Annotated in this window: 64 protein-coding genes and 2 tRNA genes (2 of these 66 only partly in view); 44 read left to right on the top strand and 22 right to left on the bottom strand. The window is 42.1% G+C overall.

Annotated features, from left to right (window positions below; all coding sequences use genetic code 11):
• Positions 1-28 carry the 5' end (the start) of a hypothetical protein gene (locus FGU46_RS01765; protein ID WP_286475913.1) on the bottom strand. The gene continues 635 nt to the left of window position 1, outside the view, so the window shows 28 of its 663 coding nt (coding positions 1-28); it begins with the start codon at positions 26-28; its stop codon lies beyond the left edge, outside the window.
• A 249-nt stretch (positions 29-277) separates the two neighbouring features.
• Positions 278-679, bottom strand: a complete 402-nt coding sequence (locus tag FGU46_RS01760) for a hypothetical protein (protein WP_286475912.1) — start codon at positions 677-679, stop codon at positions 278-280.
• A 425-nt stretch (positions 680-1,104) separates the two neighbouring features.
• Here FGU46_RS01760 and cbiM point away from each other — a divergent pair, with 425 nt between their 5' ends.
• From cbiM to FGU46_RS01735, 5 genes are all read left to right on the top strand, one after another.
• Positions 1,105-1,803 carry a cobalt ECF transporter S component CbiM gene (gene cbiM / locus FGU46_RS01755; RefSeq protein WP_286475910.1) on the top strand — a complete coding sequence of 233 codons (699 nt, stop codon included), beginning with the start codon at positions 1,105-1,107 and terminating at the stop codon, positions 1,801-1,803.
• Positions 1,804-2,106 (top strand): energy-coupling factor ABC transporter substrate-binding protein, encoded by a 303-nt coding sequence (locus tag FGU46_RS01750; RefSeq protein WP_286475908.1) that lies wholly within the window; start codon positions 1,804-1,806, stop codon positions 2,104-2,106.
• Positions 2,107-2,195: 89 nt separating this feature from the next.
• Positions 2,196-2,987 (top strand): cobalt ECF transporter T component CbiQ, encoded by a 792-nt coding sequence (cbiQ, locus tag FGU46_RS01745; RefSeq protein ID WP_286475906.1) that lies wholly within the window; start codon positions 2,196-2,198, stop codon positions 2,985-2,987.
• A 136-nt stretch (positions 2,988-3,123) separates the two neighbouring features.
• Complete coding sequence (locus FGU46_RS01740) at positions 3,124-3,963, top strand: ATP-binding cassette domain-containing protein (protein WP_286475905.1); 840 nt, start codon at positions 3,124-3,126, stop codon at positions 3,961-3,963.
• A gap of 62 nt (positions 3,964-4,025) precedes the next feature.
• Entirely contained in the window at positions 4,026-5,165 is a 1,140-nt protein-coding gene (locus tag FGU46_RS01735) for a DUF362 domain-containing protein (protein ID WP_286475902.1), read from the top strand.
• A 123-nt stretch (positions 5,166-5,288) separates the two neighbouring features.
• On the opposite strand, the gene FGU46_RS01730 is transcribed toward FGU46_RS01735, so the two are convergent.
• Positions 5,289-5,675 carry a 4Fe-4S dicluster domain-containing protein gene (locus FGU46_RS01730; protein ID WP_286475900.1) on the bottom strand — a complete coding sequence of 129 codons (387 nt, stop codon included), beginning with the start codon at positions 5,673-5,675 and terminating at the stop codon, positions 5,289-5,291.
• The gene (locus tag FGU46_RS01725) at positions 5,672-7,222 is read right to left on the bottom strand and encodes a homocysteine biosynthesis protein (RefSeq protein WP_286475898.1); all 1,551 of its coding nucleotides are present in this window, start codon (positions 7,220-7,222) and stop codon (positions 5,672-5,674) included. Before FGU46_RS01725 ends, FGU46_RS01730 begins: the two co-directional genes overlap by 4 nt.
• A 271-nt stretch (positions 7,223-7,493) precedes the next feature.
• Between FGU46_RS01725 and FGU46_RS01720 the strand changes: the two genes are divergently transcribed.
• The 4 genes from FGU46_RS01720 to FGU46_RS01705 all read left to right on the top strand — a co-directional run bounded on the left by FGU46_RS01720 (position 7,494) and on the right by FGU46_RS01705 (position 11,067).
• Positions 7,494-8,867: a TldD/PmbA family protein gene (locus FGU46_RS01720; RefSeq protein ID WP_286475896.1), complete on the top strand. Its 1,374-nt coding sequence runs from the start codon at positions 7,494-7,496 to the stop codon at positions 8,865-8,867.
• The gene (locus FGU46_RS01715; RefSeq protein WP_286475894.1) at positions 8,867-9,427 is read left to right on the top strand and encodes a TIGR00296 family protein; all 561 of its coding nucleotides are present in this window, start codon (positions 8,867-8,869) and stop codon (positions 9,425-9,427) included. Before FGU46_RS01720 ends, FGU46_RS01715 begins: the two co-directional genes overlap by 1 nt.
• A 208-nt stretch (positions 9,428-9,635) precedes the next feature.
• The gene (locus tag FGU46_RS01710; protein ID WP_286475892.1) at positions 9,636-10,658 is read left to right on the top strand and encodes an NOG1 family protein; all 1,023 of its coding nucleotides are present in this window, start codon (positions 9,636-9,638) and stop codon (positions 10,656-10,658) included.
• Entirely contained in the window at positions 10,621-11,067 is a 447-nt protein-coding gene (locus FGU46_RS01705) for an Hsp20/alpha crystallin family protein (protein ID WP_286475890.1), read from the top strand. Before FGU46_RS01710 ends, FGU46_RS01705 begins: the two co-directional genes overlap by 38 nt.
• Positions 11,068-11,126: 59 nt before the next feature.
• On the opposite strand, the gene FGU46_RS01700 is transcribed toward FGU46_RS01705, so the two are convergent.
• Both FGU46_RS01700 and FGU46_RS01695 read right to left on the bottom strand, forming a co-directional pair.
• On the bottom strand, positions 11,127-12,131 hold the full coding sequence (locus FGU46_RS01700; RefSeq protein WP_286475888.1) for an SIS domain-containing protein: 1,005 nt from the start codon (positions 12,129-12,131) through the stop codon (positions 11,127-11,129).
• A gap of 227 nt (positions 12,132-12,358) precedes the next feature.
• Complete coding sequence (locus FGU46_RS01695) at positions 12,359-12,919, bottom strand: thiamine-phosphate synthase family protein (RefSeq protein WP_286475887.1); 561 nt, start codon at positions 12,917-12,919, stop codon at positions 12,359-12,361.
• An 807-nt stretch (positions 12,920-13,726) separates the two neighbouring features.
• Between FGU46_RS01695 and FGU46_RS01690 the strand changes: the two genes are divergently transcribed.
• Entirely contained in the window at positions 13,727-16,033 is a 2,307-nt protein-coding gene (locus tag FGU46_RS01690; RefSeq protein WP_286475885.1) for a pseudomurein-binding repeat-containing protein, read from the top strand.
• Between the two features lie 136 nt (positions 16,034-16,169).
• On the opposite strand, the gene FGU46_RS01685 is transcribed toward FGU46_RS01690, so the two are convergent.
• Positions 16,170-16,619: an FAD synthase family protein gene (locus FGU46_RS01685; protein ID WP_286478481.1), complete on the bottom strand. Its 450-nt coding sequence runs from the start codon at positions 16,617-16,619 to the stop codon at positions 16,170-16,172.
• A 251-nt stretch (positions 16,620-16,870) separates the two neighbouring features.
• On the opposite strand from FGU46_RS01685, the gene FGU46_RS01680 reads away from it, so the two are divergent.
• Positions 16,871-18,448 (top strand): flippase, encoded by a 1,578-nt coding sequence (locus FGU46_RS01680; RefSeq protein WP_286475883.1) that lies wholly within the window; start codon positions 16,871-16,873, stop codon positions 18,446-18,448.
• Positions 18,449-18,608: 160 nt separating this feature from the next.
• Entirely contained in the window at positions 18,609-19,844 is a 1,236-nt protein-coding gene (locus FGU46_RS01675; protein WP_286475881.1) for a putative PEP-binding protein, read from the top strand.
• Between the two features lie 43 nt (positions 19,845-19,887).
• On the opposite strand, the gene hisA is transcribed toward FGU46_RS01675, so the two are convergent.
• Together hisA and FGU46_RS01665 are read right to left on the bottom strand one after the other, a co-directional pair.
• Positions 19,888-20,598: a 1-(5-phosphoribosyl)-5-[(5-phosphoribosylamino)methylideneamino]imidazole-4-carboxamide isomerase gene (gene hisA, locus FGU46_RS01670; protein WP_286475879.1), complete on the bottom strand. Its 711-nt coding sequence runs from the start codon at positions 20,596-20,598 to the stop codon at positions 19,888-19,890.
• 173 nt (positions 20,599-20,771) lie between these two features.
• Positions 20,772-21,683, bottom strand: coding sequence for a DMT family transporter (locus FGU46_RS01665; RefSeq protein WP_286475876.1), 912 nt, complete (start codon positions 21,681-21,683; stop codon positions 20,772-20,774).
• A gap of 173 nt (positions 21,684-21,856) precedes the next feature.
• On the opposite strand from FGU46_RS01665, the gene truA reads away from it, so the two are divergent.
• The 7 genes from truA to FGU46_RS01630 all read left to right on the top strand — a co-directional run bounded on the left by truA (position 21,857) and on the right by FGU46_RS01630 (position 29,858).
• Positions 21,857-22,717: a tRNA pseudouridine(38-40) synthase TruA gene (gene truA / locus FGU46_RS01660; protein ID WP_286475874.1), complete on the top strand. Its 861-nt coding sequence runs from the start codon at positions 21,857-21,859 to the stop codon at positions 22,715-22,717.
• Between the two features lie 98 nt (positions 22,718-22,815).
• Entirely contained in the window at positions 22,816-24,246 is a 1,431-nt protein-coding gene (locus tag FGU46_RS01655) for a DUF460 domain-containing protein (RefSeq protein ID WP_353619905.1), read from the top strand.
• Between the two features lie 52 nt (positions 24,247-24,298).
• Positions 24,299-25,609, top strand: a complete 1,311-nt coding sequence (gene wecB / locus FGU46_RS01650; protein ID WP_286475872.1) for a non-hydrolyzing UDP-N-acetylglucosamine 2-epimerase — start codon at positions 24,299-24,301, stop codon at positions 25,607-25,609.
• A 180-nt stretch (positions 25,610-25,789) separates the two neighbouring features.
• Positions 25,790-27,100 carry a nucleotide sugar dehydrogenase gene (locus FGU46_RS01645; RefSeq protein ID WP_286475870.1) on the top strand — a complete coding sequence of 437 codons (1,311 nt, stop codon included), beginning with the start codon at positions 25,790-25,792 and terminating at the stop codon, positions 27,098-27,100.
• Positions 27,097-28,119 carry an ATP-grasp domain-containing protein gene (locus FGU46_RS01640; protein ID WP_286475868.1) on the top strand — a complete coding sequence of 341 codons (1,023 nt, stop codon included), beginning with the start codon at positions 27,097-27,099 and terminating at the stop codon, positions 28,117-28,119. The genes FGU46_RS01645 and FGU46_RS01640 overlap by 4 nt, the downstream gene beginning before the upstream one ends.
• Positions 28,116-29,159 (top strand): hydantoinase/oxoprolinase family protein, encoded by a 1,044-nt coding sequence (locus FGU46_RS01635; protein WP_286475866.1) that lies wholly within the window; start codon positions 28,116-28,118, stop codon positions 29,157-29,159. Before FGU46_RS01640 ends, FGU46_RS01635 begins: the two co-directional genes overlap by 4 nt.
• Positions 29,160-29,171: 12 nt before the next feature.
• Positions 29,172-29,858, top strand: coding sequence for a hypothetical protein (locus FGU46_RS01630; RefSeq protein ID WP_286475864.1), 687 nt, complete (start codon positions 29,172-29,174; stop codon positions 29,856-29,858).
• Between the two features lie 48 nt (positions 29,859-29,906).
• Here the strand turns inward: FGU46_RS01630 and FGU46_RS01625 are convergent, their stop codons facing one another.
• Positions 29,907-30,425, bottom strand: coding sequence for a CDP-2,3-bis-(O-geranylgeranyl)-sn-glycerol synthase (locus FGU46_RS01625; RefSeq protein WP_286475862.1), 519 nt, complete (start codon positions 30,423-30,425; stop codon positions 29,907-29,909).
• A 70-nt stretch (positions 30,426-30,495) separates the two neighbouring features.
• Between FGU46_RS01625 and tes the strand changes: the two genes are divergently transcribed.
• The 6 genes from tes (at position 30,496) to FGU46_RS01595 (ending at position 36,210) form a co-directional block, all read left to right on the top strand.
• Positions 30,496-31,971, top strand: a complete 1,476-nt coding sequence (tes, locus tag FGU46_RS01620) for a tetraether lipid synthase Tes (RefSeq protein WP_286475860.1) — start codon at positions 30,496-30,498, stop codon at positions 31,969-31,971.
• Positions 31,972-31,985: 14 nt separating this feature from the next.
• Positions 31,986-32,975, top strand: coding sequence for a beta-ribofuranosylaminobenzene 5'-phosphate synthase (locus FGU46_RS01615; RefSeq protein ID WP_286475858.1), 990 nt, complete (start codon positions 31,986-31,988; stop codon positions 32,973-32,975).
• A gap of 53 nt (positions 32,976-33,028) precedes the next feature.
• Positions 33,029-33,520, top strand: coding sequence for a homoaconitase small subunit (gene hacB, locus FGU46_RS01610; protein ID WP_286475856.1), 492 nt, complete (start codon positions 33,029-33,031; stop codon positions 33,518-33,520).
• A gap of 109 nt (positions 33,521-33,629) precedes the next feature.
• Positions 33,630-34,232: an HVO_0476 family zinc finger protein gene (locus tag FGU46_RS01605; RefSeq protein ID WP_286475854.1), complete on the top strand. Its 603-nt coding sequence runs from the start codon at positions 33,630-33,632 to the stop codon at positions 34,230-34,232.
• Positions 34,229-34,885 carry a protein-L-isoaspartate O-methyltransferase gene (locus tag FGU46_RS01600; protein WP_286475852.1) on the top strand — a complete coding sequence of 219 codons (657 nt, stop codon included), beginning with the start codon at positions 34,229-34,231 and terminating at the stop codon, positions 34,883-34,885. Before FGU46_RS01605 ends, FGU46_RS01600 begins: the two co-directional genes overlap by 4 nt.
• A 50-nt stretch (positions 34,886-34,935) precedes the next feature.
• Positions 34,936-36,210 carry a tRNA (N(6)-L-threonylcarbamoyladenosine(37)-C(2))-methylthiotransferase gene (locus FGU46_RS01595; protein ID WP_286475850.1) on the top strand — a complete coding sequence of 425 codons (1,275 nt, stop codon included), beginning with the start codon at positions 34,936-34,938 and terminating at the stop codon, positions 36,208-36,210.
• Positions 36,211-36,328: 118 nt separating this feature from the next.
• Here FGU46_RS01595 and FGU46_RS01590 read toward each other — a convergent pair.
• Positions 36,329-36,401, bottom strand: a tRNA-Phe gene (locus tag FGU46_RS01590).
• A gap of 3 nt (positions 36,402-36,404) precedes the next feature.
• A tRNA-Val gene (locus tag FGU46_RS01585) sits at positions 36,405-36,476 on the bottom strand.
• A 170-nt stretch (positions 36,477-36,646) separates the two neighbouring features.
• Between FGU46_RS01585 and FGU46_RS01580 the strand changes: the two genes are divergently transcribed.
• The 6 genes from FGU46_RS01580 to FGU46_RS01555 all read left to right on the top strand — a co-directional run bounded on the left by FGU46_RS01580 (position 36,647) and on the right by FGU46_RS01555 (position 40,754).
• A complete protein-coding gene (locus tag FGU46_RS01580; RefSeq protein ID WP_286475848.1) occupies positions 36,647-37,060 on the top strand; it encodes a GerW family sporulation protein in 414 nt (137 codons plus the stop codon).
• Positions 37,061-37,072: 12 nt separating this feature from the next.
• Entirely contained in the window at positions 37,073-37,669 is a 597-nt protein-coding gene (locus FGU46_RS01575) for a DUF2953 domain-containing protein (protein WP_286475846.1), read from the top strand.
• A gap of 2 nt (positions 37,670-37,671) precedes the next feature.
• Positions 37,672-37,920 carry a hypothetical protein gene (locus FGU46_RS01570; protein WP_286475844.1) on the top strand — a complete coding sequence of 83 codons (249 nt, stop codon included), beginning with the start codon at positions 37,672-37,674 and terminating at the stop codon, positions 37,918-37,920.
• Positions 37,921-38,064: 144 nt separating this feature from the next.
• Positions 38,065-39,690: a tRNA uridine(34) 5-carboxymethylaminomethyl modification radical SAM/GNAT enzyme Elp3 gene (locus tag FGU46_RS01565; protein WP_286478477.1), complete on the top strand. Its 1,626-nt coding sequence runs from the start codon at positions 38,065-38,067 to the stop codon at positions 39,688-39,690.
• Positions 39,691-39,711: 21 nt separating this feature from the next.
• Complete coding sequence (deoC, locus tag FGU46_RS01560) at positions 39,712-40,371, top strand: deoxyribose-phosphate aldolase (protein WP_286475842.1); 660 nt, start codon at positions 39,712-39,714, stop codon at positions 40,369-40,371.
• A gap of 32 nt (positions 40,372-40,403) precedes the next feature.
• Complete coding sequence (locus tag FGU46_RS01555; protein WP_286475840.1) at positions 40,404-40,754, top strand: cyclophilin-like fold protein; 351 nt, start codon at positions 40,404-40,406, stop codon at positions 40,752-40,754.
• A gap of 178 nt (positions 40,755-40,932) precedes the next feature.
• On the opposite strand, the gene cofH is transcribed toward FGU46_RS01555, so the two are convergent.
• Entirely contained in the window at positions 40,933-42,048 is a 1,116-nt protein-coding gene (cofH, locus tag FGU46_RS01550) for a 5-amino-6-(D-ribitylamino)uracil--L-tyrosine 4-hydroxyphenyl transferase CofH (RefSeq protein ID WP_286475838.1), read from the bottom strand.
• 153 nt (positions 42,049-42,201) lie between these two features.
• On the opposite strand from cofH, the gene FGU46_RS01545 reads away from it, so the two are divergent.
• The 6 genes from FGU46_RS01545 to FGU46_RS01520 all read left to right on the top strand — a co-directional run bounded on the left by FGU46_RS01545 (position 42,202) and on the right by FGU46_RS01520 (position 45,319).
• A complete protein-coding gene (locus FGU46_RS01545) occupies positions 42,202-42,408 on the top strand; it encodes a histone family protein (RefSeq protein WP_286475836.1) in 207 nt (68 codons plus the stop codon).
• A 183-nt stretch (positions 42,409-42,591) separates the two neighbouring features.
• Entirely contained in the window at positions 42,592-43,083 is a 492-nt protein-coding gene (locus tag FGU46_RS01540) for a rubrerythrin family protein (RefSeq protein ID WP_286475834.1), read from the top strand.
• Positions 43,084-43,278: 195 nt separating this feature from the next.
• Positions 43,279-43,554: a PRC-barrel domain-containing protein gene (locus tag FGU46_RS01535; protein ID WP_286475832.1), complete on the top strand. Its 276-nt coding sequence runs from the start codon at positions 43,279-43,281 to the stop codon at positions 43,552-43,554.
• Positions 43,555-43,591: 37 nt separating this feature from the next.
• Positions 43,592-43,930 (top strand): DUF2098 domain-containing protein, encoded by a 339-nt coding sequence (locus FGU46_RS01530; protein WP_286475830.1) that lies wholly within the window; start codon positions 43,592-43,594, stop codon positions 43,928-43,930.
• A gap of 477 nt (positions 43,931-44,407) precedes the next feature.
• Entirely contained in the window at positions 44,408-44,551 is a 144-nt protein-coding gene (locus tag FGU46_RS01525; RefSeq protein WP_286475828.1) for a 4Fe-4S binding protein, read from the top strand.
• A 252-nt stretch (positions 44,552-44,803) separates the two neighbouring features.
• Complete coding sequence (locus FGU46_RS01520) at positions 44,804-45,319, top strand: hypothetical protein (protein ID WP_286475825.1); 516 nt, start codon at positions 44,804-44,806, stop codon at positions 45,317-45,319.
• Positions 45,320-45,383: 64 nt separating this feature from the next.
• Here FGU46_RS01520 and FGU46_RS01515 read toward each other — a convergent pair whose 3' ends face one another.
• Positions 45,384-45,752, bottom strand: a complete 369-nt coding sequence (locus FGU46_RS01515; protein ID WP_286475823.1) for a hypothetical protein — start codon at positions 45,750-45,752, stop codon at positions 45,384-45,386.
• Between the two features lie 356 nt (positions 45,753-46,108).
• Between FGU46_RS01515 and FGU46_RS01510 the strand changes: the two genes are divergently transcribed.
• From FGU46_RS01510 to FGU46_RS01500, 3 genes are all read left to right on the top strand, one after another.
• On the top strand, positions 46,109-46,408 hold the full coding sequence (locus FGU46_RS01510; protein ID WP_286475821.1) for a hypothetical protein: 300 nt from the start codon (positions 46,109-46,111) through the stop codon (positions 46,406-46,408).
• A gap of 209 nt (positions 46,409-46,617) precedes the next feature.
• Entirely contained in the window at positions 46,618-47,517 is a 900-nt protein-coding gene (locus FGU46_RS01505; RefSeq protein ID WP_286475819.1) for an ABC transporter ATP-binding protein, read from the top strand.
• Positions 47,514-48,314: an ABC transporter permease subunit gene (locus tag FGU46_RS01500; protein WP_286475817.1), complete on the top strand. Its 801-nt coding sequence runs from the start codon at positions 47,514-47,516 to the stop codon at positions 48,312-48,314. The genes FGU46_RS01505 and FGU46_RS01500 overlap by 4 nt, the downstream gene beginning before the upstream one ends.
• Before the next feature lie 30 nt (positions 48,315-48,344).
• Here the strand turns inward: FGU46_RS01500 and FGU46_RS01495 are convergent, their stop codons facing one another.
• The 8 genes from FGU46_RS01495 to sppA are packed head-to-tail and all read right to left on the bottom strand — an operon-like array spanning position 48,345 to position 55,551.
• Entirely contained in the window at positions 48,345-48,878 is a 534-nt protein-coding gene (locus tag FGU46_RS01495; protein ID WP_286475815.1) for a DUF2115 domain-containing protein, read from the bottom strand.
• 39 nt (positions 48,879-48,917) lie between these two features.
• Positions 48,918-49,454, bottom strand: coding sequence for a DUF2115 domain-containing protein (locus FGU46_RS01490; protein ID WP_286475813.1), 537 nt, complete (start codon positions 49,452-49,454; stop codon positions 48,918-48,920).
• Between the two features lie 42 nt (positions 49,455-49,496).
• Positions 49,497-51,593 carry a DEAD/DEAH box helicase gene (locus FGU46_RS01485; protein WP_286475811.1) on the bottom strand — a complete coding sequence of 699 codons (2,097 nt, stop codon included), beginning with the start codon at positions 51,591-51,593 and terminating at the stop codon, positions 49,497-49,499.
• Between the two features lie 60 nt (positions 51,594-51,653).
• Positions 51,654-52,127 carry a cyclic pyranopterin monophosphate synthase MoaC gene (gene moaC / locus FGU46_RS01480; protein ID WP_286475809.1) on the bottom strand — a complete coding sequence of 158 codons (474 nt, stop codon included), beginning with the start codon at positions 52,125-52,127 and terminating at the stop codon, positions 51,654-51,656.
• Between the two features lie 33 nt (positions 52,128-52,160).
• Positions 52,161-53,243, bottom strand: coding sequence for a glycosyltransferase (locus tag FGU46_RS01475; protein WP_286475807.1), 1,083 nt, complete (start codon positions 53,241-53,243; stop codon positions 52,161-52,163).
• 24 nt (positions 53,244-53,267) lie between these two features.
• Positions 53,268-54,344 carry a cobalt-precorrin-5B (C(1))-methyltransferase CbiD gene (gene cbiD, locus FGU46_RS01470; RefSeq protein ID WP_286475805.1) on the bottom strand — a complete coding sequence of 359 codons (1,077 nt, stop codon included), beginning with the start codon at positions 54,342-54,344 and terminating at the stop codon, positions 53,268-53,270.
• Positions 54,345-54,349: 5 nt separating this feature from the next.
• Positions 54,350-54,607, bottom strand: coding sequence for an MJ0307 family thioredoxin (locus tag FGU46_RS01465; protein ID WP_286475803.1), 258 nt, complete (start codon positions 54,605-54,607; stop codon positions 54,350-54,352).
• Positions 54,608-54,633: 26 nt separating this feature from the next.
• Positions 54,634-55,551, bottom strand: coding sequence for a signal peptide peptidase SppA (gene sppA, locus FGU46_RS01460; protein WP_286475801.1), 918 nt, complete (start codon positions 55,549-55,551; stop codon positions 54,634-54,636).
• Positions 55,552-55,675: 124 nt separating this feature from the next.
• Between sppA and FGU46_RS01455 the strand changes: the two genes are divergently transcribed.
• The 4 genes in view from FGU46_RS01455 to FGU46_RS01440 are tightly spaced (at most 13 nt apart) and all read left to right on the top strand, a layout consistent with a single transcriptional unit that may run on beyond the window.
• Positions 55,676-56,548 (top strand): shikimate kinase, encoded by an 873-nt coding sequence (locus tag FGU46_RS01455; RefSeq protein ID WP_286475799.1) that lies wholly within the window; start codon positions 55,676-55,678, stop codon positions 56,546-56,548.
• The gene (locus FGU46_RS01450) at positions 56,541-56,834 is read left to right on the top strand and encodes a chorismate mutase (protein ID WP_286475797.1); all 294 of its coding nucleotides are present in this window, start codon (positions 56,541-56,543) and stop codon (positions 56,832-56,834) included. Before FGU46_RS01455 ends, FGU46_RS01450 begins: the two co-directional genes overlap by 8 nt.
• Positions 56,835-56,837: 3 nt before the next feature.
• Positions 56,838-57,053, top strand: a complete 216-nt coding sequence (locus tag FGU46_RS01445; protein WP_286475795.1) for a 30S ribosomal protein S17e — start codon at positions 56,838-56,840, stop codon at positions 57,051-57,053.
• Positions 57,054-57,066: 13 nt separating this feature from the next.
• A protein-coding gene (locus FGU46_RS01440) for an aspartate kinase (RefSeq protein ID WP_286475793.1) crosses the window boundary here: on the top strand, positions 57,067-57,204 show its 5' end (the start). 1,083 nt of this gene lie beyond the right edge of the window; 138 of the gene's 1,221 nt are visible here — the first part of the coding sequence; the start codon lies at positions 57,067-57,069; its stop codon lies off the right edge, out of view.

The raw sequence follows: 57,204 nt of genomic DNA, 5'->3' as shown, positions 1-57,204 counted from the left end.
GTTCATCTAGAGTATCAGGTAATCCCATAGTATCACATCTAAATTTGCACGATTTGGAGTTATTCTGCCCATCAGGTAATATGCTAGTGTATTATAATATTAATTTATATGAATTAAAGATTGCACTTTTAATGATTCAAAAATCTTGTAAACAATTTATAATTTTTATGGAAAAAATTATTGTAAAAAAATAATCCACGAATAGGATCAGATAAATTTCTAATAAAAAATAGGATTGTTGGTTTTTTAACCAACCCCCCCAATTATATTTTTTTTATTATACTGGAGCAGAAGCTACAGAGTTATCACAGCACATATCAGTTGGTGCTGGTTCGCAGCATGGTTCTTCGCAGCATGGTTCGGTGCATTTTGGTTCTTCGCAGCATGGTTCGGTTGGTGTGGTGGCTGTTGGTATTTCTGGGTGTCCGCATGGTACGGTTACTGCTGGGTGTCCGGCTGGTAGTTCAACTGGTACTGCTGGGTGTCCTTCTGGTAGGTTGATGATGGTTACTGCTGGGTGTCCGGCTGGTAGGGTTATTGCTGGGTGTCCTGCAGGGAGATAAATTGCATTAGGATCAATTATCGGGTGTTGGGTTTCACTATTTAGATCTCCTGCAAAAGTCGCGGTAATTCCTACAGTCATTAAAATAGCAAGGAGTAATACTAACTGTTTCTTCATCTTTATCACCTCCTTTATGCTTATTTTTCTTTAAGGTCTAATAATTACTTGTATTTTGAGTTATTTATATTTTTGTAGGCTGAAAATCTAAAAATTGTCCATTAAAATCAATATTTGGAGAGAATCAAAAAATGAAATAATAGTATACATATTGATAATGGTAAATATTACTATTTTGTTTAATTTTATTAGATTTAAATAATTAAAAATTACTATATTTAAAAAATTTGTAGCTATTTTATTCAGAATACCTATACAAGATTTTTTCAATCTAAGCTGATAATTTTTCAATTTAAATGGAAAATTTTATAAGACACTCTGATCTAACCATCCTTTGTTGAGTAGCTCAAAAAAGGCGATTGATGTGATATTATTCATATTCTTCTAAACTACTCAGAAAAATTATTTCAATAGGAGGTCTTTGTTTGCACATAATGGAAGGATTTTTACCTTGGCAATGGTGTTTATTTTGGTATTTAGTTGCAATACCTGTTGTAGTATACGGGATAATTCAGATTAAAAGAATTACAGACGAAAAGCCAGAATCTAAACCAATACTTGCAGTTTCAGGCGCTTTTATGTTTATTTTATCATCACTAAAACTTCCTTCAGTTACAGGAAGTTGTTCTCACCCTACAGGCAATGGTCTAGGGGCGGTATTGTTTGGACCTGCAGCAACCAGTGTTTTAGCGGCAATTGTTCTTGTTTTCCAGGCATTACTACTGGCCCATGGTGGGATTACTACACTTGGTGCTAACATTTTCTCAATGGGTATTGTAGGTCCATTAGTGGCATGGCTTGTGTACAAAGGTATTAAAAAGATAGGTTGGGGCCCTTCCATTGGAATATTTTTTGCTGCACTTCTTGGTGATTGGTTGACTTATGTAACCACCGCTACACAGTTAGCATTGGCTTTTCCCATACCCACATTTGTAGAAGCTTTTGTTAAGTTTATGGTAATATTTGCTTACACTCAGGTGCCTCTGGCAATTGCTGAAGGTCTTCTTACCGTGGTAATATTTGATTACATAATGAAATTAAGACCAGATATTTTGAGAAATTTGAAAGTCATAGGCCCGGAAAAAGCAGAGGAAGTTTCAGAAAAAGCACCGGAGGTGGCTTAAATGGATAAAAAACCCATTATTCTACTAGCTTTGGTTGCAATACTCGTAATCATCCCCTTTGCCCTTTATAGTGGGCTGGGTGAAGATGAGGGTTATTTCGGTGGCGCTGATGGAGCAGCTGGAGAAGCTATTGAAGAAACAGGTTATGAGCCATGGTTCAGTTCATTCTGGGAACCACCCAGCGGTGAAATTGAAAGTCTTTTATTCGCATTGCAAGCAGCCATCGGAGCAGTTATAATAGGCTACGTTTTTGGATACTATAAAGGTCAAGACAGCGAAAAAAATAAAAAAAGAGGAAAATAGGATTGAATATTAGAATTTAATCTTTGAATTGCTGCTGAAGGGATTTAGAACTGGCGATCACACTGAAGGGATAAAGAACTGGCGATCACATGTTTGAAGACAATCTGGATAACTATGCTCACTCCAACAACCTTAGAGATGTGAATGTCTACTTTAAGGTTTTATTTGCAATTTTAACCATGCTGGTAAGTTTAGTATCCACATCACCAGTGGTGCCCTTCATTATAGCTCTTTTTATGTCCGGTCTAATCATATTCAAAGCTAAAATTTCATGGAAATTTTATTTAAAATTTCTGATGGTTCCATTTTCTTTTGCAGTATTAACCTTTGTATTTATGGCCATATTCTTTGGAATTGGCAGCCACGTTCTGGAACTTGGAATATTTAATCTGGCAGTGACTGATGATGGTTTTAACCTGGGACTTCTTGTTTTTGCAAGAATTTTAGGGGGGTTCACATGTCTGGCATTTCTAGCCCTTACCACGCCAATGACTGAACTTTTTTCAGTACTGGAATTTTTTAAAATACCAAAAATAGTTTTGGAACTTGCCATGCTCATGTATCGATACATTTTCCTATTTTTGGATGAAGCAATTAATATGTACCACGCCCAGGAAACGCGTCTTGGTTATTCATCCCTTAAAAAATCGGTTAAATCCATGGGGATGCTGGGCAGTAACCTTTTCATAAGAACATGGCTGAAAGGAGAACAGGCATATATTGCAATGGAATCAAGGTGCTATGATGGTTCAATAAAAACATTGAAACAACCTGATATTAGAAGTATTGGCACCCGTAACTTTGTGTTTCTAATGTTTTTCGAAGTAATTCTTATCATTGGAGTATATTTCACGGGAAACTATGATCTTCTAATTCGGTAGATTTATTGATTAAATCCCATAATAATTTCAATGATATAATGGCTTTTGCGCTGGTTCTGGATATAAAATCCAATTAACGTTTTAAATAAATAATTAAATATAAAAGACAGCCCGGACTACTATAAAGAAGATAGAAATGAACGTCACTGAAACTATAGAAATCACTTATCGTTACCCTGATGGGACCCAGGCCCTGGAAAAGGTGAACTTCAAAGCTTCTAAGGGGGAGATGGTGGCATTATTAGGTCCCAATGGGGCCGGAAAGTCAACCCTATTTTTACATTTTAATGGCATCCTGAGACCTACTGTAGGTAAGGTGCTGGTGGAAGAAAGTCCCCTGGGCTATAAAAAAAATGATCTGATGAAAGTCAGGCAGAAGGTGGGAATAGTCTTTCAGAACCCTGATGACCAGCTATTTGCTCCTACCGTAAGTGAAGACGTGGCATTTGGTCCCATGAACATGGGTCTGGATACTGAAGAGGTAGAAAAACGGGTTAAGGATGCTTTGGAGAAGGTGGGTATGAGCGGTTTTGAGAAGAAACCACCTCACCATCTTAGTGGAGGTCAGAAAAAACGGGTGGCTATTGCGGGTATATTGGCCATGAAACCTGAAATAATGGTTTTGGATGAACCCACCAGTGGATTGGATCCTAAAGGAGCTTCCCAAATATTGCGTATTTTATACCAATTGAACCAGGAGGGTATGAGTATTGTCATATCCACCCACGATGTGGATTTGGTGCCTTTGTATGCTTCACAAGTATACATCATAAGTGAAGGTCGAATAATAAAGGAAGGAACCCCACAGGAAGTATTTTCTGATGTTAAAACTATTAGAGGGGCTAATTTAAGGCTGCCCCGAATAGCTCATCTCATGGAGATACTGGGAAAGGAAGACTCCCTCCCATTTGATAAACCTTATCCGCTGACCATTGGAGAGGCCAGAAGGAAAATACGGGATAGTTTTGAAGATTGATTACTTAAAAACACATATTAAAGTTATAAATTTATATTTAGATATTTATTTTTGGACTTAACATGAACAACACCATCTCCGTATCCCAATGTCTAACTTATGATTTAGAAACAGTAAGAAAGGCTGTTAATAATTCTATCGACGCTTTAGGTGGTCTAGACTCATTTCTAGATAAGGGAGACATGGTTCTACTCAAACCCAACCTTCTACAGGCACGTCCTCCTGAGGACATGGTCACTACCCATCCGCAAGTCTTGGAAGCCATCATCATGGCCGTGAAAGAATCGGGGGCCTTACCGGTGGTAGGTGATAGTCCAGGAGGTCCTGCTGGCAATCTTCAAAGGTACTGGAAAGTGAGTGGTATGGGAGCAATATGCAGACGTCATGATGTTAAAATTTTAAACTTCGAAAAGGAAGGTTCCTACCAGAAGCACAGGAACAACAGGGATTATTACATCGCTAAACCAGCTCTTGACTGTGATTTACTTATAAATATCCCTAAAATTAAGACTCATGGCCTTACTACATTTACCGGCGCGATAAAAAACATGTATGGAGTTGTTCCCGGTTCTACCAAGGTGGAATATCATAAAAAAGCTCCTAAACCCTCTGATTTTGCCAGGTTGGTTGTTGATATCTATGCCCTGGCTTGGCCAGGCCTTCATATTGTGGATGGTGTGGTGGGAATGGAGGGAAGTGGCCCTTCAGCTGGAGATCCCCGCGATCTGGGAATGATATTGGCTGGAGTGGATGGGGTGGCCATGGATAGTTTAATCTGCCATATCTTAGGTCGAGAACCACTAAAAATACCCACCACTCGTATTGCAAAAGAACAAGGACTGGGGGAAACAGATATAACAAAAATCACCGTTTTGGGTCATATTCCGGAAATTAAAAATTTTAAATGGCCTCCCAATCTTTCACAGGTACTGGATTTGATCCCTGGAAATATGGCCACAGGGTTGATGAAGTATTTATGGATCAGGCCGGTCATAGACCCGGATCGGTGTAATAAATGTGGTAAATGTGTGGAGAGTTGTCCTACTGAGGCCATGAGATGTGGTGTTTACATCCCTGAGTTTGATTATGAAGAGTGCATTAACTGCCTGTGCTGCATGGAGATGTGCCCTCGAAAGGCAGTTACTCTGGAGAAAAGTTTAATCTACCGTTTAGGTTCCAAATTTTCTAAATCATTGGATTGATTGAGCTAATTTAGTGGGTGTTGGATTTGAAGGATAAACTAATTCTTGAAACTTTTTGTATTAAATAATAACTTGATAATTTCTCTTGAATAAATAATCTAAAGAAATAATTCAGGCAGATATTCAGTCTGCCAGTTTAATAGCCCTGGTGGGGCATGAAGAGCTGCAAAATCCGCAACCAATACATTTTTGGTCATCTAGTTCCACTTTCCAGTCTTCATCAATGCTAATGGCATCCACGGGACAAAGTGAGACGCAGGCTCCGCAGTCCATGCATTTTTCTTCATCTTTTTTAACCACTCGCTTGGCAGGGGTCAGATTGATTCCCTGTTCTTTCAAGTATTTAATTCCTTCCTGTGCCTGGTTTCCACTGATTTCAATAAGCATCTCTCCTCCCTTAGGAGTGATATTGGCTTTTAGTATGTTGAAAGTGATATCGAAATTTTTTATGAGGTCTGATATAACGGCCTGGTTAACGATTTCTGGTGAAAAATTGAGCCATGCTTTCATAAGGATCCACCTCTCTTGTTCTGGTGGGAACATACCAGTCGGGATATATCCTCGGCGGTGATCATCCCCTTAACCAGGTTATCCCGGTCTACAATGGGCACCCCCGAAATATCATACTTGTCGATTCTGCGAGCTATTAACTCCACCGGCTCATCCTCCATGGCCACGATTACCTTTTTGGTCATTACTTGGGTCAATTCCAGGACTTCTTTGGCCACGGCATGGGCTATGTCCCATGATGTAACTATTCCCATTAATTTACCCTCTTTGTCCACCACTGGCACATGGTTGATGTTGTTATCCACCATCAGTCGTGCCACATCGCTTATGTTATCCTGGGGAGTAGTGGTGATGGGCTCTCTGCTCTGTAAATCCTTAACCAGGATGGAAGGACGTTTAATTTGTAATGGCTTCACAGTATGGCCTTTAGATGGAACTCTTTCCACAGGTTGGGTTAAGAAGAATGTTCCACCTTCAATCCAGTCCTTAAGCTTCTCGGCTACTTGTAAAGCTTTCCGGTAGGAAGACATGGGTGAGGTTTGTATTTCTTGACCATTTATTTCTACTGAACCCCTTTTAAGATCGTGGTAATTCGTTTCCAGAATTGCTGGACGACTACGTCGAGGTATTCCGTAGTCATACACCTGGCATTTAATTTCCTCATCACTTATCCCAGTTTGTTGGGCTATTTCAGAATTAAGCACCGGTATAGGTATGCCCACTCCCACGTACAGGGTGGGACCGTACTCAGGCATGCTGGCCCCTCTTAGAAACTCTGCATCCATTTTTTTAAGATCTCCCTTTAGCATCAGAGTACCAGCACTTCCCACCGGCACACCATTCACCCTTTCCACCTCGGTGTTATGCTGGGTTCCCTCTCCCAGTATATAACCTTCAGCTCCGCAAAGGAAAATACGGCTTCCTAAACCGATGGTTTTAAAAAATGGGTCGTTAAGGAGGGGACTTAGTTCGCCGGCACTGGAATAGGTCACATTACCCATTCTAGGGAGTAGGGTACCTAGGTAAGTGTGCAGGGTTTCTTCAGTGGAGTTGGTGGCTGCAGCGTAGTTCTGGTAAGAGTTTCGAGGATTGACCATTATGGCCTGGTTTAAATCTTCCAGTTTGAAGTGGGTGTGAATATCTTTCAGGGGATAACAGTCGGTTCCATAGGCTTCTGCCAGAAGTTCCACTTCATTACCACGCACCAAGTCCTCTATCAAGTGTGATCCTCCATATTCCAATCCCACCTTAGGATCCCGATGGGGCTGGGTGGCACCAATATAAGCATCCACCGCTGCTATACCCGAATAGGCTTCCACTCCATTTAAGAAGGTACGCGACATTTTGATGGGAGGGTCAGAGTGACCGAAGTTCAGGAATGCACCGGAGGAACACATCGCACCAAAGGTTCCAGTTGTAACAACGTCCACCTCTTTGGCAGCCTTTTCTGCGCCGATATCCCGTACAATACGGGTCATCTCAGCGGCAGTGACCACCAGTGCGTCTCCATCTTTAATTTTTTGGTTTATTTCCTCTATGGTTTTCATACCGTCACATCCGGTGCTTTTATTGAAAAAAACAATAAAATAATAATCAATTAATTGATTAAATTTGAATATTTTAATTTAAATCCTAAATTTTAGTTAAATCCTTGGGGATTGCAGCCATTGTTCTGGCATAAATTGACTGGCCCTGTATTTGCTCTAGTATAGTCTTGACTATTTAGGTTTACTTCTTATATAATAACTTTGGCCAGATTAGAGAGTAACCTAAATCCTTTATGGTTGTAAGATCATAGAATTAGTGGTGATAAACCAAATGATAGGAGAGTTGGATTTAGATCTTTTGGAGCGAACCATCCATAATCTTGAAAAAAAGGCAGATTATGCAGACATTCGAGTCGCTGAGGCGCATAATACTGTCATAGTTATGAAAGATGGAAAAGTTCAGGAAATACGATCCGGAGATGATTTTGGGGCTTCTATTCGTGTTTTAAATAATGGGGCGTGGGGTTTTTCTTACACTACTCAGTTATCCCAACTGGAATCTATGGCGGAGGTTGCATTTAAACTTTCAGGAGCATTAGAAAGTGATGTGGAATTGGCTGATGTGAAAATTGCCGTAGATACTGTTAATAGCCGTGCCAAGATTAAACCTCAGGATGTTTCAATTGATGAAAAGAAGGAAGTGATGGTGGAAGCAGAAAAGGCTGCGAGGCTGCCGAAGGTGGTAAGCAGCACAGTTAATTACGTGGAAGGTGAAGGAACTTCTTACTTTTTAACTTCAGAGGGAACTTCTTTGGTTCAGGAGGAAAACCGGGTGGCCATGTTTATTAATGCAGTGGCCGCTGATGCGGGGGTCATACAGTTTGGACATAAAAGTATGGGTGGAGCGCGAGGATTCGAGGTTATCCAGAAAGCGGATATAGAAAAATTTGGTAGAACAGCTGCTTCTAAGGCTGTAAGACTCCTTGATGCCAGTTCTCCGCCATCTGGAAGATTTCCCGTACTTCTTGATCCAGAATTAACTGGGGTATTCATCCACGAGGCCCTGGGCCATGCTTCCGAGGCCGACCTGATCCTGCAAAAGGATTCCATCTTGGAAGGAAAAATGGGAACTAGTATAGGTTCGGAACTGGTTAATATTGTCGATGATGCCAGTATGGATGCGTTTGGTTATTATGCTTATGATGCTGAGGGAGTTAAGACCAGAGAAAACGTTCTGGTCAAAGATGGTGTTCTGGTGTCACTTTTAAGTTCCAGGGAGACTGCCGCTAAGCTGGGTCTTAAGCCCAGTGGAAATTCTCGCTCTGCAGTTGGAGATCAACCCATAGTCCGTATGAGTAACACCTACTTGAAACCGGGGGATATGACTTTTGAAGAACTTATTGAGGATATGCCCCATGCCATATACCTTAAAGGCTCCCGGGGAGGCCAGGTGGATACGGGTAAGGGAATCTTTCAGTTCAACGCCGCTGAATCATTCCGCATAAAAAACGGAGAAGTAACCGATGCTTTAAGGGATGTGTCATTGTCCGGCAGAATACTGGAAATGCTTACCAAGGTTGATGGTGTAGGTTCTGATTTCCATATGGGGGTTGGATTCTGTGGTAAATCAGGACAGACCGCTCCAGTGGGGGATGGTGGACCTCACACCAGGGTTAGTGAAGCTATGGTAGGGGGTGCCGACTAATGCTCACCCAAACAGAGGGAGATTTCCTGCTTAAACTGGCCAGAACAGCCATAGAAACTTATATATTGGAGGGTCAGGTATTGAATGTTCCTGAATCTCCTTCAGCAACTCTTGAAGAGAATATGGGTGTTTTCGTTACTCTACACGAGAATGGTGAACTTAGGGGATGCATTGGTTACCCTGAACCAGTTAAACCGCTCTTAAACGCATTAATTGAGGTGGCTATTGGGGCTGCCACGGGTGATCCGCGATTTGCTCCTCTTAATTCCCATGAACTGAAAAAAATTCACGTGGAAGTTAGTGTACTTACGCCGCCAGAACTGATAGTTACTGATAAACCTTTAGAATACCTTGAAAAAATAAATCTAGGTCTTGATGGACTTATTATAGAAAGAGGTATATTTCGGGGACTTTTACTCCCCCAGGTGCCCGTAGAGTGGGGATGGGATAAAGAGGAATTTCTGGCTAACACTTGCCTGAAGGCGGGTATGTCTCCTGATTGCTGGCTGCAGGAAGGAGTTAAAATCTACAGCTTCCAGTCTCAGATATTCAACGAGTAAGAATCTTAAAGGAAATGGATAATTGACCTCAAAACTATATTTAAAATAATTATCATTGTCTATTTTCATTTACTCATTCCACTTAATGCATACTATAATAAAATAAGACAATCAGATAGAAATGTGGATTAACCCATTGCTTATTATTATAATCCTATTTATTTGTTAATATTTAATGAAAATCGATTAATACCTAAGATGTGATTTCATGTTTTTACCGACCATACCCACGCCAGATGAAGTGGTAGACAAGGCCTTTCGACGGGCTAAAAAGGCGGCTATGAAGGTCCGGGGCTCAAAAATACGTGGACAGGAAAAGTCCAAACGTATTGAGGAGGTTCGGGTTCAGACAGCCTGTCAAGTTATTAGAGAAACCTACGAGGACATACTAAAGAAAACTCCCCGAATTGAGGAACTATCTGAGTTCTACCAGGATTATATTGATGTTGTAGTAGGGGTGGATCAACTTAAAAAGTCTTTAGGGGCGTTAAGATGGGCTAGTGATCTTTTAGAAAAGCTTCAAGGCCAATATACCTCTAGAATAAGAAGATCACCTCCTGAAAATGCTTCTAAACTTAGGAGGGAAGCTTTTGGGCGTATAGTGTCCGTGGTTAACCGGATCGGGAATGAATTGGACTTTTTAAACTTTGCCAAGCAGCAACTCCGTAACATGCCCACGGTAGATACCGAGGCCACCACCGCCGTAATAGCAGGATTTCCAAATGTGGGGAAATCAACCCTCCTGCGTAGAATTACTTCTGCTGAGCCAGAGGTGGCCAATTACCCATTCACTACAAAAGGAATCCAGATAGGGCATATGGAACGTCATTGGAAGAAGTTCCAGATCATCGACACCCCCGGACTCCTGGATCGGCCGGTGATGGATATGAACGAAATCGAACTTCAGGCCATGGTGGCGCTGGAAAATTTGGCTGATTTGATACTTTTTATTTTTGACCCTTCCCTGACTTCTGGTTATCCCCTGGAAAACCAGTTGAATCTTTATAATGAGATTGGACAACTTTTTAAGGATATAACGATATTTCCTGTCTTTAATAAGATGGATCTTGTGGAAGATGAAGAAAATGTTAAGTACATTCGAGAACATATTAATATTAGAGAAGAACCGTTACTGGTGGCTGCTTCTGATGGAAGCGGCGTATCCAGGATTATAGAGATACTGGAGGAATTTGATGATGCGAAGAAGGAACATGGCAGAGCAGATGTTTAGTGACATGGTGGATGCCATCAAAGAAAAACAAGAGGAACTGGAGAAGGCCATAGCGGAATATAAATCCAGCACTCCCATCAAGCTCAGCATGGACGTGACGGAAGACGAAGAAAATGTAACAGTAGTTACTGATCTTCCTGGAGTTAACAAGGAGGATATTAAAATTGATATCACCGAAGACACCCTGACCATTGATGCTAAATTCGAGGAAGAAACCGAAGAAGAAGGCGAAGATGAGGGAGTAATGTACCACAAGAAGGAACGAAGCTATGGTGAAGCAAATCGGACCATCGTTCTACCAGCCAACATCAAAATGGATGAAGCAACAGCCAAGTTTGATAATGGTGTTTTAACAGTGGTATTGCCTAAACTCGAGAAAAAAGAAGTTTTTGAGGTGAAGGTAGACTAAACAACTGCTTTAAAATATTTTTTTTAGTTTGTTTAAGATTATTTTTATAAATAATCAAATCAGTATCTCACCTTTCCTATATGGCGAGTACTGCCTGGATCTTCCCCATTATAGTGGGCCAGATAGTATATGAACCATTCCAGGGGCACAACCAGTACGAAGGGTGATAGTAATGGGTTTAAATCAGAATAATCCTGCATCCGGAAAACTATATTTTGGGTGCCGATCTTCTCTCCAAACTGGATGGATTTCCGGGTGAACTCGTCTCCAGGATAACCTGCATCCAAGAACACTAGAGGGACATCTTTTTCAGCTCTCTCGATTAATCCATGTCGGAATTCTCCAGAATATAATGGACAGGCGTGTTTCAGAGAACCCTCCATGAACATGGTCATGGCCAATTTATACGCAAGTCCATAATTTGGTCCACTGCCGAGGCAGTAAAAAATTTCCTGATCTTTGTAATTTTCAGCCAGAACACGGTTATCCTGTTCAGTGGCCTTTAGAAGATCTTCCACTACTATAGGAATCTTTTCCAAGTCCTTTAAAATGTTTTGTGATGCTTTTGAATTTTCCATTCCAAAAATTATTTCATAGAGACATAGTAATTGGGTCATATAAGTCTTGGTGCCCAGAATGGCATTTTCTCTTTGGCACAAGGTTAACACTGCATCATCAGATTCATTCATCATGGAACTGTCTCCTTCGTTGGTGATGGAAACGGTGTACAGTCCTTTTTCCTTAGCCTTTCTCATGGCGGCCAGGGTATCGGCAGTTTCTCCGGATTGGGAGGTTAAAATAACTCCAGCATTTTCGTTATCGATACGTTTATGATAAAAAAATTCGTAACCTGTATAAACTTCCATATTATTATTAAAAGTCATGTTTGCGGCGTCTTTTGCAGAATAACATGTTGAAAGAGAGCTACCACACCCTACCAGATAAACCTTATCAAACTTCTTAAACTGGCTTGCTATCTCTTTTAAATGGGATTTCTCCTCTTTAAGGGTGTTTCGTAGTGATTGGGGCTGTTCCATCATTTCTCGATACATTTCATATTCCATAAATTATCCCTCAAGATTAGCTAGTAGGATTTGGTTTACCTTTATGAGTTTAAGTATCAAATTGGTCTTAATGTCGTGAATACTAGTTTTGTGATTTAGTTGATTGCTAGTGTCATTCTTGTATTAATTGTATCTATCATCATATAATAATCTCTCTAACTCTCCTTTGATCAAGTTATCTGTAGAGTACTACGTGAATTTTAAAATAAATTTGGTCTTTATATGGTCTAATCATAATTTGAATATTGTTTATAGAGTTTAGCGATACAAATCGCAGTTTTTACTACTTCTATGGGATTTTCACCTATCAAAACCAGGGATGGCTCTTTTCCCCAACCACCCGTATGGTATATGACATCTGGAACTCGGTGGACTTTTTCTACTGCATTTCGAACGCCCCAAGGAATGGTTCCTCCTTCCTTATCTCTTATTTCCGGAGGTTCATCTTCTCTATTGTAATAAGATGTGATTAATCCCAGTTTCTGGCAAATCTCAACTAAAGTGGAGTCGTATTTCATGTTAATGGCGCTGCGCTTCTCTGGATCATATTTCATTATACTTAAGACCAGGCGGGCCATGTGTGAGGAAACACCATATTCTGGACTAGCACATGTTTTTGGCATTCCATTGATTACAGTTATTCTTCCGGGAACTCCCGCCACATCTTCAACTCCCCTGGGTGATGTTTTACTCATTACCAGGTTGCTCCTGACTTCGGGGATCAGTGATGCAAATTCTGGAGAACTTTCCACTATTTTCAATGCCTTTTGAATGTCCTGTAACTCCATATTTTATTCTCGTTACTTTTGTTAGGTTTTTGGATTTTTATTACATTATTCCAGTTTAATTAAATATTTCAGTGATTTCAATCCGATATCTATAATAAATCTTATAGACTGATTATTTATATCTAGTTTAATATCCTGTTGCAGCCTTATGTGTGCAGCATTTACTAAGCCACTCACTTTCGTTACTGCTGCTAAGATAGATATGATAGTCTTATGATAGTATTATAACCGGTATGGTGGACTAGAGGTGAAATGCTTCCGTGGCAAAAGGTGGATAAATCTTCAACACGAAATAGGGGATTAAAAAACTTCTTAATATTTATAAAAATATCTATGGTAGATTAAGTGGTTCTAAAACTCTAAAAATCTGGTAAACAGGGTTTAAATCAATTTTTTTCTATTTTTTTTACATAAAAACTTTTATTTGGGTAGTTTTCCCTGTGAAATATCCTTTAATAATCTTAAAATGAAAAGTAAACAATTGCTATAATTTCAAATGTTAAATAAGGTAAATGTTATAGACTGAGAACAATATTGACATTTCAACCCACTGATTCAAGAAATGGATTAAATTTTGCATAATTAAACAAGCATTTGTGATGTTTAGATACTTACCAGGTTAAAATAGCATTAAAAATTAATATCGGAGAAAAAATAATTGTTTAAAATGGTTCATATTACTTTAAAATACCTTAAAATGCTTATTTTTCCGAACTTTCTATAAAAAAATATATATGCTCCAAGACTCGATCTTATTGTGTCAGGAACCCTCATTGTTCAACTGACTTCGAAGATAGAGGGGGCATAGTGTTGAAGCAACATTTGTTGCTGATAATGTTACTGCTATTGGCAGTGACGTTGTCCGCACAGGATTTATATGCCACCCCAAACCAGCAAACTTCAGAAAATTTCACGAATTCGATAATAACCAATGAAATTGCAGAGAATACATCATTATCAGTAACAAACCCCAATTCGACCGTTAACGAAACGGTCAGTAACTCCAATAGCGATCAGCCCATTAATCAAAGGACTCAAACACTCAACTCATCTCAAAATTCCTCAAATGAAGACAGTAACGGTACAGCGAACATTCAGAACTCCAGCATTGCTGCAGGAGATGGAACCTACAATAATGTCCACGGACTATGGCTAAGTGTAGATGATGTAAACAGCGTTAAGGTCGAAGAATTGATCACAGCCGGAATAACGGATGTGTTCGTCAAGGCCAATCGAATTTCAAGTCCTACTTACCAAAGTGTCCTGACAACCATAATTGGCAAACTAAAAGGCTCAGGGATAAGGATACACGCCTGGGTGGTCTGTTTCGTCGATAATGATGGAAAATGGATTGATCCCCAGGGGAATACTACTTACACCGTGAAAGTAGCCTACACTGAAACTGTTAAAGTAGCCTACACGACCTGGTCCAAGACTTGGTACAAGAAGTGGTACAAGAAGTGGACCAAAAAGTGGTACAAAGTGGGCAAAGTATGGAAGTATAAGTGGAGTTACGTCTGGAAATACTACTGGAAATACAGTAAGATTTCCAAAACTCAATACAAATACGAAACCCGTACCTCTTATCGTGAAGAAACTCGCTACAACCAAAGTACTGAGTACAATGATGCACTGGTAAACTCAATTGCAGATATGACGCGTAACTACGAAATTGACGGTATCCACTTGGATTACATACGTTATCCCGGAACTGCCTATCTGCACTCTGGTGGAACAGAAGCAATCACCACCTTTGTGAAGAGAGTGTCTGAAACAGTCAATTCCATAAAACCCAAAGTAGCATTATCCGCGGCTTTAATGCCCGAAGGGGGTGTGAATGGGTACTACTATGGACAGGATTATGAGAAACTTTCCCAGTACCTAGACTTCCTGGTCCCCATGATTTACAAGGGGAACTACGGTCAAGATACATCATGGATAGGTCGTACCACGGAATATATAGTCAGTCATTCCAATGGAAAACCAGTAATTTCTGGATTACAGACCTATGAATCGGATGATAACCTCACTGCACTATCAGCATCTGAAATTAACCAGGATATTCAATCTGCTCTTTCAAACGGAGCATCAGGATATGCCCTGTTCAGATACGGCTGGTTAGATAAGGCATTCTTCCAGAATAAAACGACTAACCCCGGAACAGTAACCACTAGCTTCACTTTAAAACAATTAAGTGATGCTGCTGGTCGGGTTAAAGTTTTTATCGAGGCCAACAAGAAACTGCCTAGCTATGTGCAAATTTCATCAGTTCAGGTCAGCATGCCCCAGTTCTTGTACTTGCTAAGTGCAGCCACCACGCAGATCAATAGTGGGGTATCAGCTCCAATCACCCTAAAATCCGTATTAAATCCCACGGGATCCACGGAAAATATGAAAAATGGCACCATTTACAAGTCAGAGTACGTTGATATGGCCAGCCGGATAAAATCCTTCATGGATACAAACGGCTTGGTACCTAACTACGTTTCAACTTCTCTTGGGAAAATCAGATATGAATCAATGATTTACCTTTACTCCCGGGTGATGAATTACTATGGAACCAATGCTAGACTGCCTAACTACGCGAGTATGAAGACCTGGACTACCAGTTCAACCACAACTACCACCACAACGGTCGTTAATGACCCAACTGTGCCTGATAGTTTAAGTGCGTATCTGCAAGTCACCAAGAACTGTCAAGTAAACGATGATACCATCGTAGCCCTATCTTGTAACATAACCTCCGGTGCAACTTCCGCCTGCGATAAGGGACAGCGCATCTATTTATGGGTGCGAGATAACCTGGAATATTCGTGGTACTACAATTCGCAGAAAGGAGCTTTAAATGCCCTTTCTAGTCTTTCAGCTAACTGCTGTGACCATTCACATTTGATAGTCGCCCTTTGTCGGGCAGCAGGAGTACCAGCACGTTATGTGCACGGGACTTGTACTTTCTCCAGTGGAACTTACGGACATGTATGGGCTCAAATATACGCCAATGGAAAATGGTACGATGCCGACGCAACCAACTCACGTAACGAGTTTGGAACCATCTACAGTTGGAATACAACTTCGTGGACTTTTAAAGGCATCTATGCAGAATTGCCTTTCTAAATACTTCTTTTTTTCTTTTTTTTATTTTATTTTAGAGCTATATAAAAAGCTATAAAAAAAATTATAAAAAAAATTAGGTTTATCTACAACTTTAATTGAGCTATAGCTCTTGAAAAATCTATTGAAAAACGATTTCTTAACAGAAACTTCCTTTAGGGAAATCCGTATCTTTTATCTTCTTAATTATTTTGCAGGTACTGTCCAGATCTGAATCAAGGTAACTATCAATTTTAATCACCTCTACCTTAAGATTCCTCTTTTTAAGTTCTTCCCTTAACCATTCCATATTGAATTTCTGATCAGGTCCGATTGATATTATGTCCGGCTTTAATTCCTCTACGATCTGGAACATGTCGGTCTCACTACCTAAATATGCGTCGTCTACCGGTTTAAGCATGGCCACAACCTCTCGGCGCTGGCTTTCAGGGACAATTGGCACTCTTTTCTTGGCCCGGACCGTGGCATCACGAGCTATCACTACGACCAATCGGGAATTTTTTCCCCCCAATTTTTTCGACTCTTCCAGATAATAACCATGGCCCGGATGGATTAGATCGAAGGTTCCAGTAGCCATTACAAGTTTAATTTTATTCACCTCATTTGCAAGATTATTTTCATGAACTAGAATAGCATGATATTTGGGTATTAATTGGGAGAGGTTTAAAAACCTATCTTAATGCTAGATTTTTGATAATTTTTTTTAATTATTTTATTAAGTCCAGTTTATATCAGATTAGGGCCAGAGTTAATGAATAGATAACTACATTTATTAATAATGAAGATGTGAATTCATCTTTTAAGTTAAGATCCTTTTCTTACTAACATTTGGGGATATTTTTGGTAAGATTTGTCTATAGAGACTCCTTGAGGCGTAACATGACCACAAAAATAGCAAGAGGCAGTATAATAATGCTCTTCGGGGCTTTTATCTTCCGTATGGGGGGAGCTATTTATCGTTTTGTCATGGCTTATCTTTTAGGTCCGGTAGGCTACGGTATTCTTAGTTTAGCGACTCCTATGCAAGGTATCCTTATAATGATTGCCTCTGGGGGCATGCCTCCAGCTATAGCTAAGTATGTGGCCCAGTATTCTGCTCAAGAAAATGATGAGATGGTTAAGCTGGTCATACACACCGCCACCAAGATGGTGTTCATTTTAGGAATGCTTTTTAGTGTGATCATCTTTGTATTGGCCGAACCATTGGCAGTGGGTTTGTTCCACAAACCAGAAGCCATTCTACCTTTCCAGCTGGTGGCATTGATCACTCCTTTCAGTGTGTTAGTAGGGGCCCTGAGGGGTACCTTCCAGGGAAAACATCAGATGGGTAATATAGTCATTACCAAGGCCTTTGAACAGGTCTTTATGATAATATCAGCCATATTCCTGGTTCTAGCAGGTTTTTATGTTGCTGGAGCAATAATCGGTACCACCATAGGGTTTATGGCCTCTTTAGTAGCTGGATATGTGCTATACAGGAGAGGAATTGGCCTGGAACTCAAGGATGTTAAATTAGATTTTAATTTCAGGCAGGAGATCTCCATTGCCAAAATGCTTTTGTTTTTCTCTTTCCCGGTGGTTGTCACTGGCCTGGCTGAACTGGCCCTTTTTGATTTTGTGGGCAACTTCGTGGTGGGTATTTATTTAGCCAGTGAGTATGTGGGATACTACGGTATAGCCACTCCCATAGCCCGACTTCCTTTAACCATATCCACAGCCGTTTCCACGGCCCTCTTACCTGCAGCCACTGAAGCTGTGAGTACCAACGATAGAAGTCTTCTTAAAACCTACATCAACCAGTCTTACCGTTATGTAACTCTTCTGGTCCTGCCACTATCGGTGGGGACCATGTTATTCGCCGCCCCCATCTTAAACATCATCGGCCCTGCGTACTTAAACGCAACCCAGGCCTTGCAGATATTGGCGATGGGTATGCTATTTTTCACCATATACACGGTGTCCAGTAGCATTGCCCAGGGCTTTGGGAAACCATATCTCCCCATGGTTATCCTGGTATTAGGAACCTTCCTGGATCTGGGTTTGAGCCTTTATCTGGTGCCCCTTTATGGAATTAATGGTACTGCCGTTGCCACCACCATATCCGGATTTTTCATCATGACCACCTTATCCTGGAAGATACTAAAAATCGCCGATGTTTCTCTTTCCATGGGTAACTTTGTCCGTATCGTGGCAGCTACCGCAATATTAGGACTGTTTTTCCTGATCCTGCCCAAAACTCTCCCATTCCTTGTTGTGGCCATGGTTTTGGCCGCTCCCATATACACGATTAGTCTCATACTAGTCGGTGGAATGAAAAAGAGTGACGTTCGAGCCATCTACAAATTAAGCGATAGGATGGGCCCATTATCCTCAACGGGTAAAAAAATAGCCGATTTCCTGGATAGATTTGCACGCTGATGGTTTAAAATTCAATCAGTTTCCTTCGTTTTTTGATGATAATACAGGATATTCAAATGTAATTTTGGGAATAATATCTTTTAGGGAGCTTTCGTTGATCGTATCAACCTTTAATTTGGCTAAAAATCTATTTCTACCAGCAAAAATAGAATATAAAATAATGATTATCCTACGGGGAATAGGCACCAGCCCCTACACGGGGGTAGGGCGAGTTAGAAAGATAGAAAACAAAGAAGACCTCCTCCGCCTGGAGGGTGGTGAAATTGTGGTTTTATCCAGGGCCGCACGTGATATGCTGTCACATCTGCAGAGGGCAGGAGGGGTGGTAACTGATTATGGTGGTTTAACCAGTCATGTGGCCATTGTACTGCGAGAGATGAAAGTGGCCTGCGTGGTAGGTACGGAGATAGGAACCCAGTTACTCCAGGAAGGAGCTCTGGTTACGGTGGATGGTCATACTGGGAACATCTACCGTGGTTTTGTGGAAATGGAGCAAAAGGATGGGCCAATGGAAATGCACCGTCCGGCCACCAGTGTGAAGGTGAATCTCAATATTCCGGAGATAGCTGAGAAGGTAGCACCACTATCTGATGGCGTGGGGTCCATCCGAATCGAAAACCTCATTGTACGCACCGGAAAGCATCCCCAAAAACTTCTTAAACAAGATAAGCTGGATAAGGTAATCGCCAATGGGGTTAGGATCATCGCCGATGCTTTCCATCCTAAGAGTGTCTATTTCCGGACGTTTGACATCCCCACCGATGAACTTCGGGGTTTGGATGGGGGTGAGGTCGAACCTTATGAACATAATCCTCTGCTGGGGTTGCGTGGTATCCAGAAGGATCTTCAGAATAGGGGCATCCTGGAGTCGGAGTTCAGGGCTATAAACCGATTACTGGATGAGGGCTATGATAATCTGGGTATGAAAATACCTTTTCTGAGAGATTTATCAGAATATATGGCTGTAAAATCAATTATGAAAGATGTTGGTCTTCGTCCACACCATGATATCCCTTTAGGGGTGGCCCTGGAAACTCCTTCTTCATTCTTAAGTTTTGACCAATTTTTAAAGGAAGGCCTGGACTTTGTAACCCTGGGTATGAGCGACCTGACCATGTGCTCTCTGGCTGTGGACCGCCGGGGGGTTAAGGTTGCTAAACACTTTGATCTGATGCACCCTGCGGTATGGAAGTTGTTACAAATGGTAATTGAAAAATGCAACCATCAGGGTATGGAATGCTGTATATGCGGACATGCTGCTTCTAACCCAGATATTGTGAGAAAGCTAATTGAAATGGGGATTAGTTCCATCTCCACCAATCCCGATCAAATATTAAAGATGCGCAAGGTGGTATCTGCAGCCGAGGATGCTGTTTTAGCCAAATACTTGCTTTAACATAGTCTTATACAAATAATTCTTTTTATTCACTGGACCTTGTTTACTCGTATTCAAGAGCTTTTTCAAATTTGATATTACCTTTATAAAGTGCTGATCCAATTACCACACCTTTTACTCTTGTTTTTGAAAGCTGTTCAACATCTTCCAGGGTGCTGACTCCACCAGAATAAATTACTGGCATATGTACTGCTTTAAGGAGTTCTTCCAGGGGTTTTAAACTGAATCCCTTCATTAGCCCTTCATAGTCAACGTTGGTAAATAGGATTCCTCCAGCTCCCAGTCTTTCAAAGATTTTACCCATCTCAGGAGCGGTTCTATCTGTTTTTTCAGTCCAGCCTCGAACCACCACCTGGGAATCTTTGCTGTCCAGGGCCACCAGGATTCTTTCTTTTCCAAAACTATTTGAGAGATCCTTTACCACTCCATGATTTTCCATGGCAACTGTTCCCAGAATTACCTTATCTATACCCATATCCAGGAGATTAAGAGCATCTTCTTTTGTTCTTATTCCACCACCCATCTGTATGGGTATGGATACAGAATCTAGAATTTCCCTTACGATTTCCAGGTTCTTTGATTCCCCCAGGGCTCCGCCCAGATCAATGACATGGATCATTCGGGCTCCTCTATCCTCCCACTGCCGGGCAATCTTTGCTGGATCTTCTAGAATAACCTGCTCTGTTCCAGGTTTTCCCTGGACCAGCTGCACACATTTCCCATTTTTAATATCAACTGCAGGAATGACCATCAATTTTTTCACCTTATTTAAAACCTTATATAAAATTGTATCTTCAATTATTGTAAGTTCATTAGACTAATTCGTTGTAGTAATTCATCTTTGATTATTATACTAACCGGTATATCAAACATTTTAGCTTCTTTAGCAATTCGTTCCTCACATTGTGATCTTAAGTCATGTTACTGTCATTCTTTACCGTTTAGATAGAATATGAACACTCCGGATAGCATTAAAAGTCCAAAGAATAGTTGCATAATGGTAAAAGGTTCTTTCAAGATGAGAAAAGCAGATACTGCTCCAAATAGTGAGGCAAGGGAAAACAATGTGCCGGCCCGAGTGGCACCAATGATCCGGATAGACAAGTAAATAAGGATTAGAGCGGTCCCAATGCTGAATAAGCCCACAAATAGCAGGTAAGGTAAATAAGCCAGGGACATCTGAATTTTCAAATCCAGGGAAATTGATATGCCAAGGAGCACCAGGCCACCTATGGCTGATTTAAGGGCAGTAATGAGGATTATATCACTTTTAAAGCTTAAAAATTTGCTTAAAGTCGTGTCTATACTCCAGAAAAAGGCGGCCAATATGATTAATAGATTTCCCCAACTGTAACTTATAAAGAAATTTTCTAAATTGCCGCCTGTGACCAAAAGAACTGTTCCCAGTATCAGGAGGAAAAAGGCTGTAATGTCTTTTTTTTGGAAACGTTCCTTAAGAAACAGGGTTCCTATGATGATAATAAACAGGATCTCCACAATTAAAAGAAGCGAAGCATTAACGGCTGTGGTGTACTTTAAACCATTTAGATAAAGGAGAGGAGCAATAACAATTCCAAGAAGAGCGGTGCTGAAGAGGATTAGGTAGTCCTGGGGGGACATGAAGTTCTCCAGGTCATGTCCGGTGTCCAGAAATGAAGATAGTCTTTTTTTAAGCGGAGAATAGCGTACCAGGAACAGGAATGAAGCTGCCAGGCAGTAGGAAAGTGCGGCCAGATCTATAGGGTCCAGAGTCTGCAGCAATATCTTGTTGAAGGTGTTGGAGATGCCAAAAAAAGTCATGGCCATTATGACACTGATATATCCCCATAAACGGTTCATTCCATTACCCCACAAAATTAGCCCAATTTGAACTCAGATAATAATTATCATCTTGCAATCTGATATCTTATATAGAATTAGTGGTTAGAGATTAATAATCTAGTCCAAGACACCAAATAATGATTAAATTACCAGATAACTCAGAACTTTTACTTAAACTGATGGCTGTTTAAATGTTGAAAATTGCTTTAAAAATTGCCTATTTGGGAATTGACTTCTACGGGTTTGCAAGACAACCGGGTCTACCTACCGTTGAAGGTGAACTGATCAAAGCCCTTACAGAATCAGGAATAATTGATAACCCATCCGATGCTGGTTACTCCATTGCCGGCCGAACCGACCGGGGGGTTCATGCTCTGGGAAATGTGATTGCATTTCGCACTGAGTCAAAGATAAACGTAAATCAGATAAACGACCTGTTACCTGCTTCTATAAAGGTTCTGGCCCAGGCCAGCGTACACTATGGGTTCAAACCTCGATTCGCCCGACAACGCCACTATCGTTACTTGATGGCCAAAAATCCCTTCGGAGAAAATTTGGATGTAGAAAGAATGAAGGAAGCTGCCGGGTTATTTATTGGCACCCATGACTTTAGGAATTTTACAAAAAGAAGCGAAAGGAATCCTAGAAGGAACATAGACCATCTACAGGTCAGGGATGCGGGTGAAATAATATGTTTTGATGTTAAGGGTGAGAGTTTCTTGTGGAATATGGTTCGTAAGATTATAACAGTCTTGATTAATGTTGGCCAGGGAGAAATTGATACCAATGATATTAATGAATTTTTAAACCCACAAGAAAAGGTATTTATCACTCCAGCACCCCCGGAGGGACTGATATTGATGGATGTAACTTATGATAAACTTAAATTTGTTGAGGATCCCTACGCCCGGAAATTATTCCTTTCGGTATTAATGAAAAATTATATGAATACCAGGACTCATTCGGCTGCTTACCTAGAAATGATGGAGAATCTGGATTATAATGAAAATTACATCTCCCCTTTATTTAATGATTTAAAAGTTTTAAAATAGTTTGGAGTGATTTGACATCATTCTGGGACTACAAATAATTAAATAGTAGGGAAACCATATTATTATTGGGAAATTAATTCTGCCCAGGAGGAAAAAGTCTGTTTTATAAGAACAGAAATTACAACAATCTTAATTCTTCATTTGAAGATTCAAAAGACTTAAAAACTATCAGGGGCATTATTGTTGGTTTTGATCCGGGACACACCGTAGGAGTGGCCATAATGGATCTTAATGGCCGGGTTTTATCGGTTAAAAGCTTTAAGGAAGCCAGCCGGTCCCGGGTTGTCAGCCATATAATTGGATATGGAAAGGCGGTGTTGATATCTACCGACGTATACCCTCCTCCTAAGATGGTTAAGAAACTTTCCTCCATCCTTCAGTCACGTATTGATGCTCCTCCCAGATTCATGTCGGTAGAATCTAAAATCGAAGCTGTGGAAATTTATTTAAATGAAAAATCTTCTTTTCCTAAATCTAAAGTGGAGCGCTCTGATGAAATCCCTCAGAATGCCCATGAAAGAGATGCCCTGGCAGCAGCTTTAAAAACCTACAAAAAATACCAGAACAAACTGCAACAGATAGTCAAAAAGGCTGAAGAGTTGAGTTTAACTTCTTCAGAAGTGGATAATGTCAAAATTATGTTTTTGCAGGGTACACCGGTTAGTAAAGCTATGGATTATATCTTAGAATCTAGAAAAGACCAGGAAAGTCAATTAGATGATGATAATAATTCAGAATCACAATTAAAACTTGATAGATCATCTAAGCCTCCTAAGGATTATAGTTCTTTAGAGCATTTAGGTCATATTAATCGGTTGAAACAGAAGATAAAATCTCAGGAAACTGAGATTAAAAAATTAAAAAAGCAGAATCTTAAAATGGAAGGAAAGTTAGGGGAGGCTCGGCTGGAGATTTCAGGCCTGAAGGAGAAAATTGAAGATCTCCATTACCAGTACTCCAAAGGAATTCTGGAGAAAAAAGAGTTAGCATCCAAAATTGCTATAATAAAAAGATTACAGGATAAATATCAACATGAAAAGGATTTAAGGCAGAACCTGCAGGAAAATCTAAGTTCCATAAAAAATATCCAGGCCCTGGAGCTCTCCAAAAAGGTGGTGCCAGTTAAAATAATAGAATCATTCACGAGAGAAGGTATAAAGGAAGCCTGTGATTACTGGAAGATAAAAGAAGGAGATGTTGTTTTCCTTAAAAACTCCAAAGGCGGAGGATCCCATACAGCTTCTCTAATTATCCAGAGGAAAATAAAGGCGGTTATAATTAATGATCAGATGTCTCATACCGCTGAGGAAGAGTTTGAGAAAAACATGATTCCCCTTCTTCCCCTGGAAAAGGTTGAACTGAAGAAGATCGATAAGTTTGCAGTGGTCAGTGCTGATTCACTTAGAAGCCAAATTGAAAACTGGGAAACCCAGGTTAGGTATAGGAAGGCCAGTGAAGATAGGAAAAAACTTTTAAATGTTATTGATGAATATCGAGCTAAGAGAAGGAGATCTGCTGATAATTCATAAAATTCTCTGTGGTATTTAACGTATCTATGGAATGAATGATTAGGTGTTTAAAGTGAAGATTGCTTTTGTAATTGGTACTCGGCCAGAAATTATCAAGATGTCTCCCCTGATAGATGAAGTGAAGCACAGGGGAATTGACTACATTTTGGTACACACCGGCCAGCATTATGATCATGAGATGAGTCAGCAGTTTTTTATGGACCTGGACCTGGAAAAACCCCACTATAATATTGGGGTTGGTTCGGGGGCCCATGGAGAACAGACTTCCATGATGATCAGTCGTATCGAGGAGGTCCTGTTAGAAGAAAAACCGGATATTGTCCTGGTAGAAGGGGATACCAACGCGGTCCTGGCAGGGGCACTGGTGGCAGCCAAACTTCATATTCCGGTTGGTCATGTGGAGGCGGGCTTGCGTTCTTATGATAAAACCATGCCTGAAGAAATAAACCGGATGGTGGCTGATGTCTGCACCCAACTATTTTTTGTACCAACCAACACTGCAGCCACTAATCTATTATTCGAAGGTGTTAATCCTAAAAACATCTTTATCACTGGCAACACGGTGGTGGATGCCTGTCAACGAAATCTTAAAATTGCCAGGAAAAATTCTGACTTGGCACTTAAAATCGATTCCGGAGCCAAAGTTTTAACTCTGACTCTGCACCGTGCTGAGAATGTTGACCACCCCCAGAGGCTGGGCCAAATTGTTAACTCCCTGTTGGAACTGGAAGATTTAACCATTATCTTCCCGGTACATCCCCGCACCACCAAGAACCTTCAGGAATTCGGTTTGTATGAAAAACTGGAAGAAGCACCCCATATTCAGATTATAAAACCGATGGGGTACTTGGAATTTCTACTACTACTTTCTGAGTCTCAAATGGTAATGACCGATTCAGGTGGAATTCAGGAAGAAGCAATAACCCTTAACTTGCCTTGTATCACCCTAAGATACAACACTGAACGTCCGGAAACCGTGCAGGCTGGTGGGAACATTCTAGTGGGGACGTCCCAGGAAAAAATAGTGAACTCGGTTCGGAATATTTTAGGGGATGAAGATCTTTATCATACCATGAAAGAGGCTCCCAATCCTTATGGGGATGGTAATGCGTCTATAAAGATTGTGGACACCATATCTGAAATAGAATCCCACGGTGGACTTAAAATTGAGGCACCAGACTTTATCACCGGAGTTAACACCACTAAATTGATTAGGGTTGATCAAATCATAAATGTATCTGAATTTGAAGATAAATATCAGGCAATTGTTAAAATAGTATTTGAAGATGGGGAGCCAATATTCCCGGAACCAGAACTTAATTTAGGGGGTAAAATGGTTCTAATGTCAGGGAAAGGGCTTTAATTATATTGAGTGTTCGTCTATTACTGCAGTTTAGACCCTTTGGCAGCTTAGATCATCCAATAGCTTAAGTGATAGTATAACATTGATAAAGATGAATTAGTTCATTATGACAAGTTTGAGTCTATAAAATTTTAGATTGGCAGATTTAAAGTTGATGAATTCGTATTAGAGGAAATTTCAATGGCATGCAAGATAGGGAACGATACAAAGGTCACTATTTATGGTTTGGGCCATATGGGCCTGCCCACCGCGGCATTACTGGCCAGGAGTGGCCTGAAAATTTTAGGTGCTGATATTAACTCCCAAATCGTTGAGAAGATTAACCGGGGTCAGTCACCTATACTGGAGCCGGGTTTGGATGAGATGGTCCATGAAACCGTGAAAAGTTCACATCTATCTGCAACTACTGATATGGGAGAAGCTTCCAGACATTCAGAGGTGCACATGGTTATTGTACCCACCCCCGTGGATGAAAATAAGGTGTCTGACCTGAAAGCAGTTGAAATGGCCTGCCGAAGTATAGCCCAAGGTTTGAAAAAGGGTGATCTAGTTATCCTAGAAAGCACGGTACCGCCGGGCACCTGTCAAAATCTGGCCATCCCTTTATTGGAAGAAAGCGGATTAAAAGTAGGTGTGGATTTTGGCCTGGCTTACACTCCGGAGAGGGCATTACCTAACAAAACCCTGGATGAAATAGCCCATAACCCACGTATAGTGGGTGCAATAGATCATTGCAGTTTTGAAAAAGCATCATCCCTTTACCAGAGGATCACCAGTGGTCAAATCATTAGAGTAAAGGATCTAAAGACTGCAGAAATGGTAAAGTTAATGGAAAACACGTATAGGGATACGAATATTGCACTGGCCAATGAATTTGCATTAATATGTGAATCCATGGGTATAGATGCCCTGGAAGCTATAAAAGCAGCTAACCATCATCCTCGGGTAAACATCCACATCCCTGGACCCGGTGTTGGCGGGCACTGCCTATCCATAGATCCCTATTTTCTGGTGGAAATAGCAAAAAAACAGGGTATTGACACTCCTCTCATTAAAACTTCCCGGATGGTAAATGAAAATATGCCCCTGGAAGTGATAAGAATGACCCGTGAAGCGTTGAAAGAGAAAGGAAAGGATTTGAAAGACTCTGAAGTAGGGATACTGGGAGTGGCTTATAAGGGAAACGTGGCCGATGCCAGAGAATCACCGGCGGAAGATCTGATTGGAGAATTATTATCCTCCGGAGGAGTAGTATATGCTCATGACCCTCATGTACCACAAAAAGTAGTGGAATCCTTTGGTGCGAAACCAGCGGATATTAAGAAGATATTAGGATGTGATTGTGTTATTCTGGTAACTGATCACGATATTTATAGTCAGATAGAACCTTCTATGATCAAAAACGGCCTTTTTATTTGCACTCGGCCCATTTTGGATCCGGATAGATTCCGGATGGCTGGTGTTACCTTTAAGGGAGTGGGAAGATCTTGAAACTTTTGATTTTAGAGTACGCCACTGCCCGTGGAATTGAAGATCCATCCATAGTTATTGAGGGCCGGGCCATGTTACAGGGTCTGTTGGAGGATTTTGACAGTAAAAATACATCATTTCTAATCTCCCATCAATCATTACCTTTAGAAGTGGGAAGCTGCCAAGCAAGAATCATCTCTAAGAATGTGGATGAATGGTTGGAGGAAGATCTATCCTATTATGATGCTTGCCTTCCCATAGCCCCTGAAGAGGATTTCATTCTGTACAGGATCACCCGAGCCATCGAAAAACACGGATTGAAAGTTATTGGTTCGTTATCAGAAGGAGTTTTTACCTGTTCTGATAAGTGGGAAACTTATCAGGCCTTAAAAAATGTTTCTCCCCTGATTAACACTGAAAAAATATTTTTTGATGATCTGGAAAACTCCACCCCCATCAAGGGACTAATTGATTATGAAAAACTCAAGGTGGTCAAACCCGCTGATGGCGTATCCTGTTCTGGAGTACGAATAGTTGATTCTCAAAGAAAACTCATGGCGGCTGCTTTACAGATCAAGAAGAACAGCTCTTCTCCTTTCTTTTTACTCCAAGATTTTGTGGAAGGGGATAGTTGTAGTGTTAGTTTGCTGTCTGATGGCCAGAAGGCAATCCCAATAAGTCTTAATCTACAAGATATCAACATAAATGATTATTATATAGATTATAATGGGGGAAAAACTCCGTTAGACCATCCACTTAAATATGAAGCATTTTATGTTGCAAAAAAGGCCGTAGAATCGATAAAGGGATTGCGCGGTTATGTGGGAGTGGACCTGATATTGGGAGACCATGTACATCTGGTGGAGATCAACTCCCGAATCACCACCCCCTACATCGCCCTCCGTAAACTGGTGAACTTCAATCTCGGTCAGGCTGTTCTGGATGCGGCGCAGGGCAATTTGCCACATACCATTCGGCTGGATGGAGAAGCATACTTTTCCAAAAGAACTCATGAAATGGATGTAACGGTGATTAGATGAAAATTGCAGGATTAGATATTGGCGGGGCAACCACTGATCTGGCGGTGGTTGAATTCTCAGCCTCTGGCGATATAAAAAATATAAGAGTTGACTATGAGTATCTGCCCATGTGGATGGAGAAAGAGAATCTGGGCAATGTCATAAAAAATATGTTGGGATCAGATTTTAATGATCTGGATGCCATGGGGGTGTCCATGACTGCAGAACTGGTGGATGCCTACGCCACCAAAAGAGAGGGGGTCCTGGATATAGTCAAAAAGACACGGGAACTTACCAGTATTCAGATGGGATTCGTGGGACAGGAGGGTGTCATGGACCACCGGGAAGTCCTGGCAAAACCCCTGGAAGTGGCAGCTGCCAACTGGATTGCCACCGCTCCACTGGCTGCCATGATCTCACCGGACTGTATCTTGGTTGATACCGGCAGTACCACCACGGACATCATACCCATAAAGGACGGTCAGGAGTGTGCCAGGGGCAGATCAGACCTGGAAAGACTGGCAACTGGAGAACTGGTTTACACGGGACTTTTAAGGACCAACGTAGCCACCCTGGTAGACCGGGTACCACTTCAAGATATCTGGGTCAGGGTGGCTTCGGAATTATTTGCCATAACCGCTGATGTCCACGTCATCCTGGAAAATATTGGAGAAAATGAATATTCCTGTCCTACTCCGGACGGATCCGGTGAATCCAGAAAGGAGTGCATGCAGAGGATGGCCCGGGTAATATGTTCTGATCTAGATGTGCTGACTGAAGAGGAGGTTGAAGAGTTGGCTTCGTACGTATACCAGAAACAGTTGGAAAGGGTGGCAGAAGCCTTATTAGAAGTTGCAGAGAGTAATGATCTCGAGGAGGTGGTGGTAACTGGATTAGGGATGAATCAAGTTGGTAGGGAGGCAGCTAACCTCCTGGGGCTTAAGGTAACCGGTATGGATGAATTATTAACCATGGAGGAGTGTATTGCTGCTCCTGCTGTAGGGACTGCTCTTCTAATGGAAGAATTTCTGAGAAGTAAAATATTTAATGAAAATATCTAATAGAGAATCAATATGGCGATGGACAAAAATCTCAAAATCCTCCTTTTCATACTAGTATTTTTGGTTGTGGTTTTTTTATGGGCCAATATAAGCGAACAATCCCAGTTGGGTTCCGACAATAGGGGGTCCGTGACTAAGGATGTTTACTCACATTATGGAACTCCCACTGTCAGAATCGCAGTAATTACCGGAATGCACCCCCGGGAGGAACTGGCTAGCAAAATGGTTCCCCAGGCTATAAAACTCTTTGCTCTTTTAAACCGGGTGGAGGTGGCTGATTATCATGTCATGGTGGAAGATCAACCGGATAACTTCACGATAGGGCGTAATAATGGGGAGGCTCTGGTTGCCCAGTATGCAATACCCGATATAATAAAGTCCAATTATCAACTGGTGATCGTAAGCCATGATCATGAACAGGGTTATGGGGAAGGTTATTATATCGCTACTCCCACCCATGATACCAAATCAGTCTCCATTGGAGAAGCAGTCCATCAGATCCTATCCTATTTTAACTTTTATCCCGGATCCAGTAATACCAAAGCCCAGGCTAGCTCAATTACCGTGGTTGACTACCCTCTCACCAATGCTGGAATACCTGTTTTAGTCTATGAGATGCCCGAATGGAATAACTTCTTCGAGGCCATGTACCATACCTACAAGTTGATGCAGGCCTCTTCCCAGGTGTTAAAAAGTTGAGATAAAAAAAAGTTGATATAAAATATAAAAATTAGAAATATCCTATTTTTAGTACCAGACCTTCTTCATACCCAAGAGATAAGCGATCATGTTAGCTCCAAGGTGTAAAAAGATGGTTATAATTAGAATTGTTATTATCAGGTTGGAAGGAATAGTTACTATCAAAGATGCAAATATCAGTGCACCAATAGCAAAATCTAATTGATCTAAAAGGGGTGCGGGCCTCCCTCTTTCGATTTTCAGCCTTCTTTTTATAAAACTGCCGGCAGCATCCCCTATGAGTGCTCCTCCCCCAAGGAAAAGGCCTAATATGCAACCTTGAACTGGATTACTCATTATTAATCCTTGTAATAAACCAACCCCCCCACCTATCAGGGTTCCAATGATGGTCCCCCTCCACGTAACTCCATCACCGAAGATGCGTCGGCCATCGGCGAAGTTTCTTTTGAAGTCCAGGGGAGCGCCTCCTCCGAAGGTTAAGGCGGTTACGTTGGCCAAGTAGGCTGGTAACATAAAGTATATAGCATAGACTGATAAACTGAAAACACTGATAATAGTTGGGTCCATTTTTCTCCTCCCAATTAAAACTAAAGTAATAGTTATTTGCTCTACAATAAATAGTATACTAGGTGAAGTTATGGTTATTAAGAAAACCAAGAGCCTGTGTCCTCACTGTCTTCGGGTTGTTGATGCCGAAGTTTACGAAGAACACAACCAGATCATGATAAAAAAGGAATGTCCGGAACACGGTATCTATGAAAATACCTACTGGAGCAGTGAAGAGATATACGAAAAGGCATCTGAATATGACACGAGGGGGGAGGGGTTGGAAAATCCTCAAACTAAAATCACTAATGAATGCCCTCTTAACTGTGGTCTCTGTCCGGAACACGAAAGTCATACCGTTCTAGGTCTTATTGATGTTACCAATCGTTGTAATTTGCGTTGCCCCATATGTTTTGCCAATGCTGCTGTTTCTAGATATCTTTACGAACCTTCATATGAAGATATAAGGCAGATGCTAAAGAATCTAAGGTCTAATCGTCCGGTTCCCACCCCTGCCATTCAGTACGCTGGTGGGGAACCCACTGTCCGTAAAGACATTGTGGATCTGATTAAACTGGCCAAGGAAGAAGGATTCAGTCACACTCAGATTGCCACTAATGGGATCAAACTGGCCACTAACCCTCAACTGGCCAAGGATCTTAAAGATGCTGAGCTCAACACAGTTTACCTTCAGTTTGATGGAGTTACGGAAGAACCCTATCTAAAGAATAGGGGCAAGAATCTTTTACCCTGGAAACTGGAGGCCATCGAAAACTGTCGCCAGGCAGACCTGGGCATCGTACTGGTACCAACTTTAGTAAAGGGGATAAATGATCATCAAATTGGGGACATTATACGATTTGCCATGGAAAACATAGACATTATCCGGGGGGTTAACTTCCAACCAGTCTCCTTTGCCGGGCGAACACCCGCCAATCGTGTCGAAGAACAGCGCATCACCATACCAGACTTTGAAAAGCTGGTGGAGGAGCAAACCAATTTCCAGATAAAAATAGATGACTTTTACCCTCCATCATCCATCATACCCATATCTGACTTTATAGCGGCCATGGAAGGGGATGATCAAGTCACATTCACCTGCCATCCCCACTGCGGTTCGGCAACGTATATCTTCATTGACCATGATGAAATAATTCCTATCAATCGATTTGTGGATGTGGACCGCTTTTTTGAACTTCTCGCCAAGAGTAGTGATGATATTAAGGATGGTGGGATAGTATCCAAGGCTAAAGTAGTGGCCAGAGCTTCAGTTGAACTTCCCAAAACTGTACACCCATCTAAAGCCCCAGGATCACTGGACATTAAAAATATACTCCTTAATGTTTTCAAAGACAGATCTTATGATGCGTTAGGTGACTTCCATCATAAAACTCTCTTAATATCATGTATGCACTTCATGGACCCCTGGAATTTCGACCAGGATCGGGTCAAAAGATGTGTTATCCATTATGCCGTTCCAGATGGCCGCATAATTCCATTCTGTTCCATGAATGCTATTTATCGCCAGGATATTGAGAAAAAATTTTCTAAACCACTCAAAAGCTGATTTTGGTAGTTAAATTGATGATAAAAGCCCCTTCTAGACTACACATCACCCTTATAGACCTTAATGGTTCTTTAGGGAGGGTAGATGGGGGTGTGGGTTTAACCCTGGAAAACCCTCACCTGATTCTGACCTGCAATCCTGGAGATGATGGTGTTCGGGTAGAATTCACTAACCAGGATAAATTAACCCTGAACCGTCTCAACGAGTACCGTAACAAAATTGAAAGTGCTTCCAGCAAGATGATGGAATTTTTGGGCAGGGATGGTGGATTTGACTTTACGGTAGGAGAAACCTATCCTCCTCATTCCGGGTTAGGAACCGGGACCCAATTATCCCTTGCAGCAGGTAAACTAATATCAAATTATTATGGTCAGGACATTGATGCCCATGCTATTGGCAGAATAGTAGGCCGCGGTGGAACATCCGGTATCGGAGTCGCTGCCTTCCAACAAGGTGGTTTGATAATTGATGGAGGACACCCAAAAACTGAGAAATCTAAATTTTTACCTTCATCGGCTTCTCAGGCTTCTCCACCACCTGTTATTGCCCGTTATGACTTTCCTGAAGATTGGAAAATTTTGTTAGTAATACCACGCTTTGAAGATAGAGTATCGGGGAAAAAAGAAGTTAACATCTTTCAGGAGTACTGTCCCATTCCTTTAGAGGAGGTAGAGAAACTTTCACATCTGTTGCTGATGAAAATGATGCCAGCGGTTGTAGAAGGTGATCTGGACACATTTGGTGAAGTACTTAACTCTATACAGGGCATGGGATTTAAAAAAATCGAAAATAAGCTTCAAAACCCAGTTATTGGTAATATAATGGAATCATTAAGATCAGCTGGCGCAGCCGGGGCGGGTATGAGTAGTTTTGGCCCTACCATATACGCAGTCACTGATACCAACTCCAAAGCACTTATCCATGCCGCTGAAGATGCACTGGGGCCCATGGACAGTGAAATAATCCTTACCCGGGCACAAAACCGGGGTGCGGAAATAAAATAAACAGATTTAAGGTTATAATAACTGGTATAAAGATTTTTTAGAGGAATCTTATTATGAAAGTACTGAAAGGTCAGGTTTGGACGTTTAGAGATCACATTGACACCGATGTGATAATCCCTGGGCGTTATCTACGGATTCTAGATCTGGATGAAATGTCATCCCATGTTTTGGAGGGTGAAGACCCTCATTTTGCCAGCCAGGTAAAAAAAGGCGACATCATAGTGGCTGGTTTAAATTTTGGTTGCGGATCATCCCGGGAACAGGCACCAGTTGCTTTGAAGCATTTAGGGGTGGCAGCTGTGGTGGCTCCTTCCTTCGCCCGTATATTCTACCGTAATGCCATTAATGTCGGTTTACCCGTAATTATGGCTGAGGTGGAAGCTGAAAAAGGGGATAAAATCGCCATAGATCTGGAAGCAGGGATCATAGAAAATATAAATACCGGGAAAAAATTTGAGATACAGGCCTTCCAGAATTTCATGCTGGAAATACTTGAAGATGGCGGGCTGGTTAACCATTTCCTTAAAAAGAGAGGGAATGATTAAAGGGAATGATTAAAAATATTAGGTTATAGGATCAACAATAACAACAAGTTTGTTAATAATACATATTACAAATTATTTAAGTCGTGTATATTCTATTTTTAGGAGAGTAATGATGAAATGTCCTGTATGTGGCTCCCAAGAGCACCAAATACTTAAATCAAAGGGTAAACTAACCCAGGAACTGCTTTTAAAGTGTGAAGAATGTGGAACTGTGTTCAGAGAAACCAAGGAAGCACCCCGCCCCTTAGAGATAAGGATCATTATCAGCAAATTCGAAGAATCTTTAAAAAAATGGGCAACTTTTTATCCTGACGAAATACTACGGGTGGATGATGTCCTGGAGGTGGGAGATGAGAGAGTCCGCGTCACTTCCCTGGAGAATAAAAGAAGCGCCCGGGTAATGGAAAGTATCGTCGAAGATCTGATTACCATCTGGGCAGCATCGGTAGACATACCTGCCCGGGTGGGTGTTTCCGTGGACCTTCATGGAAGGGTTTTATCACGTAAGGTGGAAGTGGACCGGGACTTCACCTTCACGGTAGGGGATGTGGTGAAAATGGGCAGAACCATCTTCCGAATAAAAACCATAAAAACTTTAGAAAGACGTATGAGGCGTGGATTTGCCTATGCCGATGTTACAAAGCGTGTATATGGAATACCAGTATCTGAAAGACGTTATGATTATGATTTAACCATGAATGTGGTAACATGACCAACCCCCGACAGGAGATGGTGGAAAATCTGTCAAACAGCGGATATCTGAACTCTCCGAAGGTGAAAGAGGCCCTGCTGAAGGTGCCCCGAGAAGAATTTGTCCCTGAAGATAAACGTTCCTATGCTTACATGGACACTCCACTACCCATAGGGGAGGGTCAGACTATATCTGCACCTCATATGGTGGCCATTTTATGTGAAGAATTAGATCTGGAAGAGGGTATGAAGATCCTTGAGATAGGAACCGGATATGGTTATAACGCCGCGGTGGTGGCGGAAATAATCGGCGAGGAAGGTATTGTTTACACTATGGAACGGATCGAATCCCTGGCTGAGAAGGCCCGGGATAATCTGAAACGCACCGGATATGATAAAAGGGTGACGGTGGTACTGGCTGATGGGACCCAGGGCTACCCAGAAAAAGCACCCTTTGATCGTATTTACGCCACTGCCAGTGCCCCCCGGCTACCTGAACCATTAAAAACGCAGTTAATTATCGGTGGAAAACTTCTCAGTCCCGTTGGTTCGGATCATTACTTCCAGGAACTTGTCTCCGTAATTCGGATTACTGAAGATGAGTTTGAGACCAAGAAACTCGGTGGAGTGGCCTTTGTACCCATGATCGGTAAGCATGGATGGCCTGAACAGTAAAATTCATATCCATTTTTAGTTCTTTTTCATTATTAGAAGAATGATTATCTATGAAATTCTATTTAGAAACCTATGGTTGCACCTTTAACCAGGGAGACTCCCAGATCATAGCCGCCACACTGGAAAAGGATGGGCACGAATTAACTCAATCAGCAGCTCATTCGGATATAATTATTCTTAACTCCTGTTATGTGAAGTTACCCACCCAACAGAAGATGATAAACCGTATACAATACTTAAATTCTTCTTATCCCCAAAGCAAGCTTTTGATAGCGGGATGTATGGTTGACATTGATCCACAAGTCCTGAAGCGCATAGCACCCCCCGCAAGCTGGATCGGGGCCCGTCAGCTAAGTTCCATCCAGGAAGTGGTGGAGGGGATGTTGAAGGGCGAAACTATCCGAAAAACTGGACACAGTCACGATATTAAGGCCGGTCTTCCTAAAAAACGTTTCAACCCCCTGATTCATATTCTACAGATTGCTGAGGGCTGTCAGGGATCCTGCACTTACTGCTGCACCCGCTTTGCCCGGGGAAAATTGCAGAGTTATCCTGACGATGTATTGTTGGATGAAGTAGAGAAGGCAGTCAGAGGGGGTTGTGTGGAGATACAGTTAACTGCCCAGGACACAGCTGCCTATGGCGAGGACACAGGAAATAGTTTATCATCACTTCTTAAAGATATTACACAAGTAGAGGGAGATTTCAGAATAAGGGTGGGAATGATGCATCCTAAGAGCATTGGAGGAGACCAGGAATCTTTAATTAAATCATTTCAAAACGAGAAGGTTTATAAATTTCTTCACTTACCCCTCCAAAGTGGTAATGACCAGGTTCTAACCTACATGAAAAGGGGGCATTCGATTGATAAATTTAAAGAAACTGTGCGTAGATTCCGGGAGGCAATTCCTAGGCTTTCTCTGGCTACTGATATTATTGTTGGTTATCCCACCGAGGATGATAAAGCCTTCCAGGATACCATAAAGGTAATAAGCGAAGTGGGACCGGACTTTCTGCACATTTCAAAGTATCATCACCGACCTGGTGCGACTTCTTCTCATCTAAAGGAGATATCTCATCCGGTTATGAGTGTTCGGGCCCGGCAGTTGAATGAACTCAAAACCAGATTAGCCTATCAAAACAACCAGAAATTGATCCATACTGTGCAGAACATTTTAATAACAGATAAAGGTTCTCGGGGTGGTTGGATTGGTCGTAATGATTCATACAAAACGATCATCGTCCCTGAAGCTTCTCTGGGAGAATTCTTAAACGTGAAGATTACTGGAGCAAAAAGTACCTACCTTTATGGAGAAGTAATCTGATTAAAAATGAGATTTTTTTTAGATTAAAAGTTTCTTAAGATTAAAGTTTCTATGAAAGAATCCAAAACAATCAAACATAGAATTAATTGGATGCAAAATATTTAAAAACCAGTAAAAGTGCCGTGGGCCGGACTTGAACCAGCGACATCCAGATCTTCAGTCTGGCGTTCTCCCAACTGAACTACCACGGCCTATGGGCCCGACGAGATTCGAACTCGTGATCACCTCCGTGTCAGGGAGGTATCATACCCCTAGACCACGGGCCCGCATTCAGAGATTATTATTCTATTCCTATATAAACCTTTTCTTATCTTTTTTAAAAATTCCTGGGCTCTTTTTAAGATTTTTGGTGGTAAAGTTTATTCCATTTCAGATACATATTATTATTTCACTAACAAAAAAAATTCACTAAAAAAACCCACAAAGGGGGGATGTTATGGATATTCAGGATCCAATAAAAACAACGGTCGAAGAAATACGTAAGGTCTTAAATATAGAGAATGTCATTGGTGAGGTAATAGAAACCGAGGACAAGGTCATGATACCCATCACTAAGTTTGGAATGGCATTCGGAGCGGGTATGGGTGAAGGAAAAGGGCCCACTGGTCAAGGTGGCGGGGCTGGTGCTGGTGCTGGCGGCGGTGCTGGAATTGAACCCGTAGCCATGGTAGTGGTATTTAAAGGAGTTTCCGGACCTGATGGTGTGAAAGTCCTATCCTTAAAATCAGCTGATCCACTGGTACGTGCCATAGGTGAAGTGGGTAGTACCGTTAAGGACCTCATGAAAGAAGGCCGAAAAGGTAAAGGATCGGCTAAACCAAAAGAAGAAAAGGAAGAAACCACAGAATAGAGCGGATAGAATTTGACAACTGTCCTATTGGCCATTTTTCTGGTCATAGTACTCATCATTCTATCTTTTCTTTTAATTCCATTCCAACTTTCCTTGTGGTTTTCTAAAAAGGAAAAATCTCTAAAGGGAGATCTGAGGATAAGTTGGCTGGGTTTAGCGTTTTTCAAAAGAAAAATACCTTTCCCGAGAGAATCCCGTGAAGTTAAGAAAGAAAAGAAGGAAGATGAAAAAAAACAGGAATGGGGCTTGGAACGAATAAAGAATATTCTAAGTCTTCTGTGGGAATCCTGGCCTTATATGGAACGAATTTTAGTTTCAATTTTAGGCTCCATAAAAATCCAGGAAATAACTATGGACTTCCAGCTGGGACTGGAAAGTCCGGCCGACACTGCCATCATCACCGGTTATATATGGGCATTCACCGAATCCACTAGATATTTATTTCCCATTCCCCTAGATATTTCTGTTCAACCTGATTTTGAAAATAAAATTTTAGACGGATTTTTAAATCTGAAACTTACAATTAGACTGTACGGTGTAACCAAAGAAGTTATACGGGCCATCACCAAGAAACCAGTCAGATCGCTTATATCTGAGTTAAGAGGCTGATCATGGTATCGGAAAATCTTAAATCTTTTCAAGAAGAAGTTGAAAAGAATATTATGGTTTTTAAACCAGTAAAGGTGGGAGAAAAGGAGATTTATCCCCTGGTTGAAGTTGTTGAAATAAACTTAACCAATTTTCATGCCCAGTACCTAGAGCCCATTGCACTCGTGGTAGTGGACGATGATGATAAATATCTTGTTCCTTTAGATGAGAAAGAGCCTTCTCCTGAGTTATTGGACTTGGTTTCCAGATAATTTTCACCATTTGGTATAGTTTCGTCCAAATAGTTTTAGTCAAAAATAGTTTTTTTAACAAACCTGAAACTTGCAAAAAATAAAAGTTTCAGATAAAATAAAAAGAAACCAACTGCGAAAACATCGAGGGGTATTCAAATGGCCATGAAGGAAGCCAAACGTTTTATAATTGAAGAGATCTTGGAAGGTAAAGTTAAAACTCGAAAAGACCTCCAAAGTTTAAAACTGGAAGTTTGCAGAGATTTCCAACTTGACAAATTTCCCAGCAACTCCTCCATCCTCAAAGAGGCCACCAGAGATGAGTTGAAGAAGATTTCTCCTTTTTTAAGGAAAAAACCTACCCGTACCATCTCCGGGGTGGCGGTGGTGGCGGTGATGTGTCCCCCTCACCAGTGTCCCCATGGACGATGTTTTTACTGCCCTGAAAGTGACTTGGCCCCGCCCAGTTATACTGGTGAAGAACCAGCGGCCTTGAGAGCCCGGATGTTTGGTTTTCATCCCTATCGTCAAGTTTATAATCGTCTCCTGCAGTTGGGTAGTATTGGTCACCCACTTGATAAGGTAGAATTGATAATTATGGGCGGAACTTTTCCTTCCCAACCATTATGTTTCCAGGAATGGTTTGTTACCCGTTGTATCCAGGCTATGAACGACTTTAGTTCTGATATACGTCAAAAGGTTTCCAGGGATCATCAGAAACTTGAGGTCCCGGTGGATTTCACTTACCTGGGGGATATTCAGGCCGATAATGAAAGATCCAGGGTGCGCTGTGTAGGTCTGACTTTCGAAACCCGGCCAGATTTTTCTAAAAGCGAAGATGTGGATCGTATGCTCCAGATGGGTGTTACTCGGGTGGAGCTGGGAGTACAGACCATTTACAATTTCGTATACCATCGCATGGAAAGAGGGCACCGGGTGCAGGATGTGGTGGAGGCTAATCAGATCCTGAGGGATTCTGGGGTAAAGGTGGCCATGCATTTCATGCCCGGCCTATTATCCAATCCAGAAATGGACCTGCGTATCTTCCGGCGGGTGTTCCATGATGAGAGGTACGTGCCTGATATGCTGAAGATATATCCCTGCCTGGTTACCAGAGGGTCCCGGTTGCACCAGATGTGGAAGGAAGGCAGATACCAGCCCTATAGCACCGAAGAAGCCGTGGATCTCATCGTAGAAATCAAGAAGATGCTACCTAAGTGGGTGCGGACCATGCGCATCCAGAGGGATATCCCCGCCCAACTCATAGAAGCTGGAGTTAAAAAGTCCAACCTGGGGGAGTTGGTTTATCGCCGGTTGGAAGAGGAAGGAATCCAGTGTCAGTGTATCAGGTGCCGGGAGGTGGGGCATCAGGCTTCGAGGGGAATATACCCCGAAATGGACCGGGTGAAAGTGATGAGGAAGGAATATGATGCTGTAGGGGGTAGGGAAATATTCTTATCGGCAGAAGACCCGGAAAATGACGTTCTAATGGGATTCCTACGTCTGCGCATGCCATCTAACGCTGTTCATCGCCCGGAGATTGATGTCTACACTTCTCTGGTGAGGGAACTGCATGTCTACGGTCCCATGATCCCCCTTGGTGAGAGAGAAGATGATGCCGGGCAGCACCGGGGATATGGTGAGGAACTCTTAAAAGAAGCAGAAAAGATAGCCCGGGAAGAATATGAAGTGAAGAAAATGGTAATTAACAGCGGTATAGGGGTACGCGAATACTATCGGAAGTTTGGATACCGTAAAGAAGGCCCTTACATGTCTAAATCGTTTGATTAAATTATTTGGAGGGATTATTATATGATAGATGCCCAGGAATTAGCTCAGAAAATTGATCATACCAATGTCGGTCGAGATGCCACACGGAAGGATATAGAAAAGCTCTGTGGTGAAGCAGAGGAGTATGGATTTAAGAACGTATGTGTAACTCCCACTCAAACAGCCCGGGCAAGTATTTTATTAAAGAATAGTCCGGTGGGCGTTTGTACTGTGATTGGCTTTCCATTTGGAGTTCAGACACCGTACTCCAAGGCCTTCGAAGTAAAAGATGCCCTTGAAAATGGCGCTGATGAGCTGGATATGGTTATAAACGTAGGTGCACTGCATTCTGGGGACGATAATCTGGTTTATCGTGATATACGGGGGGTGGTGATGGCCGCTGGTGGAAAAACCGTTAAAGTGATCCTGGAGACAGGATTGTTAAGTGCCCAGGAAAAGACCCGGGCCTGTCACATAGCTGAAAAGGCAGGTGCACATTTTGTGAAAACCTCCACCGGTATCGGAACCACTGGAGCCACCGTTGAAGATGTGAAACTTATGCGGCAAAATATAAAACCAGAAATGGAAATTAAGGCAGCAGGAGGTATTCGGGACCTGAAAACTGCCTTAGCCATGATTGAAGCCGGGGCCAGCCGGATAGGTACATCAAGTGGTGTACAGATTATGGGAGGACTGTCTTAAGAGGACTGTCTTAAGAGTTTTAGGATGATCCTATGGAACTAGAAATAGAAGTAGTGGGTAAAGGAGTGGCTAAGGCCATTCTGGATGATCGCAACCCCGAAACAGCAGCCAAGATATATGACCTCCTCCCCTTGGAGGGTGAGGCTCTGGAATGGCAGGAGGAAGTGTATTTTACCATCCCCTTAGTAACAGATTATGAGAACGCATCTTCTACATCAGAAACAGGTGATCTCTCCTACTGGCCGCCAGGATATGCATTTTGCATATTTTATGGTGCCTCACAGCCTGCCTCGGAGGTCAATCATATTGGCCGGATCACCGAGAATCTGGATCTATTTCGAGAAGTTTCTGAGGGTGAAACCATTCTTTTAAGAAAGGTATGAGTTTAACATTTACATTTAACCCCTAACAAATCTCTTTTTTGACCATAACCATTGGATTACTGTTTAGCTTTGCCATGGTGATTATTTATCGGTTATTGCTGACCTTGCTGGTTATACACGTATCGTTGATCTCTGGACTGAAAATTAAAAAGTAATTCGTGAAATAGGGAAATAGAAATCAAAACTCCTGAAACTCTCTATAGAGAGTGTCACGCTCGGCAGGGATCCTGCCTAAGTCTTTCACTACCCTACGAAGCTCGGAGGGAGGCGTATAAACTCCATGCTGAGCCCCCGCAGATCTGGAAATGTTCTCCTCGCCTAGAGTTCCGCCTAAATCGTTAGCCCCTGCGGTGAGGCAGACCTGGGCGAATTTAAATCCTAATTTTACCCAGGATACTTGTATGTTGGGTAATAGATCTCCAAACATCAGCCTGGACACGGCATACACTTTTAAGTCTTCGGTGCCAGTGGTTCCTGGGCGGGATAGACCCTCTTGGTAGATGGGGGCGTTTTGGTGCATGAAGGTCAGGGGCACAAATTCGGTGAAGCCTCCCGTTCTTTCCTGGATCTGACGGAGTATTTCCATATGCTCCACCCGCTGCTGAACGGTTTCTACATGTCCATACATCATGGTACAGGTAGTGGGAATGTCATGGTGATGGGCTTTTTCAATTACTTCCACCCATTCTGTGGTGGAGAGTTTACCAGGGCAGATTATCTTACGCACCTGGTCATTTAATATTTCCGCGGCAGTACCTGGCATAGAACCCAGTCCTGCTTTTTTTAACATTTTAAGAGTTTCATCCAGGGATAATTCTGCTTGCTTGGCCCCGTAGTAGATCTCCATGGGTGAAAAGGCGTGTATGTGTAATTCTGGAATTTCTTCCTTTACCGATAGGAGCAGATCTTCATAGAAATAGGCATCTACAGTAGGATGCAGACCTCCCTGAATACAGACCTCCAACGCCCCATCATCCCAAGCTTTTCTGGCCCTCTGGACTATTTCTTCAATGGCAAGGAAGTAGGATCCTTTTTCTCCCTGATTTTTGCGGAAGGCACAGAAGCCGCAGGCCCCGGTACAGATGTTGGTGAAGTTTATATTCCAGTTCTGGATGTATGTAACCCTATCTCCGACTATATCTTTTCGAAATCCATCGGCGGCGAGTATAAGGGCATGAAAATTATCTCCGGTAGTTTCCATCAATTGAAGAGACTCTTCAGTTGAAATACGGTCATGCAACGCTTTTTCGAGTATACCCTCTATCTGGGGGTCAATCTCCAGACTCTTATACATGACAATTCCTATAGCGTGCAATAACCTTATAACTTTTGGTAAGAAGATGAACTCATCTGCCCACTGAGTAGGGGGTATACACTTGCCCAGAAGACCATTAAAACCGATATATTTAAATATAATAGTGCCCTAGCTAAATTAGGAGGTGAAAATATGGCTGAATTACCAATTGCTCCAGTTGGAAGGATCATAAAAAATGCTGGTGCACAACGGATTAGTGACGACGCAAAAGAGGCTTTAGCTGAAGCTCTCGAACAAAAAGGAGAAGAGCTGGCCAAACAAGCCGTTGAACTTGCAAAGCACGCCGGAAGGAAAACCGTCAAAGCCGACGATATTGAGATGGCCGTTAAGTCCGCTTAATTGTCTTCTCTTTTGTATTTTTGGGGATTTAATCCCTACTTTATATTTTTTTTCTCTTTTTTTTTAAAGCTTAACAATTTAGATTGAAATTAGCATCTTATTCTATTTTTTATGGTCAACCAAAAATTCAAATAGGGGATCGTATTTTAAATAAATCTGTCAAAATTTTAAGGAAGGGAAAATATGAGCACCATGGACAATTTAAAAGAAGCATTTGCAGGTGAATCACAGGCAAACCACAAATACATGGCATTTGCCAGAAAAGCCGATGAAGAAGGTTACACTCAGATAGCAAAATTATTCCGGGCTGCCGCTGAAGCCGAAAGGGTGCATGCTCACAATCATTTCACCATTATGGGAGGAATCAATTCCACAGAGGAGAACATGAAGGTGGCTATATCTGGTGAAATTGATGAATTTGAGGGCATGTATCCGGATTTCATTGAAGAAGCTAAAAAAGAAGGCAACAAGAAGGCAGTTTGGACTTTTGACGTTGCAAACCAGGTGGAACAGATTCACGCAGTACTGTACAAGAAAGCACTGGAATCCATCGGTAAAAACGAAGAAGTGGATTACTACGTGTGTGGCTGTTGTGGTAACACCGTAGAAAATGAGGCTCCTGACATCTGTCCAGTGTGTGAATGTCCCAAAGTTGAGTTTTTCAAGGTAGAATAATTTTTTTCTATTTTGAAGGAAAATCTTTTCATTTTAGAACTGATTTTTCATTCTTCATTTTTAATTTTAGATTTTAATGGATTCAATAGAATTTTGGTTACTGTGTTTTTTTTTAAATGAATCTTCTTTAAAATAAATCTGGGATATTAAAAATTATATACAAATGGACACAAATAATATATATGAGGTGTCATCATGAAGGTTACTGAACTTTTAGGAAAAAAAGTCCTGGATAAAAATGCAATGGGTGTTGGTAAAGTTTCCGATATGGATATTGACGCTGTGGAAGGGACTGTTGGCTCTATTACTATATCCTCCAGTGATTTTAGTATTAGTCGGGATGATTTTGAGATCACTAACCATGATATAGACCAGGTGGGGGACTACTTGCTCTTGAAAATTGATAAAGCAGAATTGGATTTGAGGGTAGAATCAGCTCAAAATCAGGAAAAAAGGAAGATAAAACTTTAAAATGGTTAAATTGGTATAAGTTAAAGGGGTTTTATATATGCCTACCGATTTCAAGGGTAAAAACATAGTTAAGGGTACTCATGTACGTTACACTGGCACGGGAACCGCTGGTGAAGTCCTTGATGTCCGTGAAGACCAGAAAGCCAAGTGGGCCCAGATGGACAGCACCAAATTATGGTACAACATCAGGTTCCTGGAAGTTATGGATCCAGAAGAGTACCAGAAGGTGAAACGGCGGGAGTCTTTACTGGAAAAAGTTTCTGCTGATGAAACAATTGAACAAGATGAAATTACCCGTAAAACTGTGGAAAAACTTAAAAAGAAATTCGGTGAAGACGTCGACATGAGCAATGAGCTCTGTGACGGTGGAGGATAGATAAATCAGAGATCATATTTTTTTGGTTCGTCATCATGGATTCTTCATCATGGATATACACCACCTGGGCAGGATGATTTAAATAACTCGTTAAATAACTTGTTGAATTAATTAATTTTTTTTAGATAGATTGAAAATATTTTATTTTGTTCACACACAATTGTTTATTGGGTTTTTACCTGATTTTGAGTTTTTTTTGGATTTATAGGGTTATATCAGGTTAAATTTTTAAGAAGAAGATATTATAATAGTTGGGCCAATTTGCAAAAGGTAAAAGATCGGGGTTATAATCCGATTGTGGACTGTGAAATATTTACGCTTTCTAACATATTCTACATTCAGGATTAGATAACTTCCAACCAGAAAATAAAAAAAGGACTGCAGAGTACTGATAAATTTGCTCGCAGATTGATGGAAGAAAAAACAAGGTGGAGAAGAATACCATTAATATCTGACTTTATCTATCTACTTAGCATAGTGTCCTGGAAGTTAGCCACATGGAAACCACACCAGAGATACCTCAAGTTCAAGGCTCGTGATGAGAAGTGCAATCAGTGTGGAATCTGCGCCGATATCTGCCCTGCCCACTATAATAATGGACAGTTATCCCGTAACTGGTAATCAATGTAATTATTGTCTGCGCTGTGCCTCATTCTGTCCAAGAGGAGCCATACCTTGTTTTGTTAATTATGGAGGAAAGATTTACCGGGCAGTGAAGGCCAAGATATGTTTGAAGAAAAATAGCTTATCAAAGATAAAGGCTTTTTAGCGTCAAATCTGCCTAATAATCATTCATAGTTCCTTAAATAGCTAATAAAGCATCTCAGTAAAGATTATATACTAATCCTGATATAAAAATAAGTAGGTGATCAAATGGATAAAGAACGTTTTCTTTTACCGGCTATTATCATAGTGGTATTGCTGGTCATAGTGGTTGTGGCAGTATCACTCACCGGAAATAACACCTTCCAAACAGGGAATGTAGCTTTTGAATATCCTAATTCCTGGTACCAGGAACAGTCCATAGGAAGCTTCAATGACCAGTCATTGTACTCTGCTGCAACGTTTACTAGAGATTTTCAGTCTAATAACCAAACAATAAAGGCCTACATAGTATTCCAGATGCAAATCACAGTTCAGGGAGTGCTACAACTCCCCAGCACAGGAAGTATAGTAACCAACTCCACCAACTCCACCGTAGCCACCACCAACATAGGTGAAATCAAGGCAACTCAACTGGGCAATCTTGGTCCGGAAACGGCCCAGAAAATAACCATAATACAAAAAGACAACTTCTATTACACGATACAATACATATGTCCCTCAAGTGCCCTTAATGAAACTACCGAAGCATATAACATGATATTAAACAGTCTACAATTGGCCTAAATATTTTAGAAGATTCTAAATCCAATAATGGGGTTGGAAATGAATCCAACCATTTTTTTTTCTTTTAAAGGTGTATTGGTTTCAGGATATTTTTATTGATGAGGGTCTGTTCCATTACTGCTACCTCCCTTAATGTTCTATCAATCAATGCCTTTTCTGAAGTTAATTTAAAGTAGGCATTTACATTTAAGAGTCTATTTGTGGCTGAAATGTCTATTAGGAAATCTTCAGGGTGAATTAATGATTCTTTTTCCACCTCAAGAGATTTGGATGAATCAAAAATTTCCAGGGCCACAGCTTTTCCTTGGGGGTTAAGATCCACCGTCATGTTCTTTAATTTAATTGATTCTTGGTAATCGTAATCATGAAAGCTGAAAATAAAAGTTATATCTCTTTTCGGATCATAATCCCAGTTCAATATTCTTTTATACATAACTAACCTCCCCACTACCATGTCAATATTAATACTATATAATTAATTATTATTATTTAATAGTTTATGTTAAATCTTATCCACTTTCTATGAAAATTTTAGGGTGGACTCAATTCGTCAATATAGAAAGAAAAAAATTTATTTTCATTGAACGTTATAATAACATAGGGGGTTTGATTAAGCGAAAAATCTTATTTCTAATTCTGTTAAGTTTTTCAACAATAGTTTCCACAATTAATCCGGTAAGTGCTTCATCTAATGGTGCATACGGGGTTGAAGTAACGAACGATTACATACATATAGATTCAGCGTATTGTAGTTGTAGTTTATCTGATGGATATTATCGGCACTATAACATGACATTTATCAATAGATGCCCCTACTGTGGGGGTAAACTTTACTATGAACGTGCAGGATACTGGGTTGAAGGAATAATAGTATGCAGTCGTTGTGACATGGACTTCTGCTGTGTCCACGGGAAGGAACACGGACGTAAAGGATATTATTTAACTCCATGCGATTTTCAAGCACAAATAAATTCCAAAGTAGAAGTTGCGGCCTCGGAACCTACTAAAATTATCAGTACCAAAGTTCTGGGAAAGGTGCAGAAAATTAGTATCAAAAATGACCATGCCCAAGCATTAGGTTTCCAATAAGGTCTTCGAATTGGAGTTTCTATAGGAGAAAATAGGTTTTCTAATTCATGGGAATGTCAGAAATTATAAGAAATTAGTAAATCCTTGAAGATAATCCTTAACCTATTTTCTTAGTTTTTTACGCTAAACCACTACATATTGGATGCCATGAGATTTTTTTTAATGAGATTTGACATAGTATATACACAATCCAGTAGGTGGAGTGAATCATGAGTGATCCCGTTTTAATATCCGATAATTTAACAAAATTCTACAAAAAAACGTTGGGAGTAGCTGAACTTAACCTGAAAGTCAATAAAGGCGAAGTTTTCGGTTATCTGGGACCAAATGGGGCTGGAAAGACCACTACCATCCGTCTTATACTGGATTTTATACATCCCACCTCCGGGTCAGTGCAAATATTTGGCTGGGATGTCCACACCCATAGCCAGGAAATACGCCAACGGTTAGGATATTTGCCAGGAGAACTGGAATTATATGGAAATCTAACTGGATCTGAGTTTTTAACCTACATGGCCAACCTCCGCGGAGGCGTGGAGTGGAGTTATGTTGAAAATCTGGCGCATCGGTTAAAATCAGATCTGTCGCGACCCATAAAGACTCTATCACACGGTAACAAGCAAAAAATAGGGCTGATCCAGGCATTCATGCACCGTCCAGAACTTTTAATTCTAGATGAGCCTACTCTTGGCTTGGATCCAATTATCCAGCAGGAATTTTATAATCTAGTATCTGAAGTTAAGTCCCAGGGGCGCACGGTATTTTTGTCATCACATATTCTGCCAGAAGTGGAACATATCTGTGACCGGGTAGCCATAATCAGGGAGGGTAGGCTGGTAGACATTGAAAAGATATCGGAAATTAAAACCAAACGTTTACATCACTTTGAAATTCATTTTGGAGAGAAAGTAGAAGAAGAAACCTTCAAACAGGTTGAAGGCATAGTCGAAACCCAAATGGATGATAATATCCTGTATTGCAAGGTTAAAGGCACTCCAGATAATCTAATAAAGACTATGGCTCTTTATAAAGTTAATAACATATTCTGCCATGAGCCAAGCTTGGAAGAAGTATTTTTCGCTTATTACCACACCGGGGGAAAACCATGATGCTTCGAAACATATTTTTAAAATCACTGTGGGACAAGCGATACTCCCTGGTATGGTGGGGGTCGGGGGTGATTCTTTTTGTACTCATGGTGATGCTGTTTTATCCCAGTGTGAACACCACTGATTATGACCTAATACTCCAGAGCATAGATCCTAACCTTTTAAAGATATTCGTGGGAAATATAACCAGTTTCAACTCTCCTGAAGGATATCTGAACTCCCAACTGTTTTTCATGATCATGCCCTTTATCTTTCTGGCCTTCAGCGTACTGTTAGGAAGTGAAATCCTGGCCCGGGAAGAAAAAAAGGGGACATTGGAACTACTCTTATCAGCTCCCATTTCACGATGGAGGGTGGTTTTAGAAAAATTCGCTGCCCTAACTGTGGCCAATATCATCCTGGGAATGGTGCTATTTTTAAGCCTGTTGGCCAGTGCCTGGTGGGTGGATATGAATATAGATACTATTCGTCTCTGGGATGTTTCTATTGCTCTGATATTATTTGGACTGTTTTTTGGTGGGTTGTCCCTGGCTTTAACCTGTATACAGGGTAACCGGGAGCTCAGCATGGGACTAGCTGGAGGTCTGGGAGTGGTTTCCTACTTTTTAAATGCCCTAGCCCCGGTGGTATCAGAACTGGAACCCTACCAGGAACTGTCGGTGTTCTATTATTATATAGGGAATGATCCCCTCCTTAATGGGCTGGACTGGTGGCAAGGGGCTGTGCTTTTAATATCAACACTACTTTTGGTTGCGGGTGGTGTGCTGGTTTTTCAAAAGCGCGATCTGGGGACTTGATCCTTCCGTTTGTAGGTTAATTGGCACAAATTATTCTACTGACTCATCCTGCACTGACACACAGAATCGGCACAGGGCACTGGGGTTTTTTAACTGCCGTTCCTTCACGGGACACAGGTATTTTCCCCCTTCAAACCTCATAGTAAAGCCACCAGGAAATTTGGTCCCCACCGGATGCACCGGTTCTTCCCGGATAAAGGTGGTGTAGAGGGATATAAGACGGGCAATCTTAAGAAAACAGAGTTCATATTCACTTTTTGCTTCGTTACGCTGCCTTTCAAGGACTTCCAAAAAACCCTGCAGCCGGTTGGTGTCCACCTTTCCTTCATACTCACATATATCGTTTTTAAGGTCACGAATTCTTCCAAAAAAGGCCTTGCTGAAGCGTTGAATGTAATCCTCACGGTAAACGGTAGGCATGTACTTAGCATCCTCTGTTAAAAAGGAGGTGGCCCGCATGATGTCCTGTATGGATACCTGGCTGGCTTCTTTTTTAATAAGTTCCAGTAGCTGCATCCTGGTCAGTTCACCGGATTGGGCCAGTTCTTCCACACTTTCCTTCATTGATTTATCCCCCACCATTTATAGCAAATTAATCCATAATTAAACTTCTTCATCCTGTTTTGCAATGCAGAAGGGACACACTGCCAGAGGATTATCCTCATTGTTCTTTTTAACCGGACAGATAAACTTGTCCTTATCCTTTTTAACCTGGAAACCACCAGGGAATGGTGTTCCCACCTGGTGGATGGGTTCTTCCTTGATGAAGGTAGTATATAGAGATATGATCTTGTATATCATGAAAAAGGCCGGTTCTGTGCCTTCCATGGTTTCCAACATTTTTTCCTGTGCTTCCAAAAGTTCAATGGCAGTTTTAAGTTCTTCCCTGTCCACCTGGCCAGAATAATAATTTTTATCTGTTTTAACCTCGTTGATCCGGATTAGGAAACCTTTAGTGTAGGCTTTGATATATTCCTCCCGGTAACTGGCCTGCACGTACTCCGCGTCACGGTGAAGATGAATACTGGAACGAATGATCTCATTAAGGCCCAGTTTGCGGGTGTCTTCCTGAAGCACTGTCAAAAGCTCGTTTTTAGTGGTCTCTTCTTTAAGGGTTAAATTTTTCAATTCACTTGGCATTTTAGATAAACTTCCATTTTTATCCAATAAATGTGTAATTAGTCACAGATAGGGACCCAGTCCTCCGCGGAAATGTTTAATAATATTATCTGCAGTTTTAGGTCCCACTCCCTCGATTCGTAGCAGTTCTTCCCGGGAAATGTAACTTAAATCCGTTCCAAAGGCATCTACCAGGGCCCTAGCCCTCCTACGGCCCAGTCCTCGTACTGAAACTGCCAGGGACAAAATATCCTCCCTGGCTCCGTAGTATAGACGTGCCGACAAAACGTCCAACTGATCCAGGCCCGTGTAGATACCCAGCACCTGGCAGATCTCCCGGTAAAACTTAACCAGCAACGAAGCTTCATAGGCGGTTCTTCGGGCTCCAGCAGCATAGACATGGAAAGCATTTTCCATTTCATATTCACTCCTTTCGTTCATCCACTCCATAAGCACTGCTGCGGTGGCCTCCTCATTACGCACGTCCACCACAAAAACACCGGCCCTGTTTAGCCTATCCCGCACTGGTTCTCTACTCTTACGTCCCTTGAAACTCACTATGGGCAGATCCGGAGTCCGGCATATTTCATACACCAGACGGGAAATATCCAGTTCCACCGTGGAACGGGCGAACTCCTTCAACCGCACTGCAGTCTGCACCGAGTAGTTGCTCCGGGCAATCAGCATGCCCAGATCAGTAGTGCGTAATCCATCCGGGGTGGCCTGTATTATTCCATTCTGTAACAGAAACTCCAGAGCACCTTTAAGCTCGTACTCCATGGTGTCAGCTGATAAAAGGGAAAGATATTCGCTGCAACTCATTTGATGGCCGTAGAAAGTTTCCTGGAAAAAATCTGTCAGTTCTGGAGGATTTTTAGCCAGACCAGAAGCCACCTGGGCGATGATCTGACGATAAACCGCATCTTTATTCTCCAAAAGCCGGGAGTTAGTGGTTTCCACCTCCCCATAGAGGTATCTTTCCTGGAGACCAAGTCCTTCATCCATATTCTTGGCTATTAAGTAGGAATAACCCTCAGTGTCATATCCGGGTCTTCCTGCCCTTCCCGACATCTGTTCATAGTCAAAGACAGGTATGGGCTGGGGTCCCTGCCGGGTCCAGCGGGTGTAATCCCGAATAACCACACTTCGACTGGGAAGGTTCACCCCATACATCAGGCTGGGAGTAGCGATTATCATGAGTAAATTACCGTTACGAAACTCATCCTCGATTATATCCTTTTGTCGGTCGAAAAGACCGGCATGGTGGAACACTACTCCATTTTCTGCGGACTCAGCCAACTTCATGCATACAGCAGTAGGTAAAGAACCCCGTCTCTTAGGCACGTCCAGGATCTTACTGGCCACCTTTTTAAATTCCTCCCTCTTATGGCCAGGGATGCTTCTTCGTATCTTTCCCGCGAGATAGCCGGCCAGAGACTCGGTGAAGCGCCTGGTTGATACGAAGACCAGGCTCTGGGATGATTCATCCAGAGATTCCTTAAGAATCCTCAGTATCACATCGTTTTTGTTTTTAAGATTGAATTCCTCAGTGGTGAGTACCTCCTTATGCAGGGGCACCGGCCGGTAATCATGCTCCACCACCCTGGCCTCCAGCCACCCGGAAAGTTCTTCCATATTCTGTAAAGTGGCTGATAAGGCAATGATTCGCATTCCCTTACTCAGGATCCGGCTACGGGTGATGGCACATTCAATGGTGGGTCCCCGGCTGTACTCCCCAATCATGTGGAATTCATCTACGATTAAGAGGTCCACCTCCCGGAGGGTGTTCCAGGAGAAGCGGGATAGAGCGTCAAATGACTCGAACACCATCACTGATAGGTCTGCACTGGAGGGATGTTTCCCCACGCTGATTCCGAATTCTTCAAACTTCTTAAATTCCTTAACCTTCTCATTCTGGATGGATAGGAGGGGAACAGTATATACCACTTTACCTCCATTTAGAATGGTCTTCAAGGCGGCTAAGACTCCCAGGAGAGTTTTTCCACTGGCGGTGGGGATGGCCAGAATGTAGTTATCTTCGCTATCCAAGAAACCGGCTTCCAATGCTGCCTGTTGGGCTGGATTTAAGTCCTCGATATAGGGATAGCATTTTTTGATGATATCCCTGATTTCAGGGTCTAAATGTTTCATACAAACCAAATCTTAGGTATTTTAACTTTTAAAGTTAACATCAATCTTAATTAATGGATTTAAAAATTATTAACCTATTTTTTCTTTTCGTAGTACCTTTATATCTGTAATTTGAGTATGTGGATATTGACCATCCTCATCTTTCTCTACACTCTTCACCATGTCCCAGATGGTTAATAAAGCCACACTCACTCCGGTGATGGCTTCCATCTCCACTCCAGTTTGCCCGGTGGTGCGGACTTCCACCTCCACGGTGATGTATCCTTGTTCCACTTCAAATTCCACGTTAATGCCGGTGATGGACAGGGGATGGCAGAGTGGTATTAAATGGTGGGTGCTTTTAACAGCCTGTATAGCTGCGATCTGAGCAGTGGTTAGCACGTTCCCCTTTTTAATCTCATCTTTAACAATGAGTTCTATGGTCTCTGGTCCCAGTATTATCTTTCCACAGGCCAGGGCCGTTCTTTTTACTACAGGTTTTTCTCCTACTTCCACCATTCGCACCCCCTCTCTGGAAAGGTGGGTAAATTTACTTTTTTCCATGGAATCAACTCGCATTGAATATGATATATGCCCTTAATAAGGTATTTTTATATGTGCATATTTCCGGGCTGTTTCACGAGCCCGGATTTTAACCTCTTTCAGGGAGTTATTTTCGTCCATTTGCTTTATGGCCCGGGCTAATGCTTCCGATTCACCTGGTTCCACCAGCATGACTAGGGATTCTGATTCTATTTCCTCCACTCCGCCTACCCTGGTGGCTACAACCGGCACACCGGAGGCCAGGGATTCCAGGATGGTGATGGGAAAGCCCTCTGAGATGCTGGGAAGAATGAAAAGATCCGCCGAGGGCATAATCAGTTCCACATCCCGACGTTCATCCAGAAAGACCACGTTTTTAATGTCATCGGCCTGTACCTGTCCTTTCAGCTCATTTTTCAGGGGACCATCACCAACGATTATTAGTTCAAAATCATGGCCAGCATCATCCATTACCAGTTGGTTGTCCAGGATTTTTTTAGCCTCCAGAAGGTACTTAACACCCTTTTGTGGTACCAGGTTGCCTACAAAAAGTAGAGTGGTTTTATGGGAGTCTAGCTGCACATCAGGGGGGAGGTGGTTATCTGGAGAAAAACGCTCCACATCCACTGCGTTGGGGGTTAACTTCACCTTCTGGGGGTTTATACCCAGTTCCTGAACCTTACTTTCCAGGGCAGTGCTGACCACCAATATGTGATCAGCTCTTCCCAACACCCAACGAATAATTTGTTTTAAGAGTGGGTGCTGGGCCAGGAGGAATAGGTCCGAGCCGTGGATGGTGACTGCTGTTCTGGTGCCCATTAAACTGCCTACCATCACCGCAATTAGGCCCGGAGGGAGGATGTAATGGGCGTGTATCAGGTCCAACTTCTCTTGGCGCACCATCCTGATCAACTTGAAAAAGGATGAAAGAGAGAAAAACAAGCCACGTAACCCCTTAATCGATGGAGCCCAGGCACTCTCTACCCTGATCCCGTTAACATCCTTAATATGAGGGTGGGGATAGGTGAGCACCCATACTTCATCCCCTCGGGCCAGAAGTTCCTGGGATAAGAGGTAGGAGTGGGATGATACGCCGCCAATATGGGGTGGGAACTGGCCCAACAAACATATTTTCATATTTATCTCTGATAATTCCCTTAATCAGCCAATTGGTACCTGATGGTTTTTATTTAATATGGTTCCATCCATTTCCATAATTAAAACATCCAATTTGATCCCGTATGCCACTTGGACACGGTTACGGATGGAATTGGAGATGGAGTTGAACACCTCCGGGACCAAACCTTCCTCCCGGAGGATTCTGATCATCTCCTCGGTGGTGTTACAGTTAAAAATAAGTTCCAGGACTGGTTTGGAAGCACCCATAAGCCCGGCATGGGCAGTTATCACTTCTCTCCGCCCGTCCGCCCGTTTATGTTCGGTGTTAAAAATACCAGCTGCCAGTTTCACCAGTTTCCCGGCATGTCCCAGAAGAATCAAATGATCTAAGCCACGTTCATGTGCTTCCTGGAGCATAAAACCAACATGGTTCCCCATATGAATGATCTGGTCCTCTTCAACATCCAGAAGATCCCGGGCCAGTCTCTCCCCTATATTTCCCGGTACAAAAATAAGTTCTTCATATCCCTCCGCCAGGGCCACGTCTAGCTGACACTTCAGGGACTCCTGGTAGCTTTTCTGGGACATGGGACGGGCGATACCCGTGGTTCCCAGTATGGATATGCCATCCACAATTCCCAAACGGGGATTCATGGTTCTTTGAGCCACTTCTCTACCCTGGGGGATGCTAATGGTAACTTCCACCCCCCTTCCTTCGGGGAGGATGTTTCGCAGGTTATTGTGAATCATGGCCAGGGGAACGGGGTTGATGGCCTTTTTTCCTACGGCCACCTGCAGTCCAGGCTTGGTAACGGTACCCACTCCATCACCACCCCTAATTATTACACCCGGTTCATTTTTTAGTTGTACATCAGCCTGTATTTCAAGATTCTGGGTAACATCAAGGTCGGGGTAAGGCATCTTTCGTACCGTGGCCTGGCCCTGGTTGGGTCCCAACTTTTTTGAATTTTCAACCAGTACTTCTAACTTTCCCAGGGGAGTTTCAATGGGAACAGATACAACAACACGTTCCAGAGAAAGCAGGGCGGCCACTGCCGCGGCTGCTGCTGCGGTTCCGGTGGTAATACTGTACTCCTGTCCCTGACCTTCTCTTTCCATGATACTTATTTTATTTCTTCTTTTATGGCCGATAATAGTTCATCTTTATTGGGAGCACCTACGAAGCGTACCACGCCATTTAAGGCTATGGCTGGCACGGCCATCAGTCCGTATTCGATGGCCTTTTCCCGGTCGACCATTATATCAATTTTTTCAACTTCTAAATCGTTTGGCATTTGTTTTTCTACTTCTTCCACCACTTGTACTGCCATGGGGCAGTAAGGACATGAGGGGGATGTGAAGACCTCAACTTTGACAACCATTTTTTCACCTATTAAATAGTATAATTCTAACTTATATTATATTCAACTGCGCCTTTCTCCATGAAGCTTCCAATTCCTTTTCCCAGGGCGTAGGCTGCATTGGTGGATAGGCTGTTTATAACATCCTCCAGATCCTGAGAGGGGGTTATGGTAACCACCCGGTAGGAATCAGATATACCGCCCAGTCGAGCCGCCAGATCCAGGGCCTGCTTTTTTCCACCGGTCTCATCCACCAGCTTTAAATTCTTGGCCTGGCTTCCGGTATATATTTTTCCTTCGGCTATGCTTCGCACGTAACTTTCATTTAGATTTCTATTTAGAGCCACCAGGCGGATGAAATAGTCGTAGTCCTGGTCCACCATTTCTTGTAACATCTTCTGCTCGCTGGATGTGAGATTGCGGTAATCAGCACCCATATCCTTGTATTCACCCGCCTTTATGGAGTACTTGTTCACTCCCATCTTCTGGTAGAGTTCTGAAAGATCAGTTAAGCTCAGTATAACGCCTATGCTTCCCACGATGGAAGAAGGGCTGGCCACTATTTTATCAGCTGCTGATGCCACCAGGTAGGCTCCAGATGCTCCTTGATCACTGATCCATACCACTACCGGTTTTGTACAGTTTTTCACTGAGGACATGACCTCTTCACTGGCTACTGGTGATCCTCCTGGGCTGTTAATCTCCAGTAATATAGCACTTACAGTGGGATCTTCCTCGGCCTGCCTTAAACTGTTCTCAATACTCTCGGGATTAGCAACCTGTCCTTCTAGGATGTTAGACTCTCCATAAGCAATTTCACCTTCCAGGGGGATCACAGCCACAGTATCACCCAGGGATATGCTTCCTGAACTGCCCAGAAGAAGGATGGCCCCTAAGGTAAGGAGCATTATCACTAAAACTGCTGCTGCTATAAGGCCTAAAACAAGTTTATTGTTCTGCTTCATGGTTGCAACCTATTTTAGAAAATGGAAATCGTTATATCGATGTATTTATTAATCTTCTCCTATTTAATATATAAATACTTACAGGAGGTTTAAAGCCATTCCTTCTTCTAAAGAGGATGATAAATTGACATTTAAAGTACAATCACCAGGTTCTGCTACGGTAATAAATGCAATTGCCACTGGATGTGGGGCCGCATTTGGCATACAACTGTATGTGTTTGCAGAGGCCCAGCTTAAAGGTTCAGGAGTTAAATGTTTCGCAGAGGGGGTAAAGGATACCTCCCTTATGGAAATATGTGCTCATAAAGTCCTGGACAGATTTGAACTGGATACCGGGATCCATTTAAAAACTACATCCACCCTGCCGGTGGCATCAGGACTGTCCTCTTCCAGTGCCACATCCAATGCAGTGGTTATGGCCACATTGGAGGCCCTGTATAATGAGGGTCTAATTGAAAAGGATACATTAAGTTCTATGGAAATTTTAAAGATGGGAATAGATGCTTCTCTGGAGGCGGGGGTCACCATTACCGGGGCCCTGGATGATGCTAGTGCCTCTTTTTTTGGTGGTCTCTCCATCACCAACAACCCGGCTGGTGAGATTATTAGAAAAGAGAACATGGAGGGGCAAAATATATTAATATACATGCCCCATAGAAAGTCACCGACTGCCCAATCTAATGTGGCCAGGATGAAACTCTTAGCCCCCTGGGTAAAAATGGCCTTTCAGGAAGCCCTTCAAGGTGACCTTTATGGGGCCTTAACCTTAAACGGATTACTTTATTGTGCTGCCCTGGGGTTCAAACCCATAATCGCACTGGAGGCCCTGGAAGCAGGTGCCCGTGCAGCAGGATTATCCGGAACTGGCCCGTCATTTGTTGCTTTAGCAGGTGATGAAGCGGCTGACCAAGTGGAAGAGGTTTGGAAATCGTATCCAGGAAGGGTTATCCGCACTGAAGTGGACAACCAGGGTACCAGGGTGATTTTAGATGGATAGGGTAGAGGCTCTAAGACGGTTGGAAGATTCTCGGCGTCAGATTGACATGTTGGATCATGAGATCATAGAACTCATCGCCCAGCGCACCTTTCTAGCAGGAGAGATTGTCCAGGCCAAGATGGTGCTGGACATGGAAATTGAAGACAAAGAAAGGGAAGAATACATTCAAAAAAAGATAAGAGAAATAGCCAGAGAGAAAAAAATAGACCCGACCAGTCTTAGTCAGATCATGAAGATTCTCACGAGTCTGAGCAAGAAAGAACAGAAAAAAATATTAAAGAGGTAGAACATGGGTAATATTAGAACCACATTCGTTAAAAGAACTGCTAAAGAATTAATTGAAACTTATCCCGGTAAATTCACTACTGATTTCGACGAAAACAAAAAAATGGTGGAAGAATGTTCCACAGTAAGTACCAAACACCTTAGGAATAAAATAGCAGGTTACATTACCCGTCTGGTAAAGCAGGGATATGTGAGCCCGCTGGTTAGATCAGAAGCCTAACTGGAGGTTGGGGATGGCAATCATCGTGGCCAAATTCGGCGGAACATCCATTGGAGATGGAGATCGGATCAGGAAAGCTGCCCAATCTGTGGTTAAGGAGTACATGCAGGGCCGTAAAGTGGTGGTGGTAGTTTCGGCCATAAATAAGACC

Origin of the sequence: Methanobacterium sp. CWC-01, from assembly GCF_030323845.1 — an archaeon.
Classification (GTDB): Archaea; Methanobacteriota; Methanobacteria; order Methanobacteriales; family Methanobacteriaceae; genus Methanobacterium; species Methanobacterium aridiramus.
This window is presented reverse-complemented; position numbering and strand designations above follow the sequence as displayed.

Coding starts and splice junctions, on each gene's coding strand:
- FGU46_RS01725 (WP_286475898.1), bottom strand. CDS start 7,222: ATGAAAACCATAGAGGAAATAAACCAAAAAATTAAAGATGGAGACGCA.
- FGU46_RS01595 (WP_286475850.1), top strand. CDS start 34,936: ATGAAATTCTATTTAGAAACCTATGGTTGCACCTTTAACCAGGGAGAC.
- FGU46_RS01735 (WP_286475902.1), top strand. CDS start 4,026: ATGAACAACACCATCTCCGTATCCCAATGTCTAACTTATGATTTAGAA.
- FGU46_RS01520 (WP_286475825.1), top strand. CDS start 44,804: ATGGATAAAGAACGTTTTCTTTTACCGGCTATTATCATAGTGGTATTG.
- deoC (WP_286475842.1), top strand. CDS start 39,712: ATGATAGATGCCCAGGAATTAGCTCAGAAAATTGATCATACCAATGTC.
- FGU46_RS01490 (WP_286475813.1), bottom strand. CDS start 49,454: ATGCCAAGTGAATTGAAAAATTTAACCCTTAAAGAAGAGACCACTAAA.
- FGU46_RS01505 (WP_286475819.1), top strand. CDS start 46,618: ATGAGTGATCCCGTTTTAATATCCGATAATTTAACAAAATTCTACAAA.
- FGU46_RS01630 (WP_286475864.1), top strand. CDS start 29,172: ATGGCGATGGACAAAAATCTCAAAATCCTCCTTTTCATACTAGTATTT.
- FGU46_RS01720 (WP_286475896.1), top strand. CDS start 7,494: ATGATAGGAGAGTTGGATTTAGATCTTTTGGAGCGAACCATCCATAAT.
- FGU46_RS01715 (WP_286475894.1), top strand. CDS start 8,867: ATGCTCACCCAAACAGAGGGAGATTTCCTGCTTAAACTGGCCAGAACA.
- FGU46_RS01500 (WP_286475817.1), top strand. CDS start 47,514: ATGATGCTTCGAAACATATTTTTAAAATCACTGTGGGACAAGCGATAC.
- FGU46_RS01465 (WP_286475803.1), bottom strand. CDS start 54,607: ATGGTTGTCAAAGTTGAGGTCTTCACATCCCCCTCATGTCCTTACTGC.
- FGU46_RS01675 (WP_286475881.1), top strand. CDS start 18,609: ATGATTATCCTACGGGGAATAGGCACCAGCCCCTACACGGGGGTAGGG.
- cbiQ (WP_286475906.1), top strand. CDS start 2,196: ATGTTTGAAGACAATCTGGATAACTATGCTCACTCCAACAACCTTAGA.
- truA (WP_286475874.1), top strand. CDS start 21,857: ATGTTGAAAATTGCTTTAAAAATTGCCTATTTGGGAATTGACTTCTAC.
- FGU46_RS01665 (WP_286475876.1), bottom strand. CDS start 21,683: ATGAACCGTTTATGGGGATATATCAGTGTCATAATGGCCATGACTTTT.
- FGU46_RS01475 (WP_286475807.1), bottom strand. CDS start 53,243: ATGAAAATATGTTTGTTGGGCCAGTTCCCACCCCATATTGGCGGCGTA.
- FGU46_RS01495 (WP_286475815.1), bottom strand. CDS start 48,878: ATGAAGGAAAGTGTGGAAGAACTGGCCCAATCCGGTGAACTGACCAGG.
- FGU46_RS01730 (WP_286475900.1), bottom strand. CDS start 5,675: ATGAAAGCATGGCTCAATTTTTCACCAGAAATCGTTAACCAGGCCGTT.
- FGU46_RS01600 (WP_286475852.1), top strand. CDS start 34,229: ATGACCAACCCCCGACAGGAGATGGTGGAAAATCTGTCAAACAGCGGA.
- FGU46_RS01515 (WP_286475823.1), bottom strand. CDS start 45,752: ATGTATAAAAGAATATTGAACTGGGATTATGATCCGAAAAGAGATATA.
- FGU46_RS01565 (WP_286478477.1), top strand. CDS start 38,065: ATGAAGGAAGCCAAACGTTTTATAATTGAAGAGATCTTGGAAGGTAAA.
- hacB (WP_286475856.1), top strand. CDS start 33,029: ATGAAAGTACTGAAAGGTCAGGTTTGGACGTTTAGAGATCACATTGAC.
- FGU46_RS01540 (WP_286475834.1), top strand. CDS start 42,592: ATGAGCACCATGGACAATTTAAAAGAAGCATTTGCAGGTGAATCACAG.
- FGU46_RS01625 (WP_286475862.1), bottom strand. CDS start 30,425: ATGGACCCAACTATTATCAGTGTTTTCAGTTTATCAGTCTATGCTATA.
- FGU46_RS01530 (WP_286475830.1), top strand. CDS start 43,592: ATGCCTACCGATTTCAAGGGTAAAAACATAGTTAAGGGTACTCATGTA.
- FGU46_RS01555 (WP_286475840.1), top strand. CDS start 40,404: ATGGAACTAGAAATAGAAGTAGTGGGTAAAGGAGTGGCTAAGGCCATT.
- sppA (WP_286475801.1), bottom strand. CDS start 55,551: ATGAAGCAGAACAATAAACTTGTTTTAGGCCTTATAGCAGCAGCAGTT.
- FGU46_RS01695 (WP_286475887.1), bottom strand. CDS start 12,919: ATGGAGTTACAGGACATTCAAAAGGCATTGAAAATAGTGGAAAGTTCT.
- FGU46_RS01580 (WP_286475848.1), top strand. CDS start 36,647: ATGGATATTCAGGATCCAATAAAAACAACGGTCGAAGAAATACGTAAG.
- FGU46_RS01605 (WP_286475854.1), top strand. CDS start 33,630: ATGATGAAATGTCCTGTATGTGGCTCCCAAGAGCACCAAATACTTAAA.
- FGU46_RS01645 (WP_286475870.1), top strand. CDS start 25,790: ATGGCATGCAAGATAGGGAACGATACAAAGGTCACTATTTATGGTTTG.
- cbiD (WP_286475805.1), bottom strand. CDS start 54,344: ATGGAAAGAGAAGGTCAGGGACAGGAGTACAGTATTACCACCGGAACC.
- FGU46_RS01545 (WP_286475836.1), top strand. CDS start 42,202: ATGGCTGAATTACCAATTGCTCCAGTTGGAAGGATCATAAAAAATGCT.
- FGU46_RS01570 (WP_286475844.1), top strand. CDS start 37,672: ATGGTATCGGAAAATCTTAAATCTTTTCAAGAAGAAGTTGAAAAGAAT.
- FGU46_RS01700 (WP_286475888.1), bottom strand. CDS start 12,131: ATGGAATATGAAATGTATCGAGAAATGATGGAACAGCCCCAATCACTA.
- FGU46_RS01760 (WP_286475912.1), bottom strand. CDS start 679: ATGAAGAAACAGTTAGTATTACTCCTTGCTATTTTAATGACTGTAGGA.
- cofH (WP_286475838.1), bottom strand. CDS start 42,048: ATGTATAAGAGTCTGGAGATTGACCCCCAGATAGAGGGTATACTCGAA.
- FGU46_RS01510 (WP_286475821.1), top strand. CDS start 46,109: ATGACATTTATCAATAGATGCCCCTACTGTGGGGGTAAACTTTACTAT.
- FGU46_RS01750 (WP_286475908.1), top strand. CDS start 1,804: ATGGATAAAAAACCCATTATTCTACTAGCTTTGGTTGCAATACTCGTA.
- FGU46_RS01635 (WP_286475866.1), top strand. CDS start 28,116: ATGAAAATTGCAGGATTAGATATTGGCGGGGCAACCACTGATCTGGCG.
- tes (WP_286475860.1), top strand. CDS start 30,496: ATGGTTATTAAGAAAACCAAGAGCCTGTGTCCTCACTGTCTTCGGGTT.
- FGU46_RS01535 (WP_286475832.1), top strand. CDS start 43,279: ATGAAGGTTACTGAACTTTTAGGAAAAAAAGTCCTGGATAAAAATGCA.
- FGU46_RS01450 (WP_286475797.1), top strand. CDS start 56,541: ATGGATAGGGTAGAGGCTCTAAGACGGTTGGAAGATTCTCGGCGTCAG.
- FGU46_RS01710 (WP_286475892.1), top strand. CDS start 9,636: ATGTTTTTACCGACCATACCCACGCCAGATGAAGTGGTAGACAAGGCC.
- FGU46_RS01705 (WP_286475890.1), top strand. CDS start 10,621: ATGATGCGAAGAAGGAACATGGCAGAGCAGATGTTTAGTGACATGGTG.
- FGU46_RS01445 (WP_286475795.1), top strand. CDS start 56,838: ATGGGTAATATTAGAACCACATTCGTTAAAAGAACTGCTAAAGAATTA.
- FGU46_RS01740 (WP_286475905.1), top strand. CDS start 3,124: ATGAACGTCACTGAAACTATAGAAATCACTTATCGTTACCCTGATGGG.
- moaC (WP_286475809.1), bottom strand. CDS start 52,127: ATGGAAAAAAGTAAATTTACCCACCTTTCCAGAGAGGGGGTGCGAATG.